We start from the raw sequence: 56,932 nt of genomic DNA on the forward strand, positions 1-56,932 counted from the left end.
GTTACATTCCGAACCCGGAAGCTAAGCCTTACAGCGCCGATGGTACTGCAGGGGGGACCCTGTGGGAGAGTAGGACGCCGCCGAACAATTCTTCTAGAGAAGCCCCCGCCGGGCGAACCGGTCGGGGGCTTCTCTGTTGTAGGGTCAACATGCAATTGTCGTCACACGGGACAGGAGGCCCCCGGGTGGAGGTCCAGGAGACGCGGGTCCAGACCGATCGCGTCCTCACCATCCCCAACATGCTGAGCATGGGCCGGCTGGTCGGTGTTCCGCTGTTTCTCTGGCTCATCCTGTGGCCGGTCTTCGACGGTCCCAACAACGATGGCTGGGCGCTGCTGATCCTGGCGTTGAGCGGGGTCAGCGACTACCTGGACGGAAAGCTCGCCAGGCGGTGGGGGCAGATCAGCCGGGTGGGGCAGCTGCTCGATCCGCTGGCCGACCGGCTCTATGTGCTCTCCACGCTGGTCGGACTGACCTGGCGTGAGATTCTGCCGTGGTGGCTCACCGCGATCCTGTTGGCCCGTGAGGTATTCATCGCCGCGCTGCTGCCGATTCTGAACCGGCACGGCTACGGCCCGCTCCAGGTGAGTTTCCTGGGGAAGGCCGCGACGTTCAATCTGATGTACGCGTTTCCGCTTCTGCTGCTCGGCAGTGTGGACAGCTGGATCGCGCGGCCGGCCGAGGTGGTGAGCTGGGCGTTCATCTGGTGGGGGACGACGCTGTACTGGTGGGCCGCGATTCTTTACGCGGTTCAGGCGAGGCGGATCGTCCGGGCGAGCGTCGCGGGTTCCGCGTCCGCACTCTGAGACATGATCTGAGAGAAGCCCCACGCCTCATCGGTGCGTCGGACGATGCCTTCCGGGTAGAGAACCTTCTGGAACGCTTTGATGGACCTGCTGGTCCACCACCGCGAAGGAGGACGCACCCGTAATGAAAGCCGTTGTAATGGCAGGGGGCGAGGGCACCCGACTCCGCCCGATGACCTCCAGCATGCCGAAGCCGCTGCTTCCGGTCGCCAACAGGCCGATCATGGAGCACGTGCTTCGGCTGCTGAAGCGGCACGGTCTCTCCGACACCGTCGTCACCGTGCAGTTCCTGGCGTCGCTGGTCAAGAACTATTTCGGCGACGGCGAAGAGCTGGGCATGCATCTGACCTATGCCCACGAGGAGACACCACTGGGCACTGCGGGGAGTGTCAAGAACGCAGAGGACGCGCTCAAGGACGATTCCTTTCTGGTGATCTCCGGTGACGCGCTGACCGACTTCGACCTCTCGGAATTGATCGACTATCACCGCAGCAAGAACGCTCTGGTCACCGTCTGTCTCACGAGGGTGCCGAATCCACTGGAGTTCGGCATCACGATCACGGACGACGAGGGCAGGGTCGAGCGTTTCCTGGAGAAGCCGACCTGGGGGCAGGTTTTTTCCGACACCGTGAACACCGGTATCTACGTGATGGAGCCCGAGGTCTTCGACTACGTCGCGGCGGGTGAGTCCGTCGACTGGTCGAGCGATGTCTTCCCCCAGCTGTTGAAGGAGGGCAAGCGGGTCTACGGCTACGTCGCCGAGGGTTACTGGGAGGACGTGGGCACCCACGAGAGCTACGGCAAGGCCCAGGCGGACGTCCTGGAGGGCAAGGTCGACGTCGAGCTCGACGGGTTCGAGATCTCCCCGGGCGTCTGGGTCGCCGAGGGGGCCGAGGTGGACCCGGAGGCGGTGCTGCGCGGGCCGCTGTACATCGGGGACTACGCCAAGGTCGAGGCCGGCGTGGAGATCCGCGAGCACACCGTGCTGGGCAGCAACGTGGTCGTCAAGCGCGGCGCGTTCCTGCACAAGGCGGTGGTGCACGACAACGTGTACGTCGGGCCGCAGAGCAATCTGCGGGGCTGCGTGGTCGGCAAGAACACCGACGTGATGCGGGCCGCGCGGATCGAGGACGGCGCGGTGATCGGGGACGAGTGCCTGGTCGGCGAGGAGTCGATCATCGGGGCGAACGTCCGGGTCTACCCGTTCAAGACCATCGAGGCCGGCGCCGTCGTCAACACCTCGGTGATCTGGGAGTCGCGCGGCCAGGAGCACCTCTTCGGGGTCCGCGGCGTCTCGGGCGTCCTGAACGTCGAGATCACCCCGGAGCTGGCCGTGCGGCTCGCCGGGGCGTACGCGACGACGCTCAAGAAGGGCGCCACCGTCACCATCGCGCGCGACCACTCGCGTGGCGCGCGTGCGCTCAAACGGGCGATGATCTCGGCGCTCCAGACCTCCGCGATCGACGTCCGCGACCTCGAGAACGTGCCCATGCCGGTGGCCCGGCAGCACACGGCACGGGGGAGCGCGGGCGGGATCTTCCTGCGGACCACGCCCGGTGTGCCGGACTCGCTGGACATCCTCTTCTTCGACGAGCGCGGGGCGGACCTCTCGCAGGCCGGCCAGCGGAAGCTCGACCGGGTCTACGCGCGCCAGGAGTACCGGCGGGCCTTCCCCGGTGAGATCGGGGACCTCACCTTCCCGTCCAGCGTCTTCGACTCCTACGCCGGCAACCTGCTGCGGACGGTGGACACCACCGGGGTCCGGGAGGCCGGGCTGAAGGTGGTCGTGGACACCGCGCACGGCAGCGCGGGCCTCGTTCTGCCGAGCATCCTCGGCCGGCTCGGGGTCGAGGCGCTCACCGTCTCCACCGGGCTGGACGAGGCGCGGCCGACCGAGGACGCGGAGGAGCGCCGGGCCGGCCTGGCCAGGCTCGGCGAGCTGGTCGCCTCCTCGCGGGCGGCCTTCGGGGTGCGGTTCGACCCGGTGGGCGAGCGCGTCGCGTTCGTGGACGAGCTCGGTCGGGTGATCGACGACGACCGGGCGCTGCTGGTGCTGCTGGACCTGGTCGCGGCCGAGCGGCGCAGCGGGCAGGTGGCACTGCCGGTGACCACCACGCGGATCGCCGAGCAGGTCGCCGCGTACCACGGAACCCAGGTCATCTGGACCACGACGACACCGGACGACCTCGCGAAGGCGGCCTCCGCCGAGGGCACGGTGTTCGGCGGGGACGGGCGCGGCGGCTTCGTGGTGCCCGAGTTCAGCGGGGTGCTGGACGGCGCCGCGGCGTTCGTCCGGCTGGTCGGCCTGGTGGCGCGGACCCAGCTCACGCTGAGCCAGATCGACGCGCGGATCCCGCAGGCGCACATCCGTCGCCGGGACATCGCGACGCCGTGGGCGGCCAAGGGCATGGTCATGCGCTCGGTGGTGGAGGCGGCCGGAAGCCGTCGGCTGGACACCACCGACGGCGTCCGGGTGGTCGAGGCGGACGGGCGTTGGACGCTGGTGCTGCCGGACCCGGCCGAGGCGGTCACCCACCTGTGGGCGGAGGGCCCCGACGACGAGGCCACTGAGGCGCTGCTGGACGAGTGGGCGGCCGTGGTCGACGGGGCGGGGCGGTGACGGCCCCGGCCGGGCCGAGGACCTGAGCCGGGCACGGTCGGGAACCGGGCTCGGAACTGCCTCGAACGGCGGGGCGCGCGGTGTGATCCGTGCGCCCCGCTGTCCGTTTTCACATCATTCGGAACAATCCGTCACTTTCCGTCATGTGTGCAGTGTGTGTGCAGCTCAGGGGCCGTGCAATGGCCCTCTCGGCGACGTGGGACGATGGTCTCCATGCCAGCGACGCCGACACCGAGTGCCCCGAACGGACGGTACAACCGTCCGGATGCCTCGATGTCCTTGCTGACCAACGTGATGGATCACAGCCTGGACGAGGGCTACGCGGAAGCGGCCGCCGCCCGCGGCGGTGCCCGCGACAGTCGGATACCCGGCACCTGGCAGGGGCTGCTCACACTGGGCGCCGGACTGTCACTGGTCGGCGCGGTGGTGACGGTGGGCGCGGTGAACGCGCACAAGGCCGAGCCCTCGCTGGCCAAGGAGCGGGACGCGTTGATCCACCGGATCAACGACAGCAACACCTCGGCCGACCGGCTGCAGAAGCAGGTGCAGGAGCTGCGGCTCAAGGTCGACACCACGCAGCAGCAGGCGCTCGCGTCGGGGGCGGGCGATACCGGGGGGACGGCCGAGGCGGTGGGCCTGGGCCAGGTCACCGGGCCGGGCGTGAAGCTCGTCCTGGAGGACGCCGCCGGTACGGGCCTCGGCGGCAACGTCGACCCGCGGGCCGGGCAGGGCTTCTCCAACAGCGGCCGGCTGCGGGACCGTGACCTCCAGCTGGTGGTGAACGGCCTCTGGGGATCCGGGGCCGAGGCGATCGCGATCAACGGCCAGCGGCTGACCGCGCTGTCCGCGATCCGGGCCGCGGGCGAGGCGGTGCTGGTGGACAACCGGCCGCTGGTGCCGCCGTACAACATCCAGGCGATCGGGGACGGCTCGAAGCTCCTCACGGCCTTCGAGAAGGACATGGCCGGGCAGTACCTGCGGCTGCTCCAGGAGCAGTACGGCATCAAGTCGACGCTCTCGGTCCAGAAGAACCTGACGCTGCCGGCCGCGGTCGGGCTCACGCTGCGGACCGCGCAGCCGGTGACGCCCGAGGCGTCGCCCCCGGCGGCGCCGGTCGGTACGCCCTCGGCCGGAGCCGGAACCCAGGAGAGCCCCGGCGCGTCCGTCTCACCATCGGCCTCGCCTTCCGCCTCCGGGTCGCCGGCCGCGTCCGGCGGGACCCCCACCGCCAAACGGCGTCCGACGACCGGAGCCACCAAGACCACGACAGGGACAGGAGCAGCCAGACCGTGATTGCCGTACTGGGTCTTGTGATCGGGGTGGTCGTCGGCCTCTTCGTCCAACCCGAGGTGCCGGACGCCGTCGTGCCCTACCTGCCGATCGCGGTGGTGGCGGCGCTGGACGCCGTGTTCGGCGGCGTCCGGGCGATGCTCGACGGGATCTTCAACGACAAGGTGTTCATCGTCTCGTTCCTGTCGAACGTGGTGGTCGCGGCACTGATCGTCTTCCTCGGCGACCAGCTCGGGGTCGGCTCGCAGCTGTCCACCGGCGTGGTCGTCGTCCTCGGCATCCGCATCTTCTCCAACGCGGCCGCGATCCGGCGCCATGTCTTCCGCGCCTGAGCCGGGCCGCGGGGCGGCGGAGGAGAAGCGGGAGGCGGTGGCGGCGGAGCCGACCGCCGGGAAGCCGCGCGAGGAGTCGGGCGAGAAGCCTGTCGAGCAGGCCGTCGAGAAGTCTGTCGAGAAGGCCGCGAACGGACCCGAGCCGGAGCCGGACGCGCGGTCCGGGTCGGAGGGGGCGGCGGAGGCGGACGAGGCTGTCGGGACGGCCGGGGCGGCCGCCGAGTCCGAGGAGTCAGGGGAGGCGTCGGAGGGGAAGCCCGACGCCGAGGCCGAGCCTGACGCCGGTGCGGGGCCTGAGCCGACGCTGCGGCTCACGAAGCCCACCGAGCCGGCGCCCGAGGCCGAGCCGGACGCCGAGCCCGCGGCGAAGTCCGCGCCGGCACCCGTGCCTGCCGCCGAGCCCGAGCACAAGCCGGAAGCATCGCCGGAGCCGGAGCCGGAGCCGGAGCCGGAGCCGGAGCCGGAGCCGGAAGTGGCAGCCGAGCCCGACCCCGCCGCGGACCGGAACGCCGGCCGACGGCGGCTGAAGGCGGCGATCTGGCCGCCGCGGCTGTCGCGCGGGCAGCTGGTGGTGGCGCTGCTGCTGTTCTCGCTCGGTCTGGGGCTGGCGATCCAGGTGCGGTCGACCAACGACCACCACAGTCAGCTGCGCGGGGCCCGCCAGGAGGACCTGGTGCGGATCCTCGACGAACTGGACAGCCGGCAGCAGCGTCTCCAGCAGGAGAAGGCGGAGCTGGAGCAGTCCCTGGCGAAGTTGGAGAACAGCTCCAACCAGGCCAAGGAGGCCCAGGAGCAGACCAGGAAGAAGATGACGGAGCTCGGTGTGCTCGCCGGCACCGCCAAAGCCACTGGTCCGGGCATCGTACTCACGGTCGATGATCCCCAAGGGCAGGTGAAGGCAGATATGCTGCTGGACACCCTGCAAGAACTTCGAGCGGCGGGGGCGGAGGCGATTCAGATCAACGATGTGCGCGTGGTGGTCAACACCTACTTCACCGACCTGTCGGCCGGTGGGGTGCAGATCGACGGGAAGAAGGTCTCGCAGCCCTACCGCTTCACGGTCGTGGGGAACCCGCAGGACCTGACACCCGCGCTGAACATCCCGGGAGGTGTCGTCCGCACGCTGGAGAGCCACCAGGCGCGGGCGACGATCGCCCAGCAGCAGAAGGTGGTCGTCGACGCCCTCGTGGACCCGAAGTCGCCGCAGTACGCCAAGCCGGCTTCGAAGTGACGGGGCGCCCGACGAACGGCCCGTCAAGGGCGGGCGGCACCCGCTGCGGGGTGCCGCCGTCACATGGGCGAGACTGGTTCGCACCAGTACGCTCCGGAGCAACAACCGCAGCACCAACCGACGAAGTACCACTCCGGCGAGCCGCAAGGATCGGGCTCGCAGCATGTCCGAGGTTCTCACCCTGCCCCGCGGGCGGGTCTGTCACACGCAAGGGGATTCGCCCGTGAGTTTCTTCTCGAAGTTGTTCGGTCGCAACAAGGGCCGTGACGCGGCCGCCGTCGAGGCGCCCACCGCGCGTCACCGCCGGCCGGAGGACGAGCCCGCGGTGCCGGGCATGCGTCCGGCCCCCGAGGCCGCGCCGTACGGCCAGCAGCTCTACCGGGACGGCGGCGCCGCCCAGTTTGCGGCCAATCCGGCGGGCCACGGCGCGTCGGTTGACCCCTCAGGCGAGCCGCGCATAGGTTTCCCGTCAGGACCCTCAACCTCCGGTGGAGGGTTTGCCCCGGATCCGTACGCCGGGCACAACCCGTCAGGTGTGCCCCGCCAGGAGGCTGTGAACATGGCTGGCCCCACTCCGTGCCCCAGGTGCGGCAACCAGAACCCGGCCTCGGCCCGGTTCTGTTCAAACTGTGGCACGGCGCTGCGCGGCGGCCTGCTCCCGGAGGGGGCAGCGGAGACCACGTCGACCATCTCCATCTCCGGCCTGGAGTCGTACGACCCCAGCGCCACGACCGGCACCGGCGCCACGCCGGCCCTGTCGGCCGAGGTGCTGTCGGCGATCGACGCGCTGCCGCCGGGCTCGGCCCTGCTGATCGTGCAGCGCGGCCCGAACTCCGGCAGCCGCTTCCTGCTGGACTCGGACATCACCACGGCGGGTCGTCACCCGCAGGGTGACATCTTCCTGGACGACGTCACGGTCTCGCGCCGGCACGTGGAGTTCCGCCGCACCCCGGCCGGCTTCAGTGTCGCGGACGTGGGCAGCCTCAACGGCACCTACGTGAACCGGGAGCGGATCGACGAGGTGTCGCTGAACAACGGCGACGAGGTGCAGATCGGGAAGTACCGGCTGGTGTTCTTCGCCGGCCACCACCGGGGGTACTGAAAACGACGTCGGCGGGAGCCCGAGTGAATACGAATACCCCTTCCTCTTCTCTCGGGGCGGCCACCCCAACCCCGTCCGGTCCGCAGGCGGACCGCGGCGGGCGCGGGCTGGTCGCGGGCCCGCGGCAGCCGGTCCGGCCCGAACGGCCCGTCGGCCGCCGGCGCGGCGGTGACGAGCTGCTGAGCATCGGCGCGGTGCTGGCCTTCCTGCGCGACGACTTCCCCGAGGTCACCATCTCCAAGATCCGCTTCCTGGAGACGGAGGGACTGGTCGAGCCGCAGCGCACGCCCTCGGGGTACCGCAAGTTCAGCCCGGCCGACGTCGAGCGGCTGGCCTACGTCCTGCGCATGCAGCGGGACCACTACCTGCCGCTGCGGGTGATCCGGGAGCACCTGGACGCCATCGAGCGCGGCGAGAACCCGCCCGCGCTGCCCTCCGCCGCCGACACCCGGCCCGGACCGCTGGAGGAGGCGGACCGGGAGCTGGTGGCCGCCGGCGAGGTGCCCTCCGGCGTCCGGCTGGGGCGCGCCGAGTTGCTGGCGGCGGCCGAGGCCGGGGAGTCGGAGCTGGCGGAGTGGGAGTCCTACGGGCTGGTCGCCCCGGGGCCGGACGGCGGCTACGACGGCGAGGCGCTCCAGGTGGCCCGGTTGGTCGCGGAGCTCGGCCGGTACGGGCTGGAGCCCCGCCACCTGCGGGCCATGAAGGCCGCGGCGGACCGCGAGATCGCGCTGGTGGAGCAGGTGGTGGCGCCGCTGCGCCGGCACCGGAACCCACAGACCAGGGCGCACGCGGAGGCCACCGCCCGGGAGCTCGCGACGCTGTCCGTACGGCTGCACGCGGCGATGGTCCAGGCCGGCCTGCGGGCTCGCGGATAGCGGCTCCCGACGCGGCGGGGCGCGTCCGACCCGTCCTGCGGCACCGGCAGCACCTCGCTGACCAGCGGCGTCGGCTCTGCGCTTTCATATCCGGGAGCGGAGCCATAGGGTTGCCTGTGTGAATGAGCTCGACGTCGTGGGTGTCCGAGTGGAGATGCCTTCCAACCAGCCGATCGTGCTGCTGCGGGAGGTCGGGGGAGATCGCTACCTGCCGATCTGGATCGGCCCCGGCGAGGCGACCGCGATCGCCTTCGCCCAGCAGGGCATGACCCCGGTGCGCCCGCTGACGCACGACCTGTTCAAGGACGTCCTGGAGGCGCTCGGCCAGCAGCTCACCGAGGTCCGGATCACCGACCTGCGGGAGGGCGTGTTCTACGCCGAGCTGGTGTTCGCCGGCGGGGTCGAGGTGAGCGCCCGGCCGTCCGACGCCATAGCGCTGGCGCTGCGCACCGGCACGCCGATCTACGGGAGCGAGGAGGTGCTCGCCGAGGCGGGCATCGCGATCCCGGACGAGCAGGAGGACGAGGTCGAGAAGTTCCGCGAGTTCCTCGACCAGGTCTCGCCCGAGGACTTCGGGGGCAGCGGCCCGCAGTAGCGGGGGCCGGGCGCGCGGCCGTTTGGCCTACCGTTTTGCCAAAAACCGTCCATCTACCCACACTAGGGGCACGAAAAACCACTCTCCTGAGTGATGTGGTTTGTCCGGTCCGGCGTGGCGATCGTTGACGGGTCATAGGGGACTGCCTACCGTCAGGAGTGGCTGTCCGGGTGGCCGATGCCCGTAGTCGGGTTGCCCGCAGCACAAGTGGACGGAGGCAGGCATGAGCAGCACCGGCGATGACGCGGCCGTGGGAGGCCGGTGCGCCGTGCACATGCCGCGCACCGCTCGCACCGTCACGGATCTCCCCCGGATGGGCAGGTTCCCGGCCGTACAACCGGGCCAGCCGAGCATCGAACGGCTGGCGCCGACGTCCGAGCTGCTCGGCTTCCGCGGCCCGACGGCCTGCGCGGCGGCCGGCATCACCTACCGCCAGCTGGACTACTGGGCCCGCACCGGACTGCTGGAGCCCAGCGTCCGCACGGCGTACCCGTCGACCAGCCAGCGGCTCTACAGCTTCCGCGACATCCTGCTGCTGAAGATCGTGAAGCGGCTGCTCGACGCGGGTGTCTCGCTGCAGAACATCCGGGTGGCGGTCGCCCACCTGCAGGCCGCCGCCCAGGGCGACCTGGCCGGGATGACGCTGATGTGCGACGGCGCGACGGTGTACGAGTGCACCACGCCGCAGCAGGTGGTGGACCTGCTGAAGGGCGGTCAGGGGATCTTCGGCATCGCGGTCGGAGCGGTCTGGCAGGAGCTGGAGCTCACCCTCGGGAGGCTGCACGCGGAGCGCACCGACACCGGCGAGACGCTGGTCGGGCACGACCCGGCCGACGAGTTGGCGCAGCGGCGCAACCGGGCGGTCTGAGCAGGAGTTCGACGGGGCCGCGGGCCCGGACGGGGAACCGTTCGGACCCGCGGCCCCGTCGTGTTCCCTGAACTGGCGTGATCGAGGGAGGGCACGTGGGAGACGGCACCGGGATATCGGGGCTGCTGCGGCGCAGGGCCGGGCTGCTGGGGGCGCGGCTGCGGCAGCGGCGGACGCAGCGCAGGGTGTTCCAGCTCGGGACGGTGCTCTGCTCGCTGGCGCTGGCGCCGAGCGCCTGGGTGTGGTTCTCCGCGGGTGACCGGGTGGGCACGGTGGAGAGCGCGCCCGCGGCGCCGGTCGCGGTGGTGTTCGGTGCCGGGCTGGACGAGGGGAAGCCCTCGCCGTACCTGGAGCACCGGCTGGTCGCGGCGCTGGACCTGTACCGGGAGGGGAAGGTGCAGGCGATCCTGGTGACCGGGGACAACGGGCGGGTCGAGTACGACGAGCCCGACGCGATGTACACGTACCTGACCCAGCACGGGGTGCCCGAGGACCGGGTGGTCCGGGACTACGCCGGCTTCGACACCTGGGACTCCTGCACCCGGGCGCGCCGGATCTTCGGGGTGGACCACGCGGTGCTGGTCAGCCAGGACTTCCACGTCCGCAGGGCGCTGGCGCTGTGCGAGGCGGCGGGCATCCGCTCGTACGCGGTCGGGGTGCCGGAGTGGCACGACGCGACCTGGCTGTACGGCGGGCTGCGGGAGGTCGCCGGGGCGGGCAAGGCGGCGGCCAACGCCTGGCTGCGGCCGGACCCGTTGTTCCTCGGGCCCAAGGAGGACGGCATTCCGAAGGCGCTGGCGGAGGCGGCGGGGAAGTAGCGCCCGTCCCGTGCCGCCGGTGGCCCGTCGCGGGCCGTCCGGCCCGGGTCGTACGCACTGTCGGACCCGTACGCGATGATCGGCGGGTGCGATCTCTGCCGAGCATCATCCACCTCGACATGGACGCCTTCTTCGCGGCGGTGGAGCAGGCGGCCAAGCCGAGCCTGCGCGGCAAGCCGGTGGTCGTCGGCGGGCTCGGCGGGCGCGGGGTGGTCTCCACGGCCTCGTACGAGGCGCGGAGGTTCGGGGTGCACTCGGCGATGCCGATGGCGCAGGCGCGCCGGCTCTGCCCCAACGCCGCCTTCCTGTCGGGTCGGTTCGAGGCCTACCGGCAGAACAGCGAGATCGTGATGGGGCTGCTGCGGCAGCTGTCCCCGCTGGTGCAGCCGCTGAGCCTGGACGAGGCCTTCGTGGACCTGGAGGCAGGTGCGTACGGCCCCGCGCTGCTGGAGGCGGACCACGAGACCGGCGAGCGGCTGGTCCTGGCGCTGGCCGAGGACCTGCGGGCGGACATCCGGCGGCTGACCGGGCTGACCGGCTCGGTCGGGGCGGCCGGGTCCAAGCTGATGGCCAAGATCGCCTCCGAGCGGGCCAAGCCGGACGGGTTGGTCATGATCGAGCCCGGGCAGGAGCGGGCCGTGCTGGGGCCGATGCCGGTGCGGGCGCTGCCCGGGATCGGGCCGGCCACCGAGCAGGTGCTGCGCCGGGCCGGGCTGAACACGGTGGCCGACCTCGCGGAGGCGGGGGAGGCGGAGCTGGTGCAGCTGGTCGGACGGGCGCACGGGGCCGGGATCTTCCAGATGTCCACAGGCGTGGACGACCGGCCGGTGATCGCCGACCAGGACGCCAAGTCGGTGTCGGTGGAGGACACCTACGAGGTCGACCTGGCCGACCGGGAGCGGGTGCTGCGCGAGGTCGAGGCGCTGGCCGGCCGGTGCGTGCGGCGGCTGCGGGCGGCCGGGCGCTCGGGGCGGACGGTGGTGCTCAAGGTCCGGCGGTTCGACTTCTCGACGCTGACCCGCTCGGAGACGCTCGGCGGGCCCACCGACGACGAGGCGGTGATCACCGCGACCGCGCGCCGGCTGGCCGAGCAGGTGGACATCACCGGCGGGGTCCGGCTGCTCGGCGTGGGCGTCGCCCAACTCGCCGACTACACCCAGGAGGACCTGTTCGCGCAGGCGCTGCGGGAGGAGGCCGCCGAGCACGCCGAGGTGGCGGCCGCGGCGCAGCAGGCCGAGGAGGAGCCCGAGGTCGTCGTGGTGCGGCGCTGGATGCCCGGACAGGACGTCCGGCACGAGGAGTTCGGGCCGGGCTGGGTGCAGGGCAGTGGCGTCGGGCGGGTCACCGTGCGGTTCGAGACGCCGTGGAGCGGGCCGGGGCGGGTGCGGACCTTCGCGGTGGACGACCCGGCGCTCGAACCCTCCCGGCCGCTGCCGCTGCGCCGGGAGGAGGGCGGGGACGAGGGCGGGGACGGCGCGTCGGACGGGGGCGGCTGAGCTGACGGGAGGCGGGCCCGCGGAGCGGGCCCGGAACGCGAAGCGGCCCCACCCGGTGGGGGAGTACCGGGTGGGGCCGATCACCGTGCCGGACCCCGTACGTTCGTGATGCCCTCGCGACGTACGGGGACCGGGGCCCCGCGCCCTGTCCCTGGGCGCGGGGGCCGGACGCCTCGTCAGGCGTCGGTCTTGACCAGCGCGGGGCTGGAGTCCTGCTGGGCCGAGCCGCCGAGGGCGGTCGGGGTGGCGGCCGACTTGGCGCCGCGGATCAGGAAGGGGACGACGCCGGCGACGATGCAGACGACGGCCGCGGTCCAGAACGCGTGCTTGTAGGCGTCCAGGGTGGGCAGGGAGAGCGGGATCTGCGGCGGCAGCTTCATGGTGTCGCCGGTCAGGATGGCGGCCATGACGGCGGTGCCGATCGCGCCGCCGACCGTGCGCAGCACGGAGTTCATGCCGTTGGCGATGCCGCTCTGCTCGGCCGGGACGGCGCCGTTGATGTAGGCCGGCATCGCGGCGAAGGCGAGGCCGACGCCGAGACCGAAGATCGCCGAGGCGGTGTAGATGTCGCCCTCGCGGCCGTGGCGCACGGCGAGGTAGGCCATCGCGACGGCGCCGAGGACGCCACCGAGGACCAGCGGCAGGCGCGGGCCGCGACGGGCGATCAGCAGGGCGCCGACCGGGGCGGCGACCATCGAGCCGATCGCGGACGGCAGCAGCATGATGCCGGCGTGCAGCACGGTGGCGGTGAAGCCGTAGTGGGTCAGCTTCTCCGGGGTCTGGGCGAAGTTGCTGATGACCATGAAGGAGCCGTACATGCCGAAGCCGATGAGCAGGCCGGCCACGTTGGTGAAGGCGACGGCCGGACGGGCCATCATCTTCATGTCCACCAGGGGGTGCGCGACCTTGGTCTCGATGATCCCCCAGACCAGGGCGACCACGGCGGCGACGGCGAAGAGGCCGAGCGTCTTGTTGGAGGTCCAGCCCCAGTGGTTGCCCTGGCTGACCGCGACCAGCAGCGCGGAGAGCCAGCCGGCCAGGGTGAGGGCGCCCAGCGGGTCGGCGCCGCCCTCCTTGTCGGTGACCGGGTCGGTCGGCACGCGGAAGGCGACCAGGGCGACGGCGATCAGGCCGAAGACCAGGCCCATCCAGAAGATCGACTTGTAGTCCCAGTGCTCCAGCAGGAGACCGGTGGCGACCAGGCCGAGGCCGGAGCCGACGCCCATCGAGGCGCTGATGGCGGCGACGCCGCCGGTCACCTTCTGCTTGGGCAGCTCGTCACGGACGATGCTGATCGCCAGCGGCAGGACACCGCCGCCGGCGCCCTGGAGGACACGGGCGACGACCAGCCAGGTGAAGGAGTGGGTGCTGACCGCCAGCGCCGAACCGGCGACCAGGCCGGCCAGCGAGATCAGCAGCATCGGCTTACGGCCCCGGAGGTCGCCGAAACGGCCCAGGAGGGGAGTCAGCACGGCTGCGGAGAGCAGGTTGGCGGTCATCAGCCAGGTGATGCTGGAGGCGGAGACGCTCAGTTCCTTGGCCAGCGAGGGCAGGATCGGGACGACCGCGGTCTGCACCACGCTGAACGACAGCATCGCCAGGATGAGGGCCGGCAGGACCCGGGCGCTGCTCTGCTTCTCGGCCGCGGTGGTGGGCTGTGGTGCCTCACTCACGGTTGCTTCCTCCCGTACATAGTGAATGAACTGAAGTAATCGTGCAGGGAGATACTTCAGAGTGTCAAATATCGAGCGGTTAAGCTTTGGCAAAGTCGAAGGGTCGGGTACGCGACAAGGGCCCCGGAACGGTGTCCGGGGCCCCTTGCTGGTGGGGGCTATCAGGCGAGCGGGCGTGCTGGGGCCGGGCGGGGGGTGTCGGGAGTGAAGGTGGACGGCGGGGTGCGGGGGGTCGTGGTGTCGTGGACCTCGACGTGCTCGCGACGGAGTTCCTCCCGGATCACCTCCTCGGTCGTGTATCGCTCGACGACCAGGCGGATCCGCTCGACGGGCGCGAGGTACTTGCGGGTCACCACGCGTTCCTCACGGAGAGTGACCTCCTCGACGGCCTCGGCGATCTCCTTGTCGGTGAGCGTGGCGCGCTCGGCCTCGCTGATCGGCGTCCGCTCGACCCGGACGCGCTCGCGGACCACCGGAACGCGGCGCTCGACCTGTTCGGTCGTCACGTACTTGCGCAGCTTCGCGGTGCCGACGACGCGCCACTCGGTGGTGACGTCCAGCCGCTCCTCGCGGCAGGTGATCTCGACCGGGCTGCTCGGGGCGGCCGTGGGGGTGCCCGAGTGCGCGGTGGCGGTCCTGGTGGCCGCCGCCGGGGCGGGCGTGGGGGCGGGCTGCGACTGCTTCGGTTCCATGGCGGGTGCGGTGGGGGCGGGCGCCGCCGCCGGCGGGGTGGTTGCCGCAGGGGTGCCGGGGATCCGGGTGTCGGCCTCCGGGGCGGTCCTGGTGCTGTCGGGGGTGACGGGCGCGGCGGCGGCAGCGGCAGCGGGGGTCCTTGCCGGGGCGTGCTCGGGGGAGCGCTCGGGGCTGTGGAAGGTGAGCGGCTTGGCGGGGGCCGCGGCGGTCGTCGTGGCGGCGGCAGTGGCCGCCGTGGTGCCGAAGTCGAGGTCGGGCTGCTTGGTCCGGTTCCCGTTCTCGCCGTTCGGACGGCTGTCCATCGGGGTGTCGAGCCCGTAGTAGCGGTAGAGCTGTAGCTCCTGGGCGGGGGACAGGTGCTGGCCGACGCCGAAGTCCGGTGACTCCTTCACCAGCGACTTGTCGTACGGCACCCGCAGTTCGTCGCCCGCGAACTCGCTGGTGGTCAGTGGGACGAAGGCGTCCCGGCCGAAGATGCCGGTCCGGATCGCGGCCCACTCGGGCCGGCCGGTGGCGTCGTCCAGGTAGACCTCGTCGACCGTGCCGATCTTGTCTCCGTTGCGGTCGACGGCCTTGTGACCGATGAGGTCCCGGGGGTCGATGTCGGTCTGCACTTCTTTCCTCCCGCGTGCGCTGGGCCTGCGGAACTCCCGCAGCAGGGCGGCCGGAGCACCCGTCCTGTCCGCCACTTCACACCAAATGCCATGAATCGGACGGGCGCGAGCGGGGTGCGCCGGACGGGGTCGCGCGATCGACCGTCCGGGGGACGCGCGTAGACCTCGAGTGACCCGACGCACCCGTGATCGGGCGGCCTCCCGCTGGTACCCTGGGCGGCGACCGCAGAGCCCGCTCGGGAGAGTCTCCGACAACGAAAACCGCTGGTCGGGGCGCCGAAGGAGCAACTCCTCCCCGGAATCTCTCAGGCATCCGTACCGTGTGGGGTAGGTCACTCTGGAAAGCAGGGCAGGAACGTCGGCACGGAAGCCGGCGATCACCACCCTCACCGACGGTGCAAGCCGGCGGAGCGCCCACAGCGCCCCGTGCGGGTGAAGCTCTCAGGTCCCGATGACAGAGGGGGAGGCCTGTCGGGTCCGCCCGCCCAGGCTTGTCCGCCGCCCGCAGCGGCGAGGCCGGCCGGCGTGCGTACCCCCGCCGGTCCGTGACCAGGAGGCCTCGACCACCATGAACGCCCAGCCGAACGCGGGACGCCCCACCGGCGCCTCGACCCTCACCGAGCTTGAGCTGGCCAGTCCCTTCGAGAACCGCCACATCGGCCCCGACGCCGCCGCGCAGGAGAAGATGCTGGCGTCCGTCGGCTACGGCTCGCTGGACGAGCTCGCCGCCACCGCGGTGCCCGAGGCGATCCGTTCCATCACCGCCCTGGACCTGCCCGCGGGCCGGACCGAGGCCCAGGTCCTCGCCGAGCTGCGCGAGCTGGCCGGCCGCAACCAGGTGCTCCAGCCGATGATCGGCCTGGGCTACTACGGCACCTTCACCCCGCCGGTGATCCTGCGCAACGTCATGGAGAACCCGGCCTGGTACACCGCCTACACCCCGTACCAGCCGGAGATCTCGCAGGGCCGCCTGGAGGCGCTGCTCAACTTCCAGACCCTGGTCTCCGACCTGACCGGCCTGTCGACCTCCGGCGCCTCGCTGCTGGACGAGGGCACCGCGGCCGCCGAGGCGATGGCGCTCGCCCGCCGCGTCACCAAGGTCAAGGGCGGTGTCTTCCTGGTCGACGCCGAGACCCTGCCGCAGACCCTCGCGGTGATCAACACCCGCGCCGTGCCGACCGGTGTCGAGGTCGTCGTCGCCGACCTGTCCGAGGGCATCCCCGCCGAGATCGCCGAGCGCGGCGTCTTCGGCGTGCTGCTCCAGTACCCGGGTGCCACCGGTGTGGTCCGCGACCTCGCCCCGGTGATCGAGCAGGCGCACGGCCTGGGCGCGATCGTCGCCGTCGCCGCCGACCTGCTGGCGCTGACCCTGCTCAAGTCCCCGGGCTCGCTGGGCGCCGACATCGCCTGCGGCACCACTCAGCGCTTCGGCGTGCCGATGGGCTTCGGTGGCCCGCACGCCGGCTACCTGTCGGTGCGTACCGAGTACGCCCGCTCGCTGCCCGGCCGCCTGGTCGGCGTCTCCGTCGACGCCGACGGCAACCGCGCCTACCGCCTGGCGCTGCAGACCCGCGAGCAGCACATCCGCCGCGAGAAGGCCACCAGCAACATCTGCACCGCCCAGGTGCTGCTCGCCGTGATGGCCTCGATGTACGCCGTCTACCACGGCCCGGACGGCCTGGCCGACATCGCCCGCCGCACCCACCGCTACGCCGCCGCCCTCGCCGAGGGCCTGCGGGCCGGCGGCGTCGAGCTGCTGCACGGCGAGTTCTTCGACACCGTCACCGCCGTCGTCCCGGGCCGCGCCGCCGAGATCGCCGCCGCCGCCCGCGCCAACGGCATCAACGTGTACCAGGACGGCGAGGACCGGATCTCCGTCTCCACCGACGAGACCACCACCCGCGAGCACCTGGCCGGCGTCTGGGCCGCGTTCGGCGTTCCCGCCGGCGAGGTCGCCGAGGGCGCCGAGACGCTGCCCGCCGCGCTGCTGCGCGAGGACGAGTACCTGACCCACCCGGTCTTCCACAGCCACCGCTCGGAGACCGCCATGCTGCGCTACCTGCGCCGCCTGTCGGACCGGGACTACGCGCTGGACCGCGGCATGATCCCGCTGGGCTCCTGCACCATGAAGCTCAACGCGACCACCGAGATGGAGGCGGTGACCTGGCCGGAGTTCGGCCAGCTGCACCCCTTCGCGCCGATCGACCAGGCCCAGGGCTTCCTGACCCTGATCCGCCAGCTGGAGCAGCAGCTGGTCGAGGTGACCGGCTACGACGCCGTGTCGATCCAGCCGAACGCGGGTTCCCAGGGCGAGTTCGCCGGTCTGCTGGCCGTGCGCGCCTACCACCACGCCAACGGCGACACCCAGCGCGACGTCTGCCTGATCCCGTCCTCGGCGCACGGCACCAACGCGGCCTCCGCGGTGATGGCCGGCATGCGCGTGGTCGTGGTGAAGACCCTGGCCGACGGCGACGTGGACGTCGAGGACCTGAAGGCCAAGATCGAGCAGCACCGCGACAACCTCGCCGTGCTGATGGTCACCTACCCGTCCACCCACGGCGTGTACGAGACCCAGATCACCGACATCTGCGCCCTGGTGCACGAGGCCGGCGGCCAGGTCTACGTGGACGGCGCCAACCTGAACGCCCTGGTCGGCCTGGCCAAGCCGGGCAAGTTCGGCGCGGACGTCTCGCACCTGAACCTGCACAAGACCTTCTGCATCCCGCACGGCGGCGGCGGCCCGGGCGTCGGCCCGGTCGCGGTGCGCGCCCACCTGGCGCCGTACCTGCCGAACCACCCGCTGCAGGCGGAGGCCGGCCCGGCCACCGGCGTCGGCCCGGTCTCGGCCGCGCCGTGGGGCTCGGCGGCCATCTTGCCGATCTCCTGGGCGTACGTCCGGCTGATGGGCGGCGAGGGCCTCAAGCACGCGACCCAGGTCGCGGTGCTGAACGCCAACTACATCGCCAAGCGTCTGGCGCCGCACTTCCCGGTGCTCTACACCGGTCCGGGCGGGCTGGTCGCGCACGAGTGCATCATCGACCTGCGTCCGCTGACCAAGGAGACGGGCGTGACGGTGGACGACATCGCCAAGCGCCTGATCGACTACGGCTTCCACGCGCCGACGATGTCCTTCCCGGTGGCCGGCACGCTGATGATCGAGCCGACCGAGTCCGAGGACCTGCACGAGATCGACCGGTTCTGCGACGCGATGATCACCATCCGCGCCGAGATCGACAAGGTCGGCTCGGGCGAGTGGGCGGCCGACGACAACCCGCTGCGCAACGCGCCGCACACCGCCGCCACGCTGGCCGGCGACTGGGCGCACGGCTACTCGCGGCAGGAGGCCGTCTTCCCGGCGGGCGTGAACCCGGCGGACAAGTACTGGCCGCCGGTCAGCCGGATCGACGGCGCGTACGGCGACCGCAACCTGGTCTGCTCCTGCCCGCCGCTGGACGAGTACGGCGTCTGACCGGACCGGGCCCGCGGGCCCGGATCGGACGGCAGGGCCCCGGCGGAGTCTTCCGCCGGGGCCCTGCCCGTTTCGCCGGCCGAGTCGGCGGCTGCCCCCGCCGGCCGGACCGGCCGGACCGTTCGGTCAGGCCGCGTGGGCGACGGGACGGCGCGGGGCGATCACCCGGCCGTCGGGCAGCAGTTCTCCGGTGTCCTCGAACAGGACGACGCCGTTGCAGAGCAGGCTCCAGCCCTGCTCCGGGTGGCGGGCCACCGAGACGGCCGCCTCGCGGTCCTCGGACTCGGCCGACGGGCACTCAGGACGGTGCTGGCACATACGCGTACCCTCGCTTCGCTCTGCGATCCTCCCCGTGGTGCGGTCGCCGGAGGTGGTGCCGTCCGGGACCGCCGCGGTGGTCGGATCCTGTCCGCACGCCGGCCAAGTGTGGACCGGCGCTCAAGTGGGTAGGACAGGGGGTCCTTCCACGCTGGTTCCCAGTGTCGGCATCCTGGGACCCGCGCGCAGGGATTTCGTGACATGCGCCACAACTCCCGGGTAGAGATCACCCGTTCAGGTGGGACCGACGGGAAAGAGCACACCGGTGGGTCAGCCGGGGCATGACCCGATGGGGCCATGCCGGATGGTCCGGACGGGTGATCGCCGTTCGGGTGAGGGTCCGCGGGCGCACGGGCGCGGGCACGGGTGGCGGCCGCCGGGCGCGTGGGCCCGGCGGCCCGTGGGGCACCGGCCGGTCAGGAGGAGCCGAGCAGCAGCGGCCTGGCGAGCGGGGTGCGGGCGAGCAGCGGCAGCAGTTCGGCGGCCGGGCAGGCGCGGTGCGCGGTGACGCCGAGCGGGGCCGGGGCGAGGGGGATCAGCAGATCGGCGGCCGGGTCGCCGTCGGGACTGTGCAGCCAGAGCGCCGTGGCGTACTGGCCGGGGAAGGTCAGCAGCCGGGGCTGCCGGCGGGTCCGGGAGTTCTGGGCGAGCTGCCAGGCCTCGCGCAGTGCCCGGACCGTCGAGTCGAGGTAGGGGCCCGCGGTGAAGTGGGAGAAGCTGTGGCCCTCGGCGCTCTGCACCACCTCGGCGGCGGCGGCCACCTCGGGCCCGTCCTTGATCAGGAAGCGCCAGCCGGTGCGGCGGGCGGCCGGGAGCTCCGGGCGCGGGCCGTTCAGGACGTGCACCGCGAGCGGGTGGGCGGGGAGCAGTGGGCCGGTCGGATGGCGCAGTGCTGCGGCGGCGGGCTGGCGCAGCGCGGTCTCCGAGTCGAGCGCGCCCAGGACCGCGCGCAGCGCGCTCGGCGGGGGCTGGGGGGTTTGCAGAGTCATGGCGGGTCCGCCTCTCCAAGCGAGATCGGCGTGCGAGTGCGTCATACCGGCGTGGCGAGGCGACGCGTCTTCGGTGACGGGGCCCGGCCGTGTCCGGTTGTGCAGGATCGCGGAGCCGGCACGGTCGCCGCCGTCGACGAGGGCTTCTGGGCGGGGCGGACCGGCCGGAGCGCTGTGCCAATTCGAACAGGTGCGCAGGGTGATCTGTTTATCACAGGCTGTGGTGCCGAGCAAGTCCATAGTTCGTCTGATTTTCCGTCAGATGCCTTGCAATGCAAGCCAGTACACGTGTTCGGGTATCGATCTTCGAGGTGGGCATGATGCTTGCACGGTCGGTCGACCGGGTGCTCGACGGGGTGGCTCTGGAGGAGGGGACCGTGGGCGAGAAGGTCGTGGCTACTCGGGCGGAACTGGCGGACCGGCAGCAGTACCGGCGCAAGCTCCACACGTGTCTCGAAACACTCGGACGGATGATCCGGGAGGACCGCTTCGACCGTCCGCGGGCGGTGATGGGCCTGGAGATCGAGCTCAACCTGGCCGACGAGCAGGGCCTGCCGGCCATGAACAACGCGCAGGTGCTGAGCGCGATCGGCTCCAGCGACTTCCAGACCGAACTGGGCCGGTTCAACATCGAGGTCAACATCACGCCCCACCGGCTCTGCGGGCACGTCTTCGAGGAACTGCGCGAGGAGATCGACACCGGGCTGCGCTACGCCGACCGGCGGGCCGCCGAGGCGGGCGCCAGGATCGTCATGGTGGGCATCCTGCCGACCCTGGAGCACGCCCACACCGGGCTGGACGCGATGAGCCACAACCAGCGGTACAGCCTGCTCAGCGACCAGATCCTGGCCGCCCGCGGGGAGGACATCGCGCTGGACATCGAGGGGGTCGAGCACCTCCAGCTGGAGTCGATCACCATGGTGGCCGAGGCCGCCGCCACCTCGCTCCAGCTGCACCTCCAGGTGACCCCGGAACGGTTCTCCTCGGTCTGGAACGCCGCCCAGGCGATCTGCGGGCCGCAGCTCGCGCTCGGCGCCAACTCGCCGTTCCTGTTCGGGCGGGAGCTGTGGCGGGAGACCCGTCCGGTGCTCTTCCAGCAGGCCTGCGACACCCGGACGGCGGAGCTCAAGGCCCAGGGGGTGCGCCCGATCACCTGGTTCGGCGAGCGCTGGGTGGACTCCGCGTACGACCTGTTCGAGGAGAACCTGCGGTACTTCCCCGCGCTGCTGCCGATCTGCGACGACGAGGACCCGCTGAAGGTGCTGGCCTCCGGCGGTGCGCCCAGGCTCGCCGAGATGCGGCTGCACAACGGCACCATCTACCGATGGAACCGCCCGGTGTACGACGTCGCGGGCGGGGTGGCGCACCTGCGGGTGGAGAACCGGGCGCTGCCGGCCGGGCCGACGGTGGCCGACACGCTGGCCAACGCCGCCTTCTACTACGGACTGGTGCGGGTGCTCGCCGCGCAGCCCCGGCCGATCTGGACCCGGCTGCCGTTCGAGCGGGCGGACGAGAACTTCCAGCAGGGCGCCCGGTACGGCATCGACGCGGTGTTCCAGTGGCCGCGCTCGGGGCGGGCCGGGCGCGGCGGCGGGCTGCAGACCGTGTCCGCGGTCGACCTGGTGCTGAACGAGCTGCTGCCGATGGCCTACCAGGGCCTCGACGAGTGGGGCGTGGAGCCCGCCGACCGGGACCGCTACCTGGGCATCATCGAGCAGCGCTGCCTGCGCCGCACCAACGGAGCGTCCTGGCAGACCGCGACCTTCCACCGGCTGCGCGAGCAGTACGGGATGGACCGGCCGGCCGCGCTCGCGGCGATGACCAGGCGCTACGCCGAACTCATGCGCGGCGGCGAGCCGGTGCACACCTGGCCGGTGGGCTGAGACCTCCCCTCCGGGGCGGCCGCGCGGCTGTGTCAGGATGATCGCTCCGGCGGTCGGCCGACGGCCGGAGCGACCGCCCCGTCCGCTGGAGCCCCCGTGACCACCGTCCCGACCGCGCCGGAGACCGCGAAGCCCACTCGTCGGCTGCTCGGCGTGGAACTGCTGATCGTCCTCGGCCTCTCCCTCGGGGCCAGCGGGATCGGCGCGCTGATCAGCTTCACCGGTTCGCTCACCGAACCGCTCAAGCTCGGCCAGCAGGTCGCCACCCTGAACGGTTCGCGGGCGCCCGGGCGGCCCTGGCTGGACCTGGTGTGGCAGCTGTACTACATCGGGCGCGGGCTGATGCCGGTGGTGCTGGTCGGCTACCTGCTGGTGCGCGAGGGCTTCGCGCTGCGGGTGCTGGGCTTCGACCTCGGGCAGAAGCTGCGCGACCTGGGGCGGGGCGCCGCCGTCGCGGCCGCGATCGGCGGGTCGGGGCTGGCGCTCTACCTGGCCTCGCAGGCGGCCGGGTACAACCTGACGGTGGCGCCGTCCGGGCTGCCGGACGTGTGGTGGCGGGTGCCGGTGCTGGTGCTGTCGGCCTGCCAGAACGCCGTCCTGGAGGAGGTCGTCGTCCTGGGCTACCTGCTGCGCCGGGTGGAGCAGTTGGGGTGGTCCTGGCCGGCGGCGGTGGCGGCGAGCTCGGTGCTGCGCGGCTCGTACCACCTGTACCAGGGGGTCGGCGGAATGGTCGGCAACATGGTGATGGGCGTGGTGTTCTGCCTGCTGTACCGGCGCTGGGGGCGGGTGATGCCGCTGGTGGCGGCGCACGCCCTGATCGACACGGTGGCCTTCGTCGGGTACGCGCTGCTGGCCGGGCACGTCAGCTGGCTGCCGACCCCCTGACCGACGGCGCCCGGCCGCGCGGCGGACGGGCGAGCAGCCGGTCGACGTGCCGGCGCTCCAGGCCCTGGCCCGGATCGACGGGCAGCAGCAGGCGGTCCCGGCGCCACAGGGAGCGGCGGACCAGGCGCGGCGGGATGACGTCGTCCACCCAGGCGAAGGGCCGGCCCCCGGCGTAGCGCAGCAGTGGGGCCCACTTGGCGGCGGAGAACAGTTCCATCAGCGGGACGCGCGGGTCGCCGGGCTGCGGGGTGTAGCCGGCGAGGGCGACCACCGGCAGCGGGTCCAGGCCGATCGCCGGGGCGATGTGGGTGTTGGCGTTCTCCTCCCAGGTGGTGGCCCAGACCAGGTCGTACGTTCCGGCGAGCTCGCGCAGCCAGCTGCCGTGCCGGGTGGACAGCAGGACGGTGTAGCCGAACAGGATGTGCGAGTCGAACCCGGTGTCCGGGTACGGACGGACCGGGTTCAGGACGCCGTCGACGTCCAGGAACAGCAGTGGCTTCGGCACCGGTGGCCCCCAGAGACTCGTGGTGTTTCCCGACTGTCCGGACGACACTCGCGCACCTCCGGTTGCTCCCGGACGGGCGCACGCCGGGCGCGCGGGGCGCTCACGGGGTGGGCGCGGGCTCACCGGCGGGCACCGGTGCGTCCGCCGTGCTCCGACGGCTCAGCCGGCGCACCTGGGGGTCCAGCAGGACGACCGCGCTGAGCACCAGGCAGGCGGCGGCGCACGTCCAGAGCGCGCCGGACAGGCCGAGCGCCACGGCGGCGGGGCCGGCCAGGGCGGTGCCGACCGGGGCCAGCGAGTAGGAGCCGAGTTCGTCGTACGCGGTGACCCGGGAGAACATCTCCGCGGGTATCTCCTGCTGGAGCGCGACCATCCAGTTGACGCCGAAGACGGTGACGCCGACGCCGGACAGGAACATCGCGACGACCAGCAGCGGCAGCGGCACCTCGGCGGCGAGGGCCAGGGCGGGCACGCCGAACAGGAAGACCCCCCAGTTGCCGACCAGCAGGATCCGGCGCGGCCGCCACCGCGTCATCAGCACGCCGGTGGCCACCAGGCCGACCCCGTAGGCGGACATCGCCAGGCCCCAGGCGCCCGCGCCGCCGAGCCGTTCCTCGGCGGCCGTCGGCCCGTACACCGACTCGACCGCGTTGATGCAGGCGACCAGGACGGAGAACTGGAGCACGATCACCCAGAGCCAGCGGCGGGAGGCGAACTCCCGCCAGCCCTCGCGCAGGTCGCGCAGCATGCTGGCGCCGGAGGGCGCGGGGGCCTGCTCCGGCTCGAGGAAGAAGCGGAGGGCGGCGGCGACCAGGAAGCACAGGGCGTCCAGGGCGAGCACCCAGCCGGGGCCGACGACGGCGGTGAGCGCGCCGCCGAGGGCGGCGCCGCCGATCTGGGAGGCGTTGAGGCCCATCCGGAAGACCGCGAAGGCGCGGGCGGCGTGCTCCTGGGGGACGGCCTGCATGATCATGCCGCCGGAGGCCGGGGTGTAGAGCGCGTAGCCGGCTCCGCCGGCCGCGGAGAGCGCCAGCATCTGCCAGAGCCGTACGTCCCCGGTCAGCACCAGGGCCGCCAGGACGGCCTGGGAGACCCCGCTGAACACATTGGCGGCGACCATGATCAGGTGGCGCGGCAGCCGGTCGGCGAGGGTGCCGCCGACCACCAGGAGCAGCACGGTGGGCACCAGCCGGGCGGCGGTGACGTAGCCGACCTCGGCGGTGGTGCCGCCGGTGCCGAACACGGCGAAGGCGGTGGCGATGGGGGCGCCGGCGTTGCCGAGGCCGCTGATCACGGTGGCGGCGGTCTGGATGCGGAAGTTGCGGCTCGCCCAGGCGAAGCGGCGCGGAGGTGGGGTCGGCACCCGGAGACTATGCCGAAAGGTCGTACAGGTGTCCATCCCGTTTTCACACCGGAGCCCGGGGCGGGAGGGGAGTCAGCCGAGGTGGCCCCAGAGGAAGGTGAGGGTCCGGCGCCAGGCGATCCGGGCCTGGAGCGGATCGTAGGTGCCGATCAGGTTCTCGTCGTTCATGAAGGCGTGCCCGGCCGGGTAGAAGTGGATCTCCGGGCGGACGTCGGTGGCCTCGCCGATCCGGATCGCCGCCTCGTCCACGGCGGCCATCGGGATCGAGCCGTCCAACTCGCCGAAGTGGCCGAGCACGTGGGCGGTCAGGCCGCGGTAGTCGAAGTCCGGATCGGTCGGCAGGCCGTAGAACGGGACCACGGCGGCCACCTTGTCGCCGGCCCGGGCGGCCAGCAGCAGGGCGAAGCCGCCGCCCATGCAGAAGCCGACCACCCCGACGGCGTCGCCGGCCACGGCGTCCAGTGAGAGCAGGTGGTCGACGGCCCCGGCCAGGTCCTCCACCGCCCGCTCGACCGGGAGCTCGCGCATGAACCGGGCCGCCTCGGCGCTGTCGTGGGTGGTGGCGCCGCCGAACAGGTCGGGGGCGAGGACGGTGAAGCCCTCGGCGGCGAAGCGGTCGGCCATGTCGGCGATGTGCGAGGTGAGCCCCCACCACTCCTGGACCACCACCAGGCCGGGCCCGACGCCCTGCGGCGGCCGGGCCAGGTAGCCGTGCGCGGTACGGCCGTTGCTCGGGAAGGTGACGTTCTGCCGGGAGCCGCCCTGGTCAGGCATGGTTTCCTCTCGGTGGGTCGGGCCGCGAGCGGCGGGGGGTCGGCGGTGCGGGCCGCTTGCGGCGGGGGCGGTGGACGGGGCCGGGTCAGCCCATCTCCTCCAGGGCGCGGCCCTTGGTCTCCTTGATGCAGAAGGCCACGAACGGGATGGAGAGCAGCGCGAAGGCCGCGTAGATGACGTACGTCGCGGAGAGGTTCCAGTCGGCGAGGTCCGGGAAGCTGACGGTGATCGCCCAGTTGGCGATCCACTGCGCCGAGGCGGCGACGGACAGCGCCAGCGCGCGGATCCGGTTGGGGAACATCTCGCCGAGCAGCACCCAGACCACCACGCCCCAGGAGAAGGCGAAGCAGAGCACGAAGACGTGCGCGGCGACCAGGGCGACGGTGGCGTGGGTGTTGTCCAGGGTGGCGGTGTCGCCGGTGCCCTCCCGGTAGGAGAACGCCCAGGCGGCGGTGCCGAGCGCGGCCGCCATGCCGATCGAGCCGGCCAGGGCCAGCGGCTTGCGGCCGATCCGGTCCACCAGGACCATCGCGATCACCGTGCCGATCACGTTGATGATCGAGGTGGAGAGGCTGATCAGCAGGGAGTTGGCCTCGTTGATGCCGACCGACTGCCACAGGAAGGACGAGTAGTAGAAGATCACGTTGATGCCGACGAACTGCTGGAACACCGAGGCGCCGATGCCGACCCAGACGATCGGCAGCAGGCCGAACCGGCCGCCCATCAGGTCCTTCGCCCGGGGCTTGCGGGAGGACTCCAGCACCGAGCGGATCTCCGCCACCCGGGCGTCCAGGTCCACGCCCTCGCCCTCGACCTCGACCAGCACCCTGCGGGCCTGCTCCTCGCGGTGGTCGGCGATCAGGTAGCGCGGCGACTCCGGGATGGCGAGCGCCATCAGCCCGTACACCAGGGCCGGGATGGCCTCGACGCCGAGCATCCACTGCCAGGCCTGGATGCCGCCGAGGTGGTTGGTGGACTCGCCGCCGGCGGCCTGGTTGATCGCCCAGTTGGCCAGCTGGGAGACGGTGATGCCGAGCACGATCGCCATCTGCTGGAAGGAGGCGAGCCGGCCGCGGTAGGCGGTCGGGGCGACCTCGGCGATGTACGTCGGGGCGATCACCGAGGCGATGCCGATCGCGATGCCGCCGATCACGCGCCAGACGGCGAGGGTCTCGATGTTCGGCGGGAACATCGAGCCGATGCCGCTGGCCGCGAACAGTGCGGCGGCCAGCAGCATCGTGCGGACCCGGCCGAGGTGGTCGGCGAGCCGGCCGGCGAGCACCGCGCCCACCGCCGAGCCGAGCAGCGCGATGGCCACCACGAACGCGGTGGTGCCGTGGCCGACCGCGAAGTGCTTCTGGATGCCCGTCACGGCACCGTTGATCACCGCGCTGTCGTAGCCGAACAGGAAACCGCCCATGGCGGCGGCCGCCGAGATGAACACCACGTGGCCGAGGTGGGCCTCGCCGGACGCCCGTTGGCTGTTGACTGAGGACACACGCGCTCCCGGGAGTGGACGGACCCGCTCTGACGGTGAGTGGGCAGGGCTCGTCTCACATTCGAGCAGCGCCGCGGCCGACCTGCCCGAGTTGGCGGCCGATTGGCGGCCGACCGGGTGACCCGGAGTCAGCCGACGGCGCGCGGCCGGCCGCGGCGCGGGGCCGCCGGTGCGTGAGTGGTCGACGCGCGGGGCGTGGCCCGGGGGGCCGTCGGTGCCCCGCGGCGTTCGCGGTGCTCGCGGTGGCCGGCTAAGCGGTGCGCCATCGGTGACGGCGGTGCTCGGGTGCCCGGCTAGGCGGTGCGCCGTCGGTGACGGCGGAGCAGCTGGGTACGGGCGGCGGCGTACTGGTCGTGGCCGCGCCCCGGGCCGTCGGCGCGCTCGGCGAGCCGGTCGGCGATGGCGTACTGCACCTCGGCGGGCTTCTTGTCGTCGTACTTGAACTTGGCCCGCACCTCGTTCACCGTCAGCCGGAGCCCGCGCAGCCCGGGCAGCTGCCGGGCCAAGGCGCCCTCGCCGGGCACCACCCGGACCTCCGGTGTCTCGGGCTGGAAGTGCGCCAGCTGGCGGTTGAGGATCTCCGCCTTGCCGGCTGCGGCCTCCACCACCTCGGCGGTGCAGTGGAAGTGGACCGAGGTGTAGTAGCTGGTGGGCGTGCCCGGTTCGCCGCGCCAGTGGCCGGGGGCGAACGCGTAGCCGTCGGTGACCGCGAGGGTGACCTGGGGGTCGGCCCGGACGGCGGCCAGCAGCGGGTTGGGCGCGGCGAGGTGGAGCAGGATCTCGCCGCGTTCGGCGTCCAGCAGGAAGTGCGTCGGGACGAGCACCGGGCCCTCGCCGGGGCCGCCGTTGGCGGCGAGCAGGCCGAAGTCGCGGCCCTCGGCCAGCCAGGCGCGCCACTCCTGCTCGTCGCCGCGGTCCCAGGATCTGATCAGCACGGGTGGTCCTCCCGTCAGCGCGGGTAGCCGCGCAGGTGCGCGGGGAGCGGGACGGCGGTGCCGGGGTGCGGCTCGGGAGTGCCGTGCACGGTGGTGACCGGGATCAGACCGGACCAGTGCGGCAGGTCGGCGTCCTCGGGGTCGTCGTCGGCGCCGTCCTCGCGGGTCTTGGCCGAGACCTCGTCCAGCTCCAGCCGGAGGACGGCGGTGGCGGCGAGCTCCTTGGCGTTGGCCGGACGGACCTCGGCGGAGCGCCCCGGAACCGCGTGGTCGACCAGGGCGGCGAGCGCGACGTCCAGCTCCTCGGGGTCGGTGACCTGGTGCGCGGTGCCGTGGGCGACCACCGAGCGGAAGTTCACCGAGTGGTTGAACGCGGACTTGGTCAGCACCAGCGCGTCGACCTGGGTGACGGTGACGCAGACCGGCATGCCCTGCTCGCCTGAGGCGTTGCGCATCGGGCGGCTGCCGGTGGAGCCGTGGACGTAGAGCCGGCTGCCGACCCGGGCGAAGATCGTCGGCAGGACCACGGGGGCGCCGTCGACGACGAAGCCGAGGTGGCAGATGTAGGCGCTGTCGAGGATGGCGTGGATCACCTCCTGCTCCCAGGTGGCCCGGTCCCGGTAGCGGGTGGGGGTGGTCCTCGGGGTACGGGAGTAGCCGGGCGAACCCTCCGCGGTGGCTGACATGACATCCTCTATGTACTAGTGCATAATTTGCTTTGTGCTAGGAGGCTATCCGCTGAAAGGGCGACGCGCCAGCGAAATCGCGGCCCACATCGAGCAGGGCGTGAGCAGCGGGCAGCTCGCCCCCGGAACCGCGCTGCCCCCGTTGCGCGACCTCGCCGCCGAACTGGGCGTCAACCCCAACACCGTCGCCGCCGCCTACCGGCTGCTGCGCGACCGCGGCGTGATCGAGACCGCCGGCCGCAAGGGCAGCCGCATCCTGCCCAGGCCCGCCCTCACCCCGCGCGACCAGATCCGCATCCCCGTCCCGCCGCACGCCCGCGACCTGTCCACCGGCAACCCCGACCCGGCCCTGCTGCCCGACCTCGCCCCGGCCCTCGCGGCCGCCGCCGAGGCCGCGCGCACCGACCCGGTGCTGTACGGGCACGCCGCCGTCGACCCGCTGCTGCTCACGCTCGCCCGCGCGTCCTTCGAGGCCGACGGCCTGCCCGGCGGCCCGATCGCCGTCGCCTCCGGCTCGCTGGACACCGTCGAACGCATCCTCGGCGCCCGGCTGCGCCCCGGCGACGCGGTGGCCGTCGAGGATCCGGGCTGGGGCAGCCTGCTCGACCTGCTGCCCGCGCTGGGGCTGAAGCACGCGCCCGTCCGGCTGGACGACGAGGGCCCGCTGCCGGACGCGCTGGCCGCGGCGCTGGCCGAGGGAGCGCGGGCCGTGGTGGTCACCAGCCGGGCGCAGAACCCGACCGGGGCGGCGCTCACCGCACGGCGGGCCGAGGCGCTGAAGGCCGTACTGGCCGAGCACCCCGGGGTGCTGCTGATCGAGGACGACCACGGACACGGCATGGTCGACCAGCCGTACCACTCGCTGGTCGGCGCCGACGCCCGGCACTGGGCGGTGGTGCGCTCGGCGGCCAAGGCGTACGGGCCGGACCTGCGGGTCTCGGTGGCGGTCGGCGACCACGAGACGATCGGACGGGTGGCCGGCCGGCTGCGGCTGGGGGCCGGCTGGGTCAGCCACCTGCTGCAGCGCACCGTCGCGGAGCTGTGGGCCGGTGACGCCGCGCCGACCGACCGGGTGGCCGCCGTCTACCGGGCCCGGCGGGACGCCCTGCTGGGCGAGCTGGCGGCCCGTGGGATCGCCGCGCACGGGCGGAGCGGGCTGAACGTCTGGGTGCCGGTGCCGGACGAGACCTCGGTGCTGGCGGCGCTGGTGCAGCGCGGCTGGGTCGCGGCGCCGGGCGCGCGGTACCGGGTCCAGTCGCCGCCCGGGCTGCGGTTCACCACGGCGCGGCTGGAGGCGGCGCAGGCGCGGGAGCTGGCGGAGGACCTGGCGGCGGTGCTGGGGGCGGGCGGGGGCGGGTCGCGGCTGGTGTGAGTCCGCGGCTGGTGGACTACGCGTGCCGCGACGCGGCCGGGCAGGACGCGAGCGGGATGTACCCGACCGCGCGGTGATCGTACGGTGACGGCGCGGTTCGGCGCCCTCGCGGCCGGTTCCGGCGGCGGGGGCGCCGTTGCGTCGGTCTGCCCGTGCTCAGCCCTTGGCGAGCAGCGACTGGGCGTGCGCGCGGACCTGATCCTTCGTCAGATAGGAGTCGGTGTACTCGAAGTCCCGCAGCCGGGCGGGTTGGCGGGCGAGGAATCCGATGCGGACGAACTCGTCGCCGGCGGTCGCGTTGAGCAGCCAGTTGGTGCCCACCCGGAACTTGGCCACGTTGGTGCGCATCGCCATCAGGTGGTAGCCGCGCGCCACCAGCTGCGCGGGCACGCCGCGGAGTTCCACGCCGAGCGGCTTGGAGACCGCGTCCTTGCCGCCGAGGTCGACCACCAGGCCCAAGTCCTTGTGGTAGTACGGCTCCAGGGGCTGGTTGCGGAGCGAGGCGATCACGTTGTTCGCGACCGCGCGGCCCTGGCGGGCGGAGTGCTGGGCGGTCGGCGGGCAGACCGCGCCGTCGCCCTTGGCGAGGTCGGGGACGGCGGCGGCGTCGCCGAGCGCGAACACGCCCTCGAACTGCGGCACCCGCATCTCCGCCGTCACGGCGAGCCGGCCGCGGACCGTCTCGGCGTCCAGGGTGCCGATCAGCGGGCTCGCGGCCACGCCGGCCGTCCAGATCAGGGTGCGGCAGGGGAGCACCCGGCCGTCGGTGAACTTGACGGTCTCGGCGCCGACTTCGGCGACCGAGACGCCCAGCGACACCTCGATGCCGCGGTTGCGCAGCACCTCCAGGGCGGACTCGCCGAGCGGGTCGCCGAGTTCCGGCATCAGCTTCGGGGCGATGTCGATCAGGTGCCACTTGATCTGCCGGGCGTCCAGGCGCGGGTAGCGATGGGCGGCGGCGGTGGTCAGCCGCTGGAGGCAGGCGGCAGTCTCGGTGCCCGCGTAGCCGCCGCCGACCACCACGAACTGGAGCCGGGACTCGCGCTCCTTCTGGTCCAGGGTGGCGGAGGCGAGGTCGAGTTGGGCGATCACGTGGTCGCGGACGTAGGCCGCCTCGGCGAGCGTCTTCATGCCGCGGGCGTAGTCGGTGAGGCCGGGGATGTCGAAGGTGCGGGTGACGCTGCCCGGGGCGAGCACCAGGACGTCGTACTTCAGCGCGACCACCTCGTCGGTGATCTTGCGGACGACGCACACCTTGGAGGCCGGGTCCACGCCGATGGCGCCGCCCGGGACGATGTGGGTGCGGCGCAGCGAGCGGCGCAGCGAGACGGCCACGGACTGCGGGGTGAGGACGCCGGCCGCGACGTGGGGGAGCAGGGGGAGGTAGAGCTGGTAGCTGAACGGCGTGACCAGCGAGATCTCGGCCTCCGACGGTGACAGCTTGTGTTCGAGGCGGCGGGCGCACTCCAGACCGGCGAAGCCACCGCCCACGATCAGGATCCGAGGTCGTTCCATCGCTCATCCCTTTGCCGTGAAGGTCCCCACTTACTGTCCGCCACACTCGCACGGAGCAGCGGGGGCTGCCACTGGGGCGGGGCTATGGAGTGGGGAGGGAAGAGTGGTGTGGGGGAGGCGGGGGCTGCCGCCGGGGCGGGGGCGTGGGGGAGGGGAGGGAGGTGCCGGGGGGAGGTGCCGGGGGAGGTGCGGAGGTGAAGGGAGAGGAAGGGGCACAGACACCGATAAGCTGTCGGCCGTGCTACCCGAGGTGACGGCGATCCGGTATGTGACGCCACTGCGAGAAGGCGGCTCGATGCCGGGCCTGGTCGAGGCCGACGATCGGCGGCTGTACGCGCTGAAATGGGTCGGTGCGGCGCAGGGCCGCAAGGCGTTGGTCGCGGAGGTGCTGGCCGGGGAGCTCGGCCGGCGGCTCGGGCTGCCGGTGCCGGAGCTGGTGACGGTCGACCTGGACCCGGTGCTCGCGCGCAGCGAGCCGGACCACCAGATCCAGGATCAGATGCGGGCCAGCGGCGGGACCAACCTGGGGATGGCCTTCGTCAGCGGCGCGCTCAACTTCGACCCGCTCTGCTTCGAGGTGAACCCCGAGCTGGCCGGGCAGGTGCTCTGGTTCGACGCGCTGATCGGCAACGTCGACCGCTCCTGGCGCAACCCCAACCTGCTGGTGGCGACCGGCGGTCTGCGGCTGATCGACCACGGCGCGAGCCTGATCTTCCACCACAACTGGTCCGGCGCCGCCGCCTGGATCCGCCGTCCGTACGACGCCTCCGACCATGCGCTGCTGCGCGCCCGGCCGGACCTGGCGGCGGCCGACAAGGCGCTCGCGCCGCTCGCCGAGGCGGCGATCGAGGGCGCGGTGGCGCAGATCCCCGAGGTCTGGCTGGCGGACGAGTTCGGCTTCGACTCGCCCGACGAGGTGCGCGCCGCGTACCGCGCCCAGTTGACCCGACGACTGGCCGGTCCGCGCGACTGGCTGCCGGAGGTGCCCGCATGACCGAGCCCGTGCTGTCCATGCTGCCGGTCGCCGTAGAGCTGCACGACTACGAGTACGCCGTGATCCGCGCGGTGCCGAGGGTCGAGCGCGGCGAGTGCGTCAACGTCGGGGTGCTGCTGTACTGCCGGCAGAGCTCGCACCTGGCCGCCCGGACCCACCTGGACCAGGCCCGGCTGCTGGCACTGGACCCGGTCGCGGACGTCCATGGCGTGCGGCGGGCGCTGCACGGGATCGAGGCGGTCTGTCAGGGCGGCCCGCAGGCCGGTCCGGCGGCGGGGGACAGCCCCGGGCAGCGGTTCCGCTGGCTGACCGCGCCGCGCAGCGCGATCGTCCAGCCGGGGCCCGTGCACACCGGGCTGACCGCGGACCCGGAGGCGGAGCTGCGGCGGCTGTTCGACCAGCTGGTGCTCTGACCCCGGGGCGGTGTGAGGCGGCTCGCCGACGGTTGCCGTGGTCAAAGCTTGAGTTACTGAAGCACCTGGTCGTACGCTGACCCCATGGGTTCGACAGCGACGACGACCGTACCGACCAACGCCGAATTGATGGAGGTGTTGGCCGCCGTCGGTGCCGCGTACTTCCAGGACTTCGCGGCGGCCGCCGCCCGGCACGGCCTCTCCTCCTCGCAGGCCAAGGCGCTGGGCGCGGTGCAGGAGCCGGTGCCGATGCGGGCGCTGGCCGGGCGGCTGGGCTGCGACGCGTCGAACGTGACCGGGATCGTGGACCGGCTGGAGTCGCTGCGCCTGGCCAACCGGGAGGCGGCGGCCGGTGACCGCCGGGTGAAGATCGTGGTGATCACGGCCGAGGGCCGGGAGATCCTGAACCGCATCCGGGGCGAGATGGCCCGGACCCACCAGGCCTTCGAGGCGATGACCGACGAGCAGCGGATCGCGCTGCACTCGATCTGCTCCCAGGTGCTGCCGGTGCTGGCCCGTACGGGCGGCGCGCAGTAGGACCCCGCGCCGCCCGCGCCACTGGTGCCGCCGGTGCCGGTCGCGCCGCCCGTCGGTCGCGCCGGTCAGAGCAGCCCGGCGAGCTCCGGCGGCAGCGGTCGGTGGTGGAGCAGGGTGAGTGAGCGGGTGGCCCGGGTCAGGGCGACGTAGAGGTCGCGCGGGGCGAGTCCGGCCGGCTCGACCACCACGACCGCGTCGAACTCCAGCCCCTTGGCGTCCGCCACGGTGAGGGCGTCCAGTTCCGCGGTCAGGGCGTCCGGTGCGATCACGCCCAGGGTGCCGGGGCCGGCGGGCAGCCGGGCGAGCGCGGCGGCGAAGTCACCCTCGGGGACGTGGACGGCGCGGGGGCGCTCGGTGCCCGGGCGGATGGAGTCGGGCGGCCGGTGGCCGGGTACGGCGGCGCGCAGCACGGCGGAGGCGATGGCCATGAAGGGTTGCGGCGTACGGTAGTTGACGGTCAGCCGCTCCTCGCGCCAGCGGCCGGGCAGGTGCGGGTCGAGCATCTCGGCCCAACTGCGGGCGCCGGCGGGGGATCCGGTCTGGGCGAGGTCGCCGACGATGGTGAGCGAGTTGGTCGGGACGCGTCGCAGGACGGCGCGCCAGGCCATCGCGGACAGCTCCTGGGCCTCGTCCACGACGACGTGGCCGTAGGCCCAGGTGCGGTCGGCGGCGGCGCGTTCGGCGGTGGAGCGGTACGGGCCGTCGTCGCGGAAGCGCCCGGCCAGCGCGGCGGAGTCCAGCAGGGCGTCGCCGGTCTGCCCGGTGATGGTCAACACGCCCTGAGCGAAGGCCAGTTCGTCCGGATCCTGGTCGGCAGCGGCGGATTCCCTTGCCGTGCCGAGAAGTTCGGCGGCCTCGTCGAGCAGCGGGACGTCCTCGACCGTCCAGCCGGAGCCGGGCGGACGGAGCAGGGCGGCCGCGTGTTCGGGGGCCGCCGTGGCGAGCAACTCCCGGTCGGTGAGCAGCCTTTCGAGGAGCTGTTGCGGGGTGAGCCGGGGCCAGAGCGGGTCGAGGGCGGCGCGGACGTCCGTCCGCTCCCACAGCTCGCGCGGGGCGTAGTGCGCCTCCTCGTCGTCGTAGGGGCGGCCGAGGGTGAGCGCCTGGGCGATGGCGAGGGCGTCGAGCAGGGTGCCGAGGAAGAAGCCGCGGGCCCGGTTGTGGGGCAGCCGCAGGCCGCGGGCGGCGTCGCGGGCCTCGGCGCAGGCCCGGGCGGAGACCTTCAGCCCCTCGCCGAGGTCCAGGCCGTCGGCCGGGGCCGTCTGGTGGGCGGCCAGGGCGCGCCGGAGCACCCCGGCCATCCAGGGGCCGCCCTTGGCGAAGGCGGTGGCGGGGGCGTCGGTGCCGGTGGCGGTGACGCCGGGGAGGAGTTCGCCGACGGTGCGCAGCACCACCTCGGTCTCGCCGAGGGCGGGCAGCACCTCGTCGATGTACCGCAGGAAGCCGGGGTTGGGGCCGATCACCAGCACGCCGCGGCGCTCCAGCGCGGCGCGGTGGGTGAACAGCAGGTAGGCGGCGCGGTGCAGGGCGGCCAGCGTCTTGCCGGTGCCGGGGCCGCCCTGGACCACCAGGGCGCCGGGCAGCGGGGAGCGGATCACCCGGTCCTGCTCGGCCTGGATGGTGGCGACGGCGGTGCCCATCCGGCCGGTGCGCTCGCGGTCGAGGGCGGCGAGCAGGGCGGCCTCGCCGACCAGGCCGCGCCGGCCGGACTCATCCAGTCCGGCGAGGTCGAGCGCCTCGTCGTCCAGTCCGGTGAGGGTGCGGCCCCGGGTGTGCAGGTGGCGGCGGCGGACCACGGGGCCGGGGTGGGCGGGGGTCGCGGTGTAGAAGGGGCGGGCGGCCGGGGTCCGCCAGTCGAGCAGCAGCGGCTCGTACGCCTCGTCGGTCAGGCCGGTGCGACCGATGTAGTGGACGGTGCCGTCGCGCTCGTCGAGCCGGCCGAAACACAGGCCGCGCTCGACCGCGTCCAGCCGGGCGGCGTGACGGACGGCCTCGCGGGCGCGCACCTCGCGTTCCAGCCGGGCCTGGTGGGTGCCGCCGGGTGCGGCCTGGTCGTGGGCGCCGTCGGCGGTGCGGCGGGCGCGTTCGCGGACGGCGTCCAGCCGGGCGTAGAGCCGGGTGAGGTGGGCCTGCTCGGTGCGCAGGGCCGCGGCGAGGGCATCGCCGGGGTCCCCCGTGGCCGCTGGTGCTTCGCTCATCGATGTGATATCCTTGCGGTGAGAAGGCTTTGAAGTGTCATCTGAATGACGCTCAATTGGCCAAGCCTACCCCATCCGCCGACGTTCGGCGTGACCTCGGCTGTTACCCTTGCGAAGCGTGAGCGCGAAGCCCCAGATCCCCAATGTCCTGGCCTCCCGGTACGCCTCGGCGACCCTGGCCCAGCTGTGGTCCCCCGAGCACAAGGTGGTCCTCGAGCGCCACCTGTGGCTGGCCGTCCTGAAGGCCCAGCAGGACCTCGGCGTCGAGGTGCCGGCGACGGCCGTCGCCGACTACGAGCGGGTGATCGACCAGGTCGACCTCGGCTCGATCGCCGCCCGTGAGCGGATCACCCGCCACGACGTGAAGGCCCGCATCGAGGAGTTCAGCGAGCTCGCCGGGCACGAGCAGATCCACAAGGGCATGACGTCCCGGGACCTGACCGAGAACGTCGAGCAGCTCCAGATCCGCCAGTCCCTGGAGCACGTGCGGGACCGCACGGTGGCCGTGCTGGTGCGTCTGGCCAAGCTGTCCGCCCAGCACTCCGAGCTGGTCATGGCCGGCCGCTCGCACAACGTGGCCGCTCAGGCCACCACCCTGGGCAAGCGGTTCGCCTCGATCACCGACGAGCTGCTGGTCGCCTTCCGCCGCCTGGAGGAGCTGATCGCCCGCTACCCGCTGCGCGGGATCAAGGGCCCGGTCGGCACCGCCCAGGACATGCTGGACCTCCTCGGCGGGGACACCGAGAAGCTCGCCGAGCTGGAGCGCCGGGTCGCCGGGCACCTCGGCTTCGACCACGTGCTGACCAGCGTCGGCCAGGTCTACCCGCGCTCGCTGGACTTCGAGGTGCTCACCGCCCTCGTCCAGCTGGCCGCCGCGCCGTCCAGCCTGGCCAAGACCATCCGCCTGATGGCCGGCCACGAGCTGGTGACGGAGGGCTTCAAGGAGGGCCAGGTCGGCTCCTCCGCGATGCCCCACAAGATGAACACCCGCTCCTGCGAGCGCGTCAACGGCCTGGCCGTCATCCTGCGCGGCTACGCCTCGATGACCGGCGAGCTGGCCGGCGACCAGTGGAACGAGGGCGACGTCTCCTGCTCGGTGGTGCGCCGGGTCGCGCTGCCGGACGCGTTCTTCGCCTTCGACGGCCTGCTGGAGACCTTCCTGACCGTCCTCGACGAGTTCGGCGCCTTCCCCGCCGTGATCGAGGCCGAGCTGGACCGCTACCTGCCGTTCCTCGCCACCACCAAGGTGCTGATGGGCGCGGTGCGCGCGGGCGTCGGCCGGGAGACCGGGCACGAGGTCATCAAGGAGCACGCCGTCGCCTCCGCGCTGGCGATGCGGGCCGGCGCCCGGGAGAACGAGCTGCTGGACCGGCTGGCCGCCGACGAGCGGATCCCGCTGGACCGGGCCGCCCTGGACGCGCTGCTGGCCGACAAGCTGCCCTTCACCGGCGCGGCCGGCGCTCAGGTCGCCGAGGTCGTCCGCCAGGTGGAGGCCGTCGCGGCCGCCTACCCGGAGGCCGCCAAGTACGCGCCCGGCGACATTCTCTGACGGGCGGAATTCCCTGACGGGAAGCGCCTTCTGACGTAGCGTCAGCCGTTGGGTGAGGGCCCCGCCGCCGGACCGGTGGCGGGGCCCTCGCGCGTCACGGGGACGTGGCCCGGGTCGAGCGGCGGGGCGGTGGGCCCGCACGGCCAGTCGCAGTTCGGCTCGGCCACCGGCTGCTCCTCGGGGGCGAGCACGTTGCCCCGTACGGTCGCGGAGGCGATCAGCCCGCCGGCGACCAGCAGGCCCGCGCAGATCAGCATGGCGGTGTGGAAGGCGGCGTCGACCGAGGAGGGTACCCGGTAGGCGTCGCCGCTCAGCCCGGCCAGCGCCGGCAGGGCGGCCACCGCGAGCAGGCCGGCCGCGCGGGCGGCGGCGTTGTTGACCCCGCTGGCGATGCCCGCGTGGCGGACCTCGACGGCGGCCAGCACGGTCGCCGTCAGCGGTGCGACCAGCAGCGTCATGCCGCAGCCCATCACCGTGACGGCGGGCAGCACGTCCACCCAGTACGAGGAGTCCGGGCCGATGCGCAGCATCAGCAGCACCCCGGCGGCGCACAGCATCGGGCCGACGGTGAGCGGGATGCGCGGGCCGATCCGCTTGCCGAGGCGTCCGGCACGGGCGGACAGCAGCAGCATCAGCACGGTGATCGGCACCAGGGCGAAGCCCGAGAGCAGCGGCGAGAACCCGGACACGATCTGGAGCTGCACCACCAGCAGGAAGAAGACACCGCTGAACGCCGCGTACACGCACAGGGTGACCAGGTTCACCGCGGTGAACAGCCGGGAGGAGAAGAGGCCGAGCGGCAGCATCGGTTCGGGCGCGCGGCGCTCGACGGCCACGAAGGCGACGCCGAGCACCACCCCGATCACCCCGCTGACCCAGACGGCGGGGGACAGGCCCTCGCCGGCCGCGGTCAGCGCGTAGGTGATCGCGCCGAGGGCGAGGGCGGCGAGCACGGCGCCGAGCACGTCGAAGCGGCCGGAGGCGTCCTTGTCCCGGCTCTCCGGCACCGACCGGGTGGCGACGGCGATCACGGCGGCGGCGAGCGGCAGGTTCAGCAGGAAGATCCAGCGCCAGCCGGGGCCGTCCACCAGCCAGCCGCCGAGGAAAGGGCCGACCGCCGCCGACACCCCGCCCAGGCCGGACCAGAGGCCGACCGCCGCCGAGCGGTCGTCAGGGTGGAAGACCGCCTGGAGCATGGCGAGCGAGCCGGGGGTGAGCAGTGCCCCGCCGATGCCCTGGACGGCGCGGGCGGCGATCAGCACGTGGATGTTCGGTGCGGCGGCGCAGGCGGCGGAGGCGATGGCGAACCAGACCACGCCGATCAGGAAGACCTTGCGCCGTCCGTACCGGTCGCCCAGTGCGCCGCCGAGCAGGATCAGGCCAGCCAGGGTGAGCAGATAGGCGTTCAGGGTCCACTGCAGGGACGCGAGGGAGGCGCCGAGGTCGGCGCCGATCCGGGGCAGGGCGACGTTCACCACGGTGCCGTCGAGCATCGCCATGCTGGAGCCGAGCACCGTCGCCAGTAGTACCCAGCGGCCCTGCGCGGTGCTCAGGCGCAGGGTGCCGGCCTCTGAGGTGGCCACGGGCGAATCCTGCGCTGCCGGGGCGCACGTGACAAGGGTCACCGGTGGGTGTGTTGACGGTGGGCGGGGTGTGAGTGGGCGGCTGCGCAGCGTCGCGGATCTCGGCGCAGGGTCGTGGATCAGTGGCGGGGGGTGAATGGATTGTGTACGGAACGTGGGCTCCGGCCTGCGGAGGGTCACCGCGGGAGGGGGAATGGTTGCGCTTTCAAAGATCGACATTGCTTCACCCGAACGGATGGGTTTTAGTTCAGCGACCGCCCGGCCAGTCCGGACGGATCCGCCGGGTGGAACGCCGAGTCCTGCCGCTGCCCGGTGGTTCGAAACGAACTCTGTACGGCAGGAGCGGGGGACCCACAGGTAAGTCGCCGGACCGGAGTTCGCGCCTCAGGGCGCGGGCGTCCAGGACCGGCTAGGGGTGAAGCCGCGCATGCGGCCGGGCAACTCCAGCCCGAACCCGACAGCTCACCTCGCAGGCGTCGGAGAGGAAACTTCCATGCCTGCTCAGGCTCGTCGTATCGCCCTGCCCCGCGCCGCCCGCATCGGCATCGCCACCGCCGTCACCGGCGTCTCCTTCGCCCTTCCGCTCGTCACCGCGATGAGCGCCCAGGCCCACACCGCTCCGGCCGCCCCGGTCGCGCAGGCCGCCGCCTCCGCCCGCGCCGAGTCGGCCGCTCCGGCCGCTGCTCCGGCCACCGCTCCGGCCGCCCAGGCCGCGCAGGAGAGCTACCGCGTCGTCAGCGGTGACACCCTGTCCAAGATCGCCGAGGTCAAGAACGTCGAGGGCGGCTGGCACGCGCTGTACGAGCAGAACCGCTCGGTCGTCGGTGCCAACCCGAACCTGATCTTCGCGGGCCAGCAGCTCGCGCTGCCGGGCCACGCCGTCGCGCCGGCGGCCGACTCCGCTCCGGCGAAGCCCGCCGCCCCGGCCGAGTCGGCCGCTCCCGCGACCCAGGCCGCCAAGGCGCAGGACCAGGTCCAGGTGCGGACCGAGGCCGTCAAGCCGTCCACGCAGCTGCAGACCCAGCTGCAGGTCGCCACCCCGGCCCAGGCCGTGACCGCCACTCCGGTCGCCGCCGCCACCTCCGGCTTCGTCGCCCCGCTGGCCAACCCGAGGCTCGGCACCGCCTACGGCGTGGCCGGCTCGATGTGGGCCTCCGGCCACCACACCGGCCAGGACTTCGTCGCCTCCACCGGCACCCCGCTGCGCGCCATCGCCAACGGTGTCGTGGTCAAGGCCGGCAACGGCGGCGCCTACGGCAACCAGGTCGAGATCAAGCTCGCCGACGGCCACTACGCCGAGTACGCGCACCTCTCCTCGATCGGTGTGAGGATCGGTCAGGCCGTCACCGTCGGCCAGCAGATCGGCCTCTCCGGTGCCACCGGCAACGTGACCGGCCCGCACCTGCACTTCGAGATCCGCAACGGCTCGGAGTACGGCTCGGACATCAACCCGGTCGCCTACCTGCGCGCGCACGGCGTCGCGCTCTGACCCACGGCTGAGCTCCGAGGGTTTCCGGAACCACCGTCGCTGCGGGGCGAAACGATCCTCCGGGATGGTCATGTCGGGTGACCGCTCGACCGGGTGATCGCCGCACGGCGGACATGGGCGCGGGACACGCCCAGGCCGGCCCGGCCGTACGAGGACTCCTCGTGCGGCCGGGCCGGCCACTTCCGTTTCCGTGCCGCCCGGCTGTTCCCGGATTCGTTCGGACGGGTCGAACGCGGCGTCAACTCCGGTGTGACGGAGGGGTTCGGGGGCATCGCCGGGTGGCCGCGGCACGTCATGCTGGCGGACGGTCAGCGCCCGGTCGGTCCGGCCGGGCGGGCGGGTCCGGAGGCGAGGAGGGCGGATGGCGGTCCGCAGTGGGGGCGTGGCGGGGAGGACGGCCGGCCGGGAGCGGCCCGGGGAGGACGGGGTCGACCGGCTGAAGGCCGATTCGGTCGGCCTGGTCGGCGTGGTGTTCATGGCGCTCGCCACCGCCGCCCCGATCACCGCGATGACCGGCAACCTGCCGATCATCGTCGGGCAGGGCAACGGCGTCGGAGCGCCCGCCGCGTACGTCGTGGCGACGGTGGTGCTGACGGTGTTCTCGGTCGGCTACGTCGCGATGGCCCGGCACATCACCGCGGCCGGCGCGTTCTACGGCTACGTCTCGCACGGGCTGGGCCGGGTGGTCGGGATGGCCTCGGGGCTGCTGGCGGTGCTCGCGTACGTCGTCACCGAGGCCTCGGCCCTCGGCTTCTTCGCGTACTCGCTGCGCGGGCTGGTCCGTTCGCAGCTGGGGGTGGAGCTGGGCTGGGGCTGGTACGCGCTGTCCGGGGCGGCGGTGATCGGGGTGATGGCCTGGTTCGACCTGCACCTGACGGCCAAGGTGCTCGGGGTCGCGCTGGTGCTGGAGATCGGGGTGCTGAGTGCCGTCTCGTTCGCCGTGCTGTTCTCCGGCGGCGGCCCGGACGGGATCGTGCTCGCGGCCGTGAACCCGCTGAACGCGCTGAGGGGGGTGGGTAGTTCGGCGGCCGCGGCGGGGCTCGGCCTGTTCTTCGCGTTCTGGTCTTGGGTGGGGTTCGAGTCCACCGCGATGTACGGCGAGGAGTCCCGCGACCCGAAGCGGGTGGTGCCGCGGGCGACGCTGGTGTCGGTGATCGGGGTCGGGCTGCTCTACGTCTTCGTGTCCTGGATGATCGTGTCCGGCAACGGGGTCGAGCGGGCGATCGCGGTGGCGAACGGCGCGGTGCCGGGCAAGGACGGCAACAGCCTGTTCTTCGACCCGCTCGGCGCGCACCTGGGGGCCTGGGCGGTGAAGGTGTTCCAATGGCTGGTCGTCACCGGCTCGTTCGCCTGCGCGATGGCCTTCCACCAGTGCGCGGCCCGCTACCTGTACGCGATCGGGCGGGAGGGGCTGCTGTACCGGGGGCTCGGCCGCACCCATCCGCGGCACGGCTCGCCGCACGTCGCCTCGGTGGTGCAGTCGGTGATCGCGGTGGGGCTGGTGGCGGGCTTCCTGGCGGCCCGGATGGACCCGTACGCGCACCTGTACACGCTGCTGGCGCTGCTCGGGACGATGGCGATCCTGGTCGTGCAGACGCTCTGCTCCTTCGCCGTGGTCGGGTACTTCCACGTGCGGGGGCGGCACCCGGAGACCGCCCACTGGTTCCGGACGCTGGTCGCGCCGCTGGTGGGCGGGGTGGCGATGGCCGGGGTGGTGGTGCTGCTGGTGCTCAACAAGGACGCCGCGGCCGGGGCGGCGGCGCACACGCTGCTGTTCCGGCTGATCCCGTACCTGGTGATCGGGGTGTTCGCGGGCGGGGTGGCGCTGGCGCTCGCGGTGCGCCGGTGGCGGCCGGAACTGTACGTGCGGATCGGGCGGGTGGTGCTGGAGGACGCGGTCGAGCGGTGACAGGACGGGGGGTCAGTGCCGGTGGACCGGCGAGCCGTACTGGGCGGCGGCCAGCAGCTCGTGCATCCGGTGGCCGAACTCCTCGGTGTCCCGGGCGGGTTCGGGGAAGACCAAGCGGACGTCGCGGTGGCCGTACGGGTGGTCCAGGCGCAGCACCAGGCCGTGGCGGTCCAGGGCGAGCGGGCGGATCTCCGGGCCGTGGACCAGTACGGCCGGGTCGAGCAGCCGGGTGAGGACCTCGAGCGCCTCGGCGTGGTCGTCGGCGAGGTGGGTGAGCATCGCGGCCTCGTGCCGGGCCATCGGGTCGGGGACGGCGACGGCGAGGTCCGCGGCGGTGACCGCGCCGGTGCCGTACGGGGTGGCGAGGACGGCGTGGGCGACGTCCACCCGCAGGTGGACGCTGAGGCCGTCGTCGGCGAGGTGGGCCAGGTGCAGTCGGCCGGCCAGGGTCAGGCGGGCACGGACCCGGTCGCGGACGGCGACGGGGGAGACATCGGTGACGTCGAGGACGACGGCGAGGCCGTCGGTGGCGCCGGCGGCGGCCGCGGTGAGCGGGTCGTCCAGGGCGGTGCGCAGCCGCAGCCGGGAGCCGTGGACGGAGACCGGGGTGTCCAGGTGGTGGTGCTCGCCCAGGGCTCGGACGGTGAGCGAGGAGGTCGTGCTGAGCAGGCTGTGGATCCGTTCGGCGGTGGTGGGCTCGGGGGCCTCGGTGTCGCCGGTGGGCAGGCTCATGGGCGGACCTCCAGTTAGTTAGGTGAGCCTAACCTAATATCCGGCTGGAGGTGTGGCAAGCGGGCGGTCGGCGGCGTGGCGGGAGGGTGGTCGACGGCGCGACGGGCGGTCGGCCGGACAGGCCGAAGGGCCCGAACGCGCGGCAGGCGTCCGGGCCCTTCGGGGCGGGGGTGGTCAGCCCACCACGGCCTGGGCGTCGATCTCGACCAGCATCGGCTCCTGCGGAAGCTCGACGAAGACGGTGGTGCGGCACGGCTTCACGCCGCCGGGCTTGATGTTCTCGTCGATGAACTCGGCGTAGACCTCGTTCATCAGCGGGAAGTCGGCCCGCTTGGTGAGGTACACGCGGAACATCACCACGTCCTCGATGGTGGCGCCGCCGGCCTCGACGATGGCCTTGACGTTCTCCAGCGTGCGGCGGGTCTGCGCCTTCACGTCGCCGTGGTGGAGGTACTCGCCGGTGGCCGGGTCCTGCGGGCCCTGGCCGGAGACCTGGAGGATCGGGCCCTTGCGGACGCCTTGGGAGAACATCCAGGCGGGGGCGGGGGCGCCGTCGGTGCGGACCTCGACCTTCCCGTCGGTCCGGGAGTGCTCGTCGGTCTGCGGGTGCTCGGAGGACATCGGGTTCCTTTGCTGTTCTTGACGGTTCGTCAGTTGTGTTCGGGGCGGCCGCAGTCGGCCGAGACGGCGCGGGTGGTGGCGAGCAGCTGGGGGAGCAGGTCCAGCACCTGCTCGTACGGCAGGACCATGTCCGGGACGGAGATCGAGGCGGCGGCGACCACCCGTCCGCTGGCGTCCCGGACGGGCGCGGCCACGCAGTTGATGAAGGCCTCGTGCTCGGCGTGGTCCTGTGCCCAGCCCTGGGCGGCGACCTTCTCCAGCTCGGCGAGCAGCGCCTCGGGCGTGGTCAGGGTGCGCTCGGTGTGCGGGGTGAAGTCGATCCCGGCGACCACCCGGCGCCGCTCGGGCAGCGGCAGGTCGGCCAGCAGCACCTTGGAGACGGCGGCGCTGTGCAGGGCGGCGCGCAGGCCGATCCGGGAGTACATCCTGACCGGGTGGCGGGAGTCGAACTTGTCGATGTAGACCACTTCGCCGCCCTCGTACGCGGCCAGGTGCACGGTCTGGCCGGTGGCGGCGTTCAGCTCGGCCAGGTGCGGGGCGGCGATCCGGCGCACGCCGCGCTGCTCCAGGGCCAGGCCGGAGAGTGCGAAGAGGCCGGCGCCCAGGTGGTAGCGGTAGGCCGCGTCGCGATAGACGAATCGTTCTTCCTCGAGGCTCTGCAGCAGTCGGAGCACGGTCGTCTTGTGGACGCCGAGCACCTCGGCGAGCTGGTCGAGGGAGCGCTCGCCCTCGCCGAGTTCGGCGAGGATGCGCAGCGCGCGGGTGACGGTCTGGCTCATCGTGCTCCGCTTCGAGGGCTGGGGTTCCTGCTCATTGTGCCCGGGCCCGATCGGTGGACGGGGGCCGGTCGGTGGACTGGGGCCGCTCGGTGGACGGCGCGCGGTCGGTCCGGCGCCGGTGGCCGGCGGGCAGGGCCGGGCCGGTGATGCCCGCCGCGGTGACCCGGGTGGCGGCCCACTGGGCGGGGGTGGCGTCGAGCAGCGCCGTCACCACGGCGGCGTCCGGCAACTCGGCCTGGTCGCCGTGGGCGGTCAGGGCGCAGGCGGCGCTCAGGTGGCCGAGCCGCAGCCGGCGCCGCTGGTCCAGGCCCCGGATGGTGCCGGCCAGGTAGCCGGCCGCGAAGGCGTCGCCCGCGCCGGTGGCCTCGACCACCTCGACCGCGAGGGCCGGCTCGGTGACCGCCGTACCGTCCCGGTCCAGGACGGTCACCTGCCGGGCGGCCTCCTTGACCACGACGGTGGCCGGGCCGGGGAAGCGGCGGCGCAGGGCGGCCGGGTCGCCCGTGCCGAAGGCGGCCTCGGCCTCGTCCGCCCCGAGCAGCAGCAGGTCGGCGGCGTTCAGCAGCGGTGGCAGCACGGCCGGGTCGCGCTCGCGCCAGAGCGAGGGACGCCAGTTGAGGTCGAAGCTGACCGTCCGGTTCGGGCGGCGCTCGGCGAGCAGGCCGCGCAGCAGGGCCAGGCAGCCGTCGGAGAGGGCGGCGGTGATGCCGGACAGGTGCAGCAGCCGGGCGCCGGTCAGCAGCGGGGCGGCGGCGGGGTCGGTGAGCAGGTCCGGGGAGAGCGCGGCGGCCGCGGAGCCCCGCCGGTGGTAGTGCAGCCGGCTGCGGCCGGGCCCGAGGTCGTGGCGGTCGCCGGTGGTGCCGCCGACCTCCTTGACGTAGAGGCCGGTCGGGCGATGCGGGTCGACCGCGACCGCCGAGACGTCCACGCCCCGGGCGGCGACCTCGGCGAGCAAGCGGCGGCCGAAGCCGTCGTCGCCGACCCGGCTGATCCAGGCGGTCGGCACGCCGTGCGCGGCCAGCGCGCCCGCCACGTTGGACTCCGCGCCGCCGACGGACAGCCGGAAGCTCTCCACCGACTCCAGCGGGCCCGGGCGGTCCGGCAGCAGGACGGCCATCGACTCGCCCACGCACACGGCCGTCGGGGGAGGACCGGGGCGGGTCGGGCCCTGGGTGTCCTGTCGCGGCATGTGCGGGGCTCCTCGTCTGCGGCCGTTCCGTCGAGAGCGGGCCCACCGGGCCGACTCGTCGCACGTCGGCGCCGCGTCGTCGGTGAGCGCCGGACGTGAGTCGACCCCGTTGACCGGGAGTCAGGTCCGTTGACCGTGATCCGGCGCCGATGCTAGAACCGTGTTGCCAGCATGTGCAACCCTCGTTGCACATGTTGCAACTTGGTGGATGGAGGAAGACCGTGGAGCAGACCTTCGCAAGCAGCGGCACCGGGCCGGGCATCGCCCGCGGGGCGGTGGCCGCCCTGGCCGACGAGCCGCTCGACTGGCGGTTCAAAGCCGCTCCGCCGCAGTCGTGGGGCCGCACCATCCGGGAGTGGCTCGCCACCGGCCCCACCCTCTCCACGCTCGGCACCCCGCTGCTCACCCTCGACGCCGCCGCCCTCGACCACAACGTCCGCACCATGGCCGACTGGTGCGCCGACGCGGGCGTCGCGCTCGCCCCGCACGGCAAGACCACCATGGCGCCCGCCCTCTGGCAGGCCCAGCTCGACGCCGGCAGCCACGGCATCACCCTCGCCAACCTGCCCCAGGTGCGGATCGCCCGGGCCTTCGGGGTGCAGCGCATCCTGCTCGCCAACACCCTGCTCGAACCCGCCGGACTGGCCTGGCTCGCCGACGAACTCGCCGCCGACCCGGACTTCGCCTTCCTCTCCTGGGTCGACTCCGCCGAGAGCGTGCGGCTGATGGACGAGGCGCTGCGCGCCGCCGGCGCCGAGCGGCCGGTCGAGGTGCTGGTCGAGCTGGGCGGCCCGGGCGGGCGGACCGGTGCCCGCGGCGTGGACGCCGCCGCCGAGGTCGCCGCCGCCGTGCTGCGTGCCCCCACCCTGCGCCTGGCGGGCGTCGGGGGGTACGAGGGCGCGCTCGCGCACGACGCCTCGGCCGAGGCGCTGGCCACCGTCCGCGGCTACCTGCGGGACCTCGGCGAGCTGCACGGCCGGCTGGCGGACGCCTACCCGCAGGACACCCGGCCGGTGGTCTCGGCCGGCGGCAGCGCCTACTTCGACCTGGTGGTCGAGGAGCTGGCGAAGCTGCCGGAGGCCTTCGTGGTGCTGCGCTCGGGCGCGTACATCGCCCACGACGACGGCTTCTACCGGGGCATCTCCCCGCTGGCCCGGCGCGGCGGGCGGACGCCGTTCCGCGGCGCGCTGCACGGTTGGGCCCGGGTGGTCTCCCGGCCCGAGCCGCAGCTCGCGCTGCTGGACGCCGGCAAGCGTGACCTGCCCTTCGACGAGGGTCTGCCCGAGCCGCAACGGGTGCGCGGCGGAGCCGAGTTGACCGGCACGACGGCCCGGATCACCGCGCTCAACGACCAGCACGCCTTCCTCCGCGACGCGGGTGACCTCGCGCCGATCGGCGCGGTGCTGCGGCTGGGTATCTCCCACCCGTGCACGGCCTTCGACAAGTGGACGGCGATCCCGGTGCTGGACTGCGCGGACGCGGCCGAGCCGAAGGTCACCGGCCTGGTCAGGACGTTCTTCTGATGCCCGGGGCGAGAACGGCCCGCCCGGACGCGGGGCGCGGCAGGGGAGCGACGGTCTTCCGCGGTGCCACCGTCGTGGACGGCACCGGCGCGGACCGCTACCGGGCGGACGTCCGGATCGCGGACGGCCTGATCACCGAGATCGGCGAGGGCCTCGACGCCCCCGAGGCGGTGGACGCCGACGGGCTGGTGCTGGCCCCCGGCTTCATCGACATGCACGCCCACTCCGACCTCGCCCTGCTGCTCGAACCGGAGCACCCGGCCAAGGTCACCCAGGGCGTCACCTGCGAGGTGCTCGGCCAGGACGGCCTGTCCTACGCCCCGGCGGACGACACCACGCTGCCCGCGCTGCGCCGCCAACTCGCGGGCTGGAACGGCGATCCGGACGGCTTCGACTGGGACTGGCGGGACGTCGCCGGCTACCTGGACCGGATCGACCGCACCGGTGTCGCCGTCAACGCCTGCTACCTCGTCCCGCACGGCACCCTGCGGATGCTCGCCATGGGCTGGGCCAACCGCCCGCCCACCTCCGGCGAACTCGACCGGATGCGGCAGGTGTTGGCGAAGAGCCTGCTGGACGGCGCGGTCGGCATGTCCAGTGGGCTCAGCTACACCCCCGGGATGTACGCGGACACCGCCGAGCTGGTCGAGCTGTGCACCGTCGTCGCGGCCTACGGCGGCTTCCACGCGCCGCACCAACGCTCGTACGGTGCAGGGGCGTTGGAGGGCTACGCGGAGATGGTGGAGATCGCCCGGCAGAGCGGGTGCGCGCTGCACCTGACCCACGCCACGATGAACTTCGGGCTCAACCGGGGCCGGGCCGGCGAACTGCTGGAGCTCCTCGACCGGGCGCTCGCCGACGGCGTCGACCTCACCCTGGACAGCTACCCCTACCTGCCCGGATCCACCGCCCTGGCCGCGCTGCTGCCGAGTTGGGCCACCGAGGGCGGCCCGGCCGCGACGCTGGAGCGGCTCACCGACCCGGCGCAGTGCGCGAAGATCCGGTACGAGATGGAGGAGAAGGGCAGCGACGGCTGCCACGGGGTGGTCACCGACTGGACGACGATCCAGATCTCCGGCGTGCGCGCGGCCTCGCTCGCCGGGGCGGTCGGCCGCACCGTCGCCGAACTGGCCGAGGAGGAGCAGCGGACCGGCACCGAGGTGTTCCTGGACCTGCTGCGCCGGGACGAGCTGGCCACCACGATCCTCCAGCACGTCGGGCACGAGGAGAACGTCCGGGCGATCATGCGCCACCGCGCGCACACCGTCGGCAGCGACGGGCTGCTGGTCGGTGCCCGGCCGCACCCGCGCGCCTGGGGCACCTTCCCGCGCTACCTCGGCCACTACAGCCGGGAGTTGGGCGTACTGACGCTGGAGGAGGCGATCGCCCGGATGACCGGGCGCCCCGCCGCCCGGCTGGGGCTGGACCGGCGCGGCCGGATCGCCCCCGGCCACCACGCCGACCTGGTGCTCCTCGACCCCGGGAAGGTCCGGGACGCCGCCACCTTCGAGCACCCCCGGCTGCCGGCCGAGGGCATCGAGTACGTGTACGTCAACGGCACCGCCGTCGTCCGGCAGGGTCGCACCACCGGCGCCCGGCCGGGGCGCGCCCTGCGTCGAACCGACCGAGGAACCCTGGCCATATGACCGAGCTCTCCGCCCCGACCGATCCCTCGCCGCTGCGCGAGCCGTCGAGCAAGCCGTCGAGCGAGCCGCTGCGCGAACTGTCGAGCGAGCCGCTGCGCGAGCTGCTGCGCGCCGAACCGGTGATCGCGGTGGTCCGCGCGCCCCGGATCCCGGACGCCGCCGCCCTCTGCGACGCCCTCGCCGAGGGCGGCATCACCCTGACCGAATTCACCTACACCACACCGGATGTGACGGCGCATCTGCTCAGGGCGTCGAGGGCGGGCCGGCGGGTCGGCGTCGGGACGGTGCTGACCGCCGAGCAGGCCCGGCGCGGGGTCGAGGCCGGGGCGTCCTTCCTGGTCACCCCGGGCTGCCGCCCCGAGGTGGCCGAGGCGGCGGCCGCCGCCGGGGTGCCGGCGGTGCTCGGAGCGCTCACCCCGACCGAGGTGGCGCACGCGGTGGACCTCGGCGCCGCCGCCGTGAAGATCTTCCCGGCCCGGTCGTTCGGCCCCGGCTACTTCAGGGACCTGCGCGGCCCGTACCCCGACGTCCCGCTGGTGGCCTCCGGCGGGGTGAACGCGGGCAACGCCGCCGAGTTCCTGGCGCACGGCGCGCTCGCGGTCTGCGCCGGGACGGACGTGGTGCCGCCGGACGCGGTCGCGGCGGGGGACTGGGCGGAGATCACCCGGCGGGCCCGGGCGTTCACGGCGGCCTGCGCGGGGGCGTTCTCGTAGGGGGCGGGCTCGCCACGGCCCGGTGCGGGCCTCGCCGCGGTGCGGGCCCTGAGGCGCGGGCGGCGGCGGGGCGAGGCGGGCTGTCGGGACGGCCGGGATTGGACGAGAATCGGGGGCGCCCCGGCTCGGCCCCGGCCGAGCCCGTCCCGGCTCAGCCCCGCCCGGCCAGGCCCCGGGCCCCCGGACCCCGGCAGGAGGAACCGCCCATGACCTCGACCCGCCCCGGCCCCGACTGGCTCGCCGACGCCGTGCTGTACCAGATCTACCCGCAGAGCTTCGCCGACTCCGACGGCGACGGCATCGGCGACTTCGCCGGCATCGCCGAGCACCTGGACCACCTCGCCTGGCTCGGCGTCGACACCGTCTGGCTCAACCCCTGCTTCGCCTCGCCGTTCCGCGACGCCGGGTACGACGTCACCGACTACCTCACCCCCGCCCCGCGCTACGGCAGCAGCGAGGACCTGACGGCCCTGGTCGAGGCCGCCCGCCGCAGGGGCATCCGGGTCCTGCTGGACCTGGTGGCCGGGCACACCTCCGACCGCCACCCCTGGTTCCTGGCCTCCGCCGAGGATCCGTCCGACCACCGGTACATCTGGTCCGACCGCCCGGTGGACGGCTTCGTCGCCTCGCCCGGCAGCCGGCCCGGTTGGTACCGGCCGAACTTCTTCGACTTCCAGCCCGCGCTCAACTTCGGCTACGCGCGCAGTAGTTCGGAGGAGCCCTGGCGCCAGGCGGTGGACGCGGACGGCCCGCGCGCCAACCGGGCGGCGCTGCGCGCGATCATGGCTCACTGGCTCGGTCTCGGGGTGTCCGGCTTCCGGGTGGACATGGCCTACTCACTGGTCAAGGACGACCCGGGCAAGGCCGAGACCGCCAAGCTCTGGACCGAGCTGCGCGACTGGCTGGACCGCGCCCACCCCGAGGCCGTCCTGCTCGCCGAGTGGGGCGACCCGGCCGCCGCCGTCGCGGCCGGCTTCCACGCCGACTTCTTCCTGCACTTCGGCGGCGAGGACGACGGCCTGCCCCTGCGATCGCTCTGGAACAACAACGGCGGGACGGTCGAGGAGTTCTGGCACCAGGAGGCCTGCTACTTCGAGGCCGAGGGCCGGGGCACCCCGCAGCCCTTCCTGGACGCCTGGCGCTGCGCCGCCGAACTCACCGAGGGCAGCGGGCACGTGGTGCTGCCCACCGCCAACCACGACTTCTCCCGCCTGGCCACCGGCCCGCGCACCGCGGAGCAACTCGCTCCCGCCTTCGCGTTCCTGCTCACCTGGCCCACCCTCCCGGCCGTCTACTACGGCGACGAGATCGGCATGCGCTACCTGCCGGGCCTCCCCGACACCGAGGGCAGCGTGCTCGGACCGCGGTTCAACCGGGCCGGCTCACGCACCCCGATGCAGTGGACGCCCGGCCCCGCCGCCGGCTTCTCCAGTGCCCCGCCCGAGCGGCTGTACCTGCCGGTGGACCCGGACCCGCACCGCCCGGACGTGCTCTCCCAGCGCGCCGACCCGACCTCGCTGCTGCACACCGTCCGGCGGCTGATCGCGCTGCGCCGGGCGCACCCGGGGCTGGGGTCGGCCGGCGGGGTGGAGGTCCGGCACGCCGGCTACCCGCTGGTGTACACCCGGGCCGGGCGGTACCTGGTGGCGGTCAACCCGTGCCGGGAGCCGGCTTCCGTGCGGCTGTCGGGCCTGTCGGGCTTGTCGGACCTGTCGGGGTTGTCGGGTCGGTCGGGGGTTCTCCGGCCGCTGGACGTCCAGGGTGTGCGGCTCGTGGACGGCGAGCTGCGGGCGGACGGGTTCTCGTACGGGGTGTTCGACCTGGGCTGAGTGCGGGTGAGGGAGCCGGGCCGCGTCGGTCGGCGTGCGGGGCCCGGCTTCCGATCACCGCCGGATGGTTGTAAGCTACATCGATAGTTGGTTGCGTTTACCACCCATATTGGTTGTATTTGCCACCTTCTGTCATCGAGAGACACCACCGGAGGACGGTACGAACGCCATGAGCACACCCCGGAACCCCGCCGCAGCGCCCACCCTGGGGCACTCGCTCAAGCACCTGGCCATCCACCTGATCACCCCGCTGCTGATGTGCCTGGGCATGGCACTCGCCTACCTGGGCGCCTTCCACCAGCCCGAGCCGCACCACCTCAAAGTGGCCGTGGTGGGCACCACGCAGCAGGCGCAGGGCCTGGCGCAGACGATCCAGAGCAAGGCCGGGGACGCGCTCGACGTCCGCACCGTGGACGACCGGGCCGCCGCCGAGCAGCAGCTGCGCGACCGGGACCTGGTGGGCGCCTTCGTACCGGACGCCAGGAACCCCGAACTGATCGTCGCCAAGGGGAACTCGGAGACCTCGGTGGTGGCCGCCACGGCGGTGTTCACCAACGTCACCGACCGGCAGGGCGTGCCGCTGCACGTCACCGACCTGACCACCCCGGCCGAGGGCGACCCGACCGGACAGGGCCTGTTCTTCCTGCTGGTCGCGCTGAGCATAGGCTCCTACGCCAGCGTCGCGGTGATCGGTGCCGCCGGCGCCGGGCTGAGCATGAAGGTCCGGGCGCTGGTCGGGTTGGCGGTCTCGCTGGCGGTCAGTGTGATCGGGATCGTCACCGCCGGGCCGGTCTTCCACGTGGTCGACCATGACCTCGCGGCGGTCTGGGCGCTGGGCTGGCTCTACTCGGCGGGCATCGTGCTGATCGGCATCGGTCTGCACAGCTTCCTGCGGAAGTGGACCACGCTGGTCATGATGGTGCTCTTCGTGATGCTGAACTTCACCTCCTCCGGCGGCATCTACCGGCCCGAGCTGCAGAACGGGTTCTTCGGCGGCCTGCACGGCTTCTGGACGGGCGCAGGCTTCCTGGAGGGCGCGCGCAGCGTCCTGTACTTCGACGGCGGCGCGGGCCTCGGCGGGAACGTCGTGACCCTGCTGGTCTGGCTGCTGCTCGGCGGGGCGGCCGTGGCGGCCGCGGCGATGTACGAGGGCCGCGGGCGCCGTCCGGTGGAGACGCCGGAGGAGGCCGAGGAGGAGATGGAGGAGGCGGTCGCGGTCTGACCGCGCCCCTCGGAGGAGCTTCACCCGGTGCCACGGGCATCGGCACCGAAGGTGGGGATCGAAGGCCCGCGCCCGGCTCTGGACAAGCCGGACGCGGGCCTCGGCGCGTGCCCGGACGGGTTCCGTCGACCGGGCGGCCGAACGGGCGACCGGCGGGGCGGGTTCTACCGGTAGGCGGCCTGCCCGGTGAGCGCCTGGCCGACCACCAGTGTGTGAATCTCGCTGGTGCCCTCGTAGGTCAGCACCGACTCCAGGTTGTTGGCGTGCCGGATCGGCGAGTACTCCAGCGAGATGCCGTTGGCCCCGAGGACGGTCCGGCACTCGCGGGCGATCGCCAGCGCCTCCCGCACGTTGTTGAGCTTGCCGGCGCTGACCTGCTCGGGCCGCAACCGCCCGCCGTCCTTGAGCCGGCCGAGGTGGACGGCCAGCAGCGCGGAGTTGCCGAGCGCGAGCGCCATGTCGGCGAACTTGCGCTGGGTCAGCTGGAAGCCGCTGATCGGCCGGTCGAACTGGATCCGCGAGTCCGCGTACCGCAGGGCCGCCTGGAGCGAGTCCCGGCCCGCGCCGACCGCGCCGAACAGGATGCCGAACCGCGCCTCGTTCAGACAGGACAGTGGACCGCGCAGGCCCTTCGCCCCCGGCAACTGCGCCTCGGCGGGCAGCCGGACGCCCTCCAGGTGCAGTTCGGAGGTGACGGAGGCACGCAACGACAGCTTCTGCCCGATGTCGCGGGTGGTGAAGCCGGGCGTGCCGCGCGGCACCAGGAAGCCGCGCACGCCGTCCTCGGTGTTCGCCCAGACGGTGGCGACGTCCGCGATGCCGCCGTTGGTGATCCACATCTTGGTGCCGTCGAGGATCCAGTCCGAGCCGTCGCGCACCGCGCGGGTCCGCATTCCGGCCGGGTTGCTGCCGAAGTCCGGCTCGGTGAGCCCGAAGCAGCCGATCGCTGTGCCGGCGGCGAGCCGGGGCAGCCACTCCTGCTTCTGCTCCTCCGAGCCCCACTGGTGGATCGAGTACATCGAGAGGGAGCCCTGGACGGAGACGAAGCTGCGGAAGCCGGAGTCGGCGGCCTCCAGTTCGAGGCAGGCCAGGCCGTAGGAGACGGCGTTGGTGCCGGCGCAGCCGTAGCCTTCCAGGTGCATCCCGAGTAGGCCCAACGCGCCCAGTTCGGGGGCGAGTTCGCGGGCGAAGTGGGCGTTGTCGAACCACTCCGGCAGGTGCGGGCGGACCCGGTCGGCGAGGAACCTGGCGACGGTGGCCTGGATCTCGCGCTCCTCGTCGGTGAACAGGGTGGCGAAGTCGATCAGGTCGAGCGGGTCGGCCAGGGCGGTGCCGGTGCTGTGCGGGGTGCTCATGGGCGGTCCTCGAGGTCCTTGTCGTGCGTGGGCCCGTTGGGCGTGGGCTCGTTGTGCGTGGGTCCGTTGTGCGGGGGCTCGTTGTGCGTGGGTCCGTTGTGCGGGGGCTCGTTGTGCGTGGGCCCGTCGTGCGCGGGCTCGTTGGGCGTGGGCTCGTTGGGCGCGGGCTCGTTGGGCGCGGGCCCGTCGTCCCGAAGCGCGTCGTACGGGGCGTCCAGCCAGGCGGCCAGCTCGGCGGTGTGCTCGCCGAGCCGGGGCGGGGGCAGCTGGTAGCGGGGCGGGGTGCGGGAGAGGCCGATCGGGTTGGCGACCAGGTCCAGCGGCCGTCCGTCCGGGCCGGGCAGCGGCGCCCGGGGGTGCAGGCCGAGTGAGTCGGCGAGGTCGAAGGCCTCGGCCAGGTCGTTGACCGGGCCGCAGGGCACGCCGAGCGGGGTGAGCACGGCGAACCACTCGGCGGCGGTGCGGCGTTCGAGCTTGGCGGTGAGCTCGCGGGCCAGCGCGGTCACGTGCGCGACCCGGTCGGAGTTGGTGGCGAAGCGCGGGTCGTCGGCCAGTTCGGGGGCGCCCACGCCCTGGCAGAGCGCGGCGAACTGCCGGTCGTTGCCGACCGCGACGACCAGCGGGCGGTCGGCGGCGGTGAACACCTCGTACGGGGCGATGGACGGGTGGCGGTTGCCGAGGATGCCCGGCACGGCGCCGGCCAGGGTGTAGCCGGCGGACTGGTTGACCAGGCCGGAGAGCAGCGTGGAGAGCAGGTTCAGCTCCACCAGCTGGCCCCGGCCCGTGCTCTCGCGCTCGCGCAGCGCGGCCAGCACGCCGACCGCCGCGTGCAGCCCGGTCAGCACGTCCACCATCGCGACGCCGGTCTTCACCGGCTCGCCGGGGGCCGGTCCGGTCACCGACATCAGGCCGCCGACCGCCTGCACCAGCAGGTCGTAGCCGGGCAGTTCGGCTCCCCTGCCGGAGCCGAAGCCGGTGATCGAGCAGTAGACCAGGCGCGGGTTGAGGGCCTGGGCGCGGTCCGGGCCGAGGCCGTGGCGGGCCATCGTGCCGGGGCGGAAGTTCTCCACCAGCACGTCGGCGCGGCGGACGAGTTCGACGGCGCGGGCGTGGTCGGCCGGGTCGCGCAGGTCGAGGGCGAGGGAGCGTTTGTTGCGGTTGACGGAGAGGAAGTAGGTGGCCTCGCCCTGGGCGTGCGGCGGGCCCCACGCGCGGGTGTCGTCGCCGGTGCCGGGCTGCTCGACCTTGATCACGTCGGCGCCGAGGTCGGCCAGCAGCATGGTCAGGTACGGCGCGGCGAGGACCCGGCCGAAGTCGGCGACCAGGACGCCGTCCAGCGGGAGTCCGGTCACGTCCGGCCCCCGGTCGCTCCGGCGGTGGCCGTCGCGCCGTCCGCGGCCGTGGCGTCGCCCGAGGGGGCGTCGCCACGCAGGTGCGGGCGGGCCAGCAGCAGGTAGAGGCCGCCGGTCGCGAGCACCACCACCGCCGAGAGCAGCACCAGGTAGTTGTCGTACCAGGCGGCGTCGGGGGTGCGGCCCCAGCAGATGTTGACGATCGCGGCGACGCCGTAGACCAGCGCGCCGACGTTCACCGCCAGGCCCCAGCGGCCGAGCCGGAAGTCCCCGCTCGGGCGCCAGCCGCGCAGCCGGGCCCGCAGGGCGGCCAGCACCACCATCTGGAAGGCCAGGTAGATGCCGATGCTGGAGAAGGAGATGATCTTCGTGAGGGCGCCCTCGGAGAGTGCCGAGGCACCCACGATGATCACGCCGGGCAGCGCCGCGGCGAGCAGCAGCGCGTACGGCGGCACCCGCAGCCGGTCCGAGACCGTGGCCAGCAGCCGGCTGCCCACGATCATCCGGTCCCGGGCGAAGGAGTACGTGAGCCGACTCGCCGCCGCCTGGAGGCTCAGCACGCAGGACAGGAAGGAGATCAGCACCACGCCGATCACCACCCGGGCGCCGGCCGCGCCGAAGGCCTCGTGCAGCACCGTGGCCACCGGGTCCGTGTCGTCGCCGGAGACCACCGCCCCGATGTCCCGGATCGACATCACCAGGGCCAGGCTCACGCCGATCGCGGCCGCGCCGCCGACGTAGATGGTGCGTCGCATCGACTTGGGGATCTGTCGACCCGGGTTGGGCACCTCCTCGGCGACGTCGCCGCAGGCCTCGAAGCCGAAGAAGAGGAAGACCGCGATCAGCCCTGCGGCCAGGAAGGCGTCGGCGTAGTCGCCGTCGCCGCCCGCGCCGAAGCGGTCGAAGACCACGCCGAGGCCGTGGTAGCGGTGGGTCAGCAGCAGCCAGACGCCGACCGCCAGGGCGCCGAGCAGCTCGGCGGCGAAGCCGATCATCGCCGCCGCCGACAGCACCCGGGTGCCCTTGAGGTTGACCACGGTGGCGAGGGCCAGCAGGCCGAGCGCGCACCAGACGGTCGTCGCGGTGCTCGGCTCGACGCCCAGCAGGACGGCCACGTAGGGGCCGGCGCCGTAGGAGACCGCCGCGATGGTGGACATCAGCGCCAGCAGGTAGACCCAGCCGGTCAGCCAGCCCCAGGTGCGGCCCCAGAGCCGGCGCGCCCACGGGTACACCCCGCCGGCCACCGGGAACTGGGCGACCACCTCGCTGAACACCAGGGCCACCAGCAGCTGGCCGAGGCCCGCGATCAGGAAGCTCCAGACCATCGGCGGCCCGGCGGTCCGCAGCGAGGAGGCGAAGAGTGTGTACACCCCGACGACGGGGGAGAGGTAGGTGAAGCCGAGCGAGAAGTTCGCCCAGAGGCTCATGTCGCGCTTGAACTCGGAGGTGTAGCCGAGGGCGGCCAGCCGTTCGGCGTCCGGGTCGGGGGAGTGGAGGGTGGCACGGGCACGGGCATCGGTCATGACCTGCTCCTGGGAACGTGTCGTGATGCGTGGGGAGTGCTACGGGGTGTGGGGTGCTGCTCGGGCCGAGGTTGCGGGAAAACATACGAGATTGGGTTTCTAGCGGCAAGAGTGCGCGCTCGACCGGGAGGTACCCTGCGGGAAACATCCGGTCGGACGGTGAACCGGCGGCGACTCGGCGGCGACTCGGTGGCGAGCCGGCGGCGACTCGGTGGCGAGCCGGGCGACGTGCCCGGTGACGACCGGGTGACGGCTTGGCGGCGGCTTGGCGGTGGCTTGGCGGCGGTGAACGAGGAGGGGCAGGCATGACGACCATCGGCAGTGCGACCCCGCTGCTCAGCGCCGTCCTCGCGCCGCTCGCCGACCTCGGGCGCGCCGACGCGGTGGCCCGCCGGATCACCGAGGCGATCGCCCTCGGGCTGGTCGCCGACGGGGACCAACTGCCCAGCGAGAACGACCTGGCCGACCAACTCGGCGTCGCCAACGGCACCGTCCGCGAGGCCCTCGCGCTGCTCCGCGAGGCCGGACTGATCGAGACCCGGCGCGGCCGCAACGGCGGCAGCTTCGTCCGCAC

At 73.2% G+C, this 56,932-nt stretch carries 47 protein-coding genes, 1 rRNA gene and 3 riboswitches (1 of these 51 cut by a window edge); of the genes, 28 read left to right on the forward strand and 20 right to left on the reverse strand.

The window, feature by feature from the left end:
* From rrf to ACZ5OX_RS37295, 12 genes are all read left to right on the forward strand, one after another.
* A 5S ribosomal RNA gene (rrf, locus tag ACZ5OX_RS37240) occupies positions 1-86 on the forward strand; the annotation flags it as partial.
* Between the two features lie 99 nt (positions 87-185).
* The gene (locus ACZ5OX_RS37245; protein ID WP_465636388.1) at positions 186-806 is read left to right on the forward strand and encodes a CDP-alcohol phosphatidyltransferase family protein; all 621 of its coding nucleotides are present in this window, start codon (positions 186-188) and stop codon (positions 804-806) included.
* Between the two features lie 124 nt (positions 807-930).
* On the forward strand, positions 931-3,426 hold the full coding sequence (locus ACZ5OX_RS37250) for a sugar phosphate nucleotidyltransferase (protein WP_465636390.1): 2,496 nt from the start codon (positions 931-933) through the stop codon (positions 3,424-3,426).
* 273 nt (positions 3,427-3,699) lie between these two features.
* Positions 3,700-4,719 (forward strand): DUF881 domain-containing protein, encoded by a 1,020-nt coding sequence (locus tag ACZ5OX_RS37255; protein ID WP_465636391.1) that lies wholly within the window; start codon positions 3,700-3,702, stop codon positions 4,717-4,719.
* Positions 4,716-5,048: a small basic family protein gene (locus tag ACZ5OX_RS37260; protein ID WP_030062488.1), complete on the forward strand. Its 333-nt coding sequence runs from the start codon at positions 4,716-4,718 to the stop codon at positions 5,046-5,048. The genes ACZ5OX_RS37255 and ACZ5OX_RS37260 overlap by 4 nt, the downstream gene beginning before the upstream one ends.
* Positions 5,032-6,279, forward strand: coding sequence for a DUF881 domain-containing protein (locus tag ACZ5OX_RS37265; RefSeq protein ID WP_465636393.1), 1,248 nt, complete (start codon positions 5,032-5,034; stop codon positions 6,277-6,279). The genes ACZ5OX_RS37260 and ACZ5OX_RS37265 overlap by 17 nt, the downstream gene beginning before the upstream one ends.
* Positions 6,280-6,502: 223 nt before the next feature.
* Positions 6,503-7,381, forward strand: coding sequence for an FHA domain-containing protein (locus ACZ5OX_RS37270; protein WP_449792463.1), 879 nt, complete (start codon positions 6,503-6,505; stop codon positions 7,379-7,381).
* Between the two features lie 179 nt (positions 7,382-7,560).
* Complete coding sequence (gene ftsR / locus ACZ5OX_RS37275) at positions 7,561-8,256, forward strand: transcriptional regulator FtsR (protein ID WP_449792470.1); 696 nt, start codon at positions 7,561-7,563, stop codon at positions 8,254-8,256.
* 118 nt (positions 8,257-8,374) lie between these two features.
* Positions 8,375-8,851 carry a bifunctional nuclease family protein gene (locus ACZ5OX_RS37280; protein ID WP_030303568.1) on the forward strand — a complete coding sequence of 159 codons (477 nt, stop codon included), beginning with the start codon at positions 8,375-8,377 and terminating at the stop codon, positions 8,849-8,851.
* Between the two features lie 223 nt (positions 8,852-9,074).
* Entirely contained in the window at positions 9,075-9,719 is a 645-nt protein-coding gene (locus tag ACZ5OX_RS37285; RefSeq protein WP_465636394.1) for a MerR family transcriptional regulator, read from the forward strand.
* 95 nt (positions 9,720-9,814) lie between these two features.
* Positions 9,815-10,537: a SanA/YdcF family protein gene (locus ACZ5OX_RS37290; protein WP_465636396.1), complete on the forward strand. Its 723-nt coding sequence runs from the start codon at positions 9,815-9,817 to the stop codon at positions 10,535-10,537.
* Between the two features lie 86 nt (positions 10,538-10,623).
* Positions 10,624-12,033, forward strand: coding sequence for a DNA polymerase IV (locus tag ACZ5OX_RS37295; RefSeq protein WP_449792460.1), 1,410 nt, complete (start codon positions 10,624-10,626; stop codon positions 12,031-12,033).
* Positions 12,034-12,209: 176 nt separating this feature from the next.
* Here ACZ5OX_RS37295 and ACZ5OX_RS37300 read toward each other — a convergent pair whose 3' ends face one another.
* Together ACZ5OX_RS37300 and ACZ5OX_RS37305 are read right to left on the reverse strand one after the other, a co-directional pair.
* Positions 12,210-13,706 carry an MFS transporter gene (locus ACZ5OX_RS37300; protein ID WP_465636398.1) on the reverse strand — a complete coding sequence of 499 codons (1,497 nt, stop codon included), beginning with the start codon at positions 13,704-13,706 and terminating at the stop codon, positions 12,210-12,212.
* 161 nt (positions 13,707-13,867) lie between these two features.
* Complete coding sequence (locus tag ACZ5OX_RS37305) at positions 13,868-15,013, reverse strand: PRC and DUF2382 domain-containing protein (protein WP_465636400.1); 1,146 nt, start codon at positions 15,011-15,013, stop codon at positions 13,868-13,870.
* Between the two features lie 227 nt (positions 15,014-15,240).
* Positions 15,241-15,344: riboswitch (glycine riboswitch) on the forward strand.
* A gap of 1 nt (position 15,345) precedes the next feature.
* Positions 15,346-15,478, forward strand: a riboswitch (glycine riboswitch).
* Positions 15,479-15,581: 103 nt separating this feature from the next.
* Between ACZ5OX_RS37305 and gcvP the strand changes: the two genes are divergently transcribed.
* Positions 15,582-18,482 (forward strand): aminomethyl-transferring glycine dehydrogenase, encoded by a 2,901-nt coding sequence (gene gcvP / locus ACZ5OX_RS37310; protein ID WP_449792457.1) that lies wholly within the window; start codon positions 15,582-15,584, stop codon positions 18,480-18,482.
* A 126-nt stretch (positions 18,483-18,608) separates the two neighbouring features.
* Here gcvP and ACZ5OX_RS37315 read toward each other — a convergent pair whose 3' ends face one another.
* Complete coding sequence (locus ACZ5OX_RS37315; protein ID WP_097235094.1) at positions 18,609-18,800, reverse strand: DUF5999 family protein; 192 nt, start codon at positions 18,798-18,800, stop codon at positions 18,609-18,611.
* A gap of 416 nt (positions 18,801-19,216) precedes the next feature.
* The gene (locus tag ACZ5OX_RS37320) at positions 19,217-19,789 is read right to left on the reverse strand and encodes a hypothetical protein (protein WP_465636403.1); all 573 of its coding nucleotides are present in this window, start codon (positions 19,787-19,789) and stop codon (positions 19,217-19,219) included.
* Positions 19,790-20,166: 377 nt separating this feature from the next.
* Here ACZ5OX_RS37320 and ACZ5OX_RS37325 point away from each other — a divergent pair, with 377 nt between their 5' ends.
* Both ACZ5OX_RS37325 and ACZ5OX_RS37330 read left to right on the forward strand, forming a co-directional pair.
* Positions 20,167-21,672, forward strand: coding sequence for a glutamate-cysteine ligase family protein (locus ACZ5OX_RS37325; protein ID WP_449792469.1), 1,506 nt, complete (start codon positions 20,167-20,169; stop codon positions 21,670-21,672).
* A gap of 96 nt (positions 21,673-21,768) precedes the next feature.
* Entirely contained in the window at positions 21,769-22,557 is a 789-nt protein-coding gene (locus ACZ5OX_RS37330; RefSeq protein ID WP_465636404.1) for a CPBP family intramembrane glutamic endopeptidase, read from the forward strand.
* Here the strand turns inward: ACZ5OX_RS37330 and ACZ5OX_RS37335 are convergent.
* From ACZ5OX_RS37335 to ACZ5OX_RS37360, 6 genes are all read right to left on the reverse strand, one after another.
* Positions 22,535-23,062: an HAD domain-containing protein gene (locus tag ACZ5OX_RS37335; RefSeq protein ID WP_465636406.1), complete on the reverse strand. Its 528-nt coding sequence runs from the start codon at positions 23,060-23,062 to the stop codon at positions 22,535-22,537. The genes ACZ5OX_RS37330 and ACZ5OX_RS37335 overlap by 23 nt on opposite strands.
* Before the next feature lie 100 nt (positions 23,063-23,162).
* Positions 23,163-24,425 (reverse strand): MFS transporter, encoded by a 1,263-nt coding sequence (locus ACZ5OX_RS37340; RefSeq protein ID WP_449792453.1) that lies wholly within the window; start codon positions 24,423-24,425, stop codon positions 23,163-23,165.
* A gap of 72 nt (positions 24,426-24,497) precedes the next feature.
* Positions 24,498-25,199 (reverse strand): dienelactone hydrolase family protein, encoded by a 702-nt coding sequence (locus tag ACZ5OX_RS37345; RefSeq protein ID WP_465636408.1) that lies wholly within the window; start codon positions 25,197-25,199, stop codon positions 24,498-24,500.
* An 85-nt stretch (positions 25,200-25,284) separates the two neighbouring features.
* Positions 25,285-26,697 carry a sugar porter family MFS transporter gene (locus ACZ5OX_RS37350; protein ID WP_465636410.1) on the reverse strand — a complete coding sequence of 471 codons (1,413 nt, stop codon included), beginning with the start codon at positions 26,695-26,697 and terminating at the stop codon, positions 25,285-25,287.
* A 293-nt stretch (positions 26,698-26,990) separates the two neighbouring features.
* Positions 26,991-27,632 carry an FMN-binding negative transcriptional regulator gene (locus ACZ5OX_RS37355; protein ID WP_465636412.1) on the reverse strand — a complete coding sequence of 214 codons (642 nt, stop codon included), beginning with the start codon at positions 27,630-27,632 and terminating at the stop codon, positions 26,991-26,993.
* Positions 27,633-27,646: 14 nt separating this feature from the next.
* Positions 27,647-28,318, reverse strand: coding sequence for a pyridoxamine 5'-phosphate oxidase family protein (locus ACZ5OX_RS37360; RefSeq protein ID WP_465636414.1), 672 nt, complete (start codon positions 28,316-28,318; stop codon positions 27,647-27,649).
* Between the two features lie 34 nt (positions 28,319-28,352).
* Between ACZ5OX_RS37360 and ACZ5OX_RS37365 the strand changes: the two genes are divergently transcribed.
* The gene (locus ACZ5OX_RS37365; RefSeq protein WP_465636416.1) at positions 28,353-29,690 is read left to right on the forward strand and encodes an aminotransferase class I/II-fold pyridoxal phosphate-dependent enzyme; all 1,338 of its coding nucleotides are present in this window, start codon (positions 28,353-28,355) and stop codon (positions 29,688-29,690) included.
* 156 nt (positions 29,691-29,846) lie between these two features.
* Here ACZ5OX_RS37365 and ACZ5OX_RS37370 read toward each other — a convergent pair whose 3' ends face one another.
* Positions 29,847-31,205 (reverse strand): NAD(P)/FAD-dependent oxidoreductase, encoded by a 1,359-nt coding sequence (locus tag ACZ5OX_RS37370; RefSeq protein WP_465636417.1) that lies wholly within the window; start codon positions 31,203-31,205, stop codon positions 29,847-29,849.
* 238 nt (positions 31,206-31,443) lie between these two features.
* On the opposite strand from ACZ5OX_RS37370, the gene ACZ5OX_RS37375 reads away from it, so the two are divergent.
* The 3 genes from ACZ5OX_RS37375 (at position 31,444) to ACZ5OX_RS37385 (ending at position 33,149) form a co-directional block, all read left to right on the forward strand.
* The gene (locus ACZ5OX_RS37375; protein ID WP_465636419.1) at positions 31,444-32,199 is read left to right on the forward strand and encodes a HipA family kinase; all 756 of its coding nucleotides are present in this window, start codon (positions 31,444-31,446) and stop codon (positions 32,197-32,199) included.
* Positions 32,196-32,612 carry a DUF3037 domain-containing protein gene (locus ACZ5OX_RS37380; protein WP_449792444.1) on the forward strand — a complete coding sequence of 139 codons (417 nt, stop codon included), beginning with the start codon at positions 32,196-32,198 and terminating at the stop codon, positions 32,610-32,612. The genes ACZ5OX_RS37375 and ACZ5OX_RS37380 overlap by 4 nt, the downstream gene beginning before the upstream one ends.
* An 84-nt stretch (positions 32,613-32,696) precedes the next feature.
* Complete coding sequence (locus tag ACZ5OX_RS37385) at positions 32,697-33,149, forward strand: MarR family winged helix-turn-helix transcriptional regulator (protein ID WP_392870217.1); 453 nt, start codon at positions 32,697-32,699, stop codon at positions 33,147-33,149.
* A 65-nt stretch (positions 33,150-33,214) separates the two neighbouring features.
* Here ACZ5OX_RS37385 and ACZ5OX_RS37390 read toward each other — a convergent pair whose 3' ends face one another.
* Positions 33,215-35,344 (reverse strand): HelD family protein, encoded by a 2,130-nt coding sequence (locus ACZ5OX_RS37390; protein WP_465636421.1) that lies wholly within the window; start codon positions 35,342-35,344, stop codon positions 33,215-33,217.
* A gap of 118 nt (positions 35,345-35,462) precedes the next feature.
* Between ACZ5OX_RS37390 and purB the strand changes: the two genes are divergently transcribed.
* Positions 35,463-36,893: an adenylosuccinate lyase gene (purB, locus tag ACZ5OX_RS37395; RefSeq protein ID WP_465636423.1), complete on the forward strand. Its 1,431-nt coding sequence runs from the start codon at positions 35,463-35,465 to the stop codon at positions 36,891-36,893.
* Between the two features lie 41 nt (positions 36,894-36,934).
* On the opposite strand, the gene ACZ5OX_RS37400 is transcribed toward purB, so the two are convergent.
* Positions 36,935-38,476, reverse strand: a complete 1,542-nt coding sequence (locus tag ACZ5OX_RS37400; RefSeq protein WP_465636424.1) for an MFS transporter — start codon at positions 38,474-38,476, stop codon at positions 36,935-36,937.
* A 353-nt stretch (positions 38,477-38,829) separates the two neighbouring features.
* Positions 38,830-38,967: riboswitch (cyclic di-AMP (ydaO/yuaA leader) on the forward strand.
* 2 nt (positions 38,968-38,969) lie between these two features.
* On the opposite strand from ACZ5OX_RS37400, the gene ACZ5OX_RS37405 reads away from it, so the two are divergent.
* The gene (locus ACZ5OX_RS37405; protein WP_465636426.1) at positions 38,970-39,965 is read left to right on the forward strand and encodes a M23 family metallopeptidase; all 996 of its coding nucleotides are present in this window, start codon (positions 38,970-38,972) and stop codon (positions 39,963-39,965) included.
* Positions 39,966-40,326: 361 nt separating this feature from the next.
* Entirely contained in the window at positions 40,327-41,874 is a 1,548-nt protein-coding gene (locus ACZ5OX_RS37410) for an APC family permease (RefSeq protein ID WP_465636428.1), read from the forward strand.
* Positions 41,875-41,886: 12 nt separating this feature from the next.
* On the opposite strand, the gene ACZ5OX_RS37415 is transcribed toward ACZ5OX_RS37410, so the two are convergent.
* The 4 genes from ACZ5OX_RS37415 to ACZ5OX_RS37430 form a co-directional block, all read right to left on the reverse strand.
* Positions 41,887-42,606 (reverse strand): DUF2470 domain-containing protein, encoded by a 720-nt coding sequence (locus ACZ5OX_RS37415; RefSeq protein ID WP_465636429.1) that lies wholly within the window; start codon positions 42,604-42,606, stop codon positions 41,887-41,889.
* A 174-nt stretch (positions 42,607-42,780) separates the two neighbouring features.
* Positions 42,781-43,227, reverse strand: coding sequence for a RidA family protein (locus ACZ5OX_RS37420; protein WP_465636431.1), 447 nt, complete (start codon positions 43,225-43,227; stop codon positions 42,781-42,783).
* A gap of 29 nt (positions 43,228-43,256) precedes the next feature.
* Positions 43,257-44,006 (reverse strand): IclR family transcriptional regulator, encoded by a 750-nt coding sequence (locus tag ACZ5OX_RS37425; RefSeq protein ID WP_465636433.1) that lies wholly within the window; start codon positions 44,004-44,006, stop codon positions 43,257-43,259.
* Positions 44,007-44,037: 31 nt separating this feature from the next.
* On the reverse strand, positions 44,038-45,195 hold the full coding sequence (locus tag ACZ5OX_RS37430; protein ID WP_465636434.1) for a sugar kinase: 1,158 nt from the start codon (positions 45,193-45,195) through the stop codon (positions 44,038-44,040).
* Positions 45,196-45,416: 221 nt separating this feature from the next.
* Between ACZ5OX_RS37430 and ACZ5OX_RS37435 the strand changes: the two genes are divergently transcribed.
* From ACZ5OX_RS37435 to ACZ5OX_RS37455, 5 genes are all read left to right on the forward strand, one after another.
* Positions 45,417-46,718 (forward strand): type III PLP-dependent enzyme domain-containing protein, encoded by a 1,302-nt coding sequence (locus ACZ5OX_RS37435; RefSeq protein ID WP_465636435.1) that lies wholly within the window; start codon positions 45,417-45,419, stop codon positions 46,716-46,718.
* Positions 46,718-48,364, forward strand: a complete 1,647-nt coding sequence (locus tag ACZ5OX_RS37440; protein ID WP_465636437.1) for an N-acyl-D-amino-acid deacylase family protein — start codon at positions 46,718-46,720, stop codon at positions 48,362-48,364. Before ACZ5OX_RS37435 ends, ACZ5OX_RS37440 begins: the two co-directional genes overlap by 1 nt.
* Positions 48,361-49,077 carry a bifunctional 4-hydroxy-2-oxoglutarate aldolase/2-dehydro-3-deoxy-phosphogluconate aldolase gene (locus tag ACZ5OX_RS37445; RefSeq protein ID WP_465636438.1) on the forward strand — a complete coding sequence of 239 codons (717 nt, stop codon included), beginning with the start codon at positions 48,361-48,363 and terminating at the stop codon, positions 49,075-49,077. The genes ACZ5OX_RS37440 and ACZ5OX_RS37445 overlap by 4 nt, the downstream gene beginning before the upstream one ends.
* A gap of 206 nt (positions 49,078-49,283) precedes the next feature.
* Positions 49,284-50,906, forward strand: a complete 1,623-nt coding sequence (locus tag ACZ5OX_RS37450) for an alpha-amylase family glycosyl hydrolase (protein ID WP_465636439.1) — start codon at positions 49,284-49,286, stop codon at positions 50,904-50,906.
* 169 nt (positions 50,907-51,075) lie between these two features.
* Positions 51,076-52,128 carry an ABC transporter permease gene (locus ACZ5OX_RS37455; RefSeq protein WP_465636440.1) on the forward strand — a complete coding sequence of 351 codons (1,053 nt, stop codon included), beginning with the start codon at positions 51,076-51,078 and terminating at the stop codon, positions 52,126-52,128.
* Positions 52,129-52,292: 164 nt separating this feature from the next.
* On the opposite strand, the gene ACZ5OX_RS37460 is transcribed toward ACZ5OX_RS37455, so the two are convergent.
* From ACZ5OX_RS37460 to ACZ5OX_RS37470, 3 genes are read right to left on the reverse strand one after another with little or no spacing between them, the layout of a single operon-like run.
* Complete coding sequence (locus ACZ5OX_RS37460) at positions 52,293-53,483, reverse strand: acyl-CoA dehydrogenase family protein (RefSeq protein ID WP_465636441.1); 1,191 nt, start codon at positions 53,481-53,483, stop codon at positions 52,293-52,295.
* On the reverse strand, positions 53,480-54,835 hold the full coding sequence (locus ACZ5OX_RS37465; RefSeq protein ID WP_465636443.1) for a CaiB/BaiF CoA transferase family protein: 1,356 nt from the start codon (positions 54,833-54,835) through the stop codon (positions 53,480-53,482). The genes ACZ5OX_RS37460 and ACZ5OX_RS37465 overlap by 4 nt, the downstream gene beginning before the upstream one ends.
* The gene (locus ACZ5OX_RS37470; protein WP_465636445.1) at positions 54,832-56,358 is read right to left on the reverse strand and encodes an APC family permease; all 1,527 of its coding nucleotides are present in this window, start codon (positions 56,356-56,358) and stop codon (positions 54,832-54,834) included. Before ACZ5OX_RS37470 ends, ACZ5OX_RS37465 begins: the two co-directional genes overlap by 4 nt.
* Before the next feature lie 305 nt (positions 56,359-56,663).
* Here ACZ5OX_RS37470 and ACZ5OX_RS37475 point away from each other — a divergent pair, with 305 nt between their 5' ends.
* Positions 56,664-56,932 carry the beginning of a FadR/GntR family transcriptional regulator gene (locus ACZ5OX_RS37475; RefSeq protein ID WP_465636446.1) on the forward strand. The gene runs 484 nt beyond the window's last position, so only the first 269 of its 753 coding nucleotides appear in the window; the start codon lies at positions 56,664-56,666; the stop codon falls past the right edge of the window.

Source organism: Kitasatospora sp. NPDC032121, assembly GCF_055580145.1.

What these genes read in the sequence shown, in the direction of transcription:
- ACZ5OX_RS37250 (WP_465636390.1), top strand. Translation starts at nt 931, where the DNA reads ATGAAAGCCGTTGTAATGGCAGGGGGCGAGGGCACCCGACTCCGCCCG.
- ACZ5OX_RS37415 (WP_465636429.1), bottom strand. Translation starts at nt 42,606, where the DNA reads ATGAGCCTGCCCACCGGCGACACCGAGGCCCCCGAGCCCACCACCGCC.
- ACZ5OX_RS37315 (WP_097235094.1), bottom strand. Translation starts at nt 18,800, where the DNA reads ATGTGCCAGCACCGTCCTGAGTGCCCGTCGGCCGAGTCCGAGGACCGC.
- ACZ5OX_RS37410 (WP_465636428.1), top strand. Translation starts at nt 40,327, where the DNA reads ATGGCGGTCCGCAGTGGGGGCGTGGCGGGGAGGACGGCCGGCCGGGAG.
- ACZ5OX_RS37445 (WP_465636438.1), top strand. Translation starts at nt 48,361, where the DNA reads ATGACCGAGCTCTCCGCCCCGACCGATCCCTCGCCGCTGCGCGAGCCG.
- ACZ5OX_RS37255 (WP_465636391.1), top strand. Translation starts at nt 3,700, where the DNA reads ATGTCCTTGCTGACCAACGTGATGGATCACAGCCTGGACGAGGGCTAC.
- ACZ5OX_RS37470 (WP_465636445.1), bottom strand. Translation starts at nt 56,358, where the DNA reads ATGACCGATGCCCGTGCCCGTGCCACCCTCCACTCCCCCGACCCGGAC.
- gcvP (WP_449792457.1), top strand. Translation starts at nt 15,582, where the DNA reads ATGAACGCCCAGCCGAACGCGGGACGCCCCACCGGCGCCTCGACCCTC.
- ACZ5OX_RS37265 (WP_465636393.1), top strand. Translation starts at nt 5,032, where the DNA reads ATGTCTTCCGCGCCTGAGCCGGGCCGCGGGGCGGCGGAGGAGAAGCGG.
- ACZ5OX_RS37420 (WP_465636431.1), bottom strand. Translation starts at nt 43,227, where the DNA reads ATGTCCTCCGAGCACCCGCAGACCGACGAGCACTCCCGGACCGACGGG.
- ACZ5OX_RS37380 (WP_449792444.1), top strand. Translation starts at nt 32,196, where the DNA reads ATGACCGAGCCCGTGCTGTCCATGCTGCCGGTCGCCGTAGAGCTGCAC.
- ACZ5OX_RS37440 (WP_465636437.1), top strand. Translation starts at nt 46,718, where the DNA reads ATGCCCGGGGCGAGAACGGCCCGCCCGGACGCGGGGCGCGGCAGGGGA.
- ACZ5OX_RS37460 (WP_465636441.1), bottom strand. Translation starts at nt 53,483, where the DNA reads ATGAGCACCCCGCACAGCACCGGCACCGCCCTGGCCGACCCGCTCGAC.
- ACZ5OX_RS37385 (WP_392870217.1), top strand. Translation starts at nt 32,697, where the DNA reads ATGGGTTCGACAGCGACGACGACCGTACCGACCAACGCCGAATTGATG.
- ACZ5OX_RS37390 (WP_465636421.1), bottom strand. Translation starts at nt 35,344, where the DNA reads ATGAGCGAAGCACCAGCGGCCACGGGGGACCCCGGCGATGCCCTCGCC.
- ACZ5OX_RS37360 (WP_465636414.1), bottom strand. Translation starts at nt 28,318, where the DNA reads ATGTCAGCCACCGCGGAGGGTTCGCCCGGCTACTCCCGTACCCCGAGG.
- ACZ5OX_RS37285 (WP_465636394.1), top strand. Translation starts at nt 9,075, where the DNA reads ATGAGCAGCACCGGCGATGACGCGGCCGTGGGAGGCCGGTGCGCCGTG.
- ACZ5OX_RS37405 (WP_465636426.1), top strand. Translation starts at nt 38,970, where the DNA reads ATGCCTGCTCAGGCTCGTCGTATCGCCCTGCCCCGCGCCGCCCGCATC.
- ACZ5OX_RS37450 (WP_465636439.1), top strand. Translation starts at nt 49,284, where the DNA reads ATGACCTCGACCCGCCCCGGCCCCGACTGGCTCGCCGACGCCGTGCTG.
- ACZ5OX_RS37455 (WP_465636440.1), top strand. Translation starts at nt 51,076, where the DNA reads ATGAGCACACCCCGGAACCCCGCCGCAGCGCCCACCCTGGGGCACTCG.
- ACZ5OX_RS37370 (WP_465636417.1), bottom strand. Translation starts at nt 31,205, where the DNA reads ATGGAACGACCTCGGATCCTGATCGTGGGCGGTGGCTTCGCCGGTCTG.
- ACZ5OX_RS37345 (WP_465636408.1), bottom strand. Translation starts at nt 25,199, where the DNA reads ATGCCTGACCAGGGCGGCTCCCGGCAGAACGTCACCTTCCCGAGCAAC.
- ACZ5OX_RS37320 (WP_465636403.1), bottom strand. Translation starts at nt 19,789, where the DNA reads ATGACTCTGCAAACCCCCCAGCCCCCGCCGAGCGCGCTGCGCGCGGTC.
- ACZ5OX_RS37425 (WP_465636433.1), bottom strand. Translation starts at nt 44,006, where the DNA reads ATGAGCCAGACCGTCACCCGCGCGCTGCGCATCCTCGCCGAACTCGGC.
- ACZ5OX_RS37430 (WP_465636434.1), bottom strand. Translation starts at nt 45,195, where the DNA reads ATGCCGCGACAGGACACCCAGGGCCCGACCCGCCCCGGTCCTCCCCCG.